Source organism: Mesorhizobium sp. B2-3-13 (assembly GCF_006442195.1).
Classification (GTDB): Bacteria; Pseudomonadota; Alphaproteobacteria; order Rhizobiales; family Rhizobiaceae; genus Mesorhizobium; species Mesorhizobium salmacidum.
Map to the genome: position 1 here is coordinate 1 of NZ_VFVQ01000018.1, position 51980 is coordinate 51980.

Annotated in this window: 66 protein-coding genes and 1 pseudogene (1 of these 67 running past the window's edge); 35 read left to right on the forward strand and 32 right to left on the reverse strand. The window is 63.4% G+C overall.

From position 1 onward, the window contains the following. Positions 1-302 precede the first annotated feature (302 nt). From FJ941_RS20620 to FJ941_RS20645, 6 genes are all read left to right on the forward strand, one after another. Positions 303-626, forward strand: a complete 324-nt coding sequence (locus tag FJ941_RS20620; protein WP_027146469.1) for a metalloregulator ArsR/SmtB family transcription factor — start codon at positions 303-305, stop codon at positions 624-626. Continuing rightward, positions 623-1054: an SRPBCC domain-containing protein gene (locus FJ941_RS20625; RefSeq protein ID WP_140508446.1), complete on the forward strand. Its 432-nt coding sequence runs from the start codon at positions 623-625 to the stop codon at positions 1052-1054. Before FJ941_RS20620 ends, FJ941_RS20625 begins: the two co-directional genes overlap by 4 nt. A 78-nt stretch (positions 1055-1132) precedes the next feature. Further along, positions 1133-1525, forward strand: coding sequence for a VOC family protein (locus FJ941_RS20630; RefSeq protein WP_140508448.1), 393 nt, complete (start codon positions 1133-1135; stop codon positions 1523-1525). 37 nt (positions 1526-1562) lie between these two features. After that, positions 1563-1784 carry a hypothetical protein gene (locus FJ941_RS20635; RefSeq protein WP_181169895.1) on the forward strand — a complete coding sequence of 74 codons (222 nt, stop codon included), beginning with the start codon at positions 1563-1565 and terminating at the stop codon, positions 1782-1784. Between the two features lie 12 nt (positions 1785-1796). Next, on the forward strand, positions 1797-2240 hold the full coding sequence (locus FJ941_RS20640; RefSeq protein WP_140508452.1) for a DUF1801 domain-containing protein: 444 nt from the start codon (positions 1797-1799) through the stop codon (positions 2238-2240). Between the two features lie 34 nt (positions 2241-2274). Further along, entirely contained in the window at positions 2275-2673 is a 399-nt protein-coding gene (locus FJ941_RS20645; protein ID WP_140508454.1) for a DUF1801 domain-containing protein, read from the forward strand. Between the two features lie 176 nt (positions 2674-2849). Here FJ941_RS20645 and FJ941_RS20650 read toward each other — a convergent pair whose 3' ends face one another. From FJ941_RS20650 to FJ941_RS20670, 5 genes are all read right to left on the reverse strand, one after another. Next, positions 2850-4832: a glycoside hydrolase family 127 protein gene (locus FJ941_RS20650; protein ID WP_140508456.1), complete on the reverse strand. Its 1983-nt coding sequence runs from the start codon at positions 4830-4832 to the stop codon at positions 2850-2852. Positions 4833-4853: 21 nt separating this feature from the next. Further along, positions 4854-5711 (reverse strand): carbohydrate ABC transporter permease, encoded by an 858-nt coding sequence (locus FJ941_RS20655; RefSeq protein WP_140508458.1) that lies wholly within the window; start codon positions 5709-5711, stop codon positions 4854-4856. After that, positions 5711-6637 carry a sugar ABC transporter permease gene (locus FJ941_RS20660; RefSeq protein ID WP_140508459.1) on the reverse strand — a complete coding sequence of 309 codons (927 nt, stop codon included), beginning with the start codon at positions 6635-6637 and terminating at the stop codon, positions 5711-5713. The genes FJ941_RS20655 and FJ941_RS20660 overlap by 1 nt, the downstream gene beginning before the upstream one ends. 378 nt (positions 6638-7015) lie before the next feature. Beyond that, positions 7016-8263, reverse strand: a complete 1248-nt coding sequence (locus FJ941_RS20665) for a sugar ABC transporter substrate-binding protein (RefSeq protein WP_140508461.1) — start codon at positions 8261-8263, stop codon at positions 7016-7018. Positions 8264-8325: 62 nt separating this feature from the next. Further along, entirely contained in the window at positions 8326-9381 is a 1056-nt protein-coding gene (locus FJ941_RS20670; RefSeq protein ID WP_140508463.1) for a LacI family DNA-binding transcriptional regulator, read from the reverse strand. Positions 9382-9443: 62 nt separating this feature from the next. On the opposite strand from FJ941_RS20670, the gene FJ941_RS29495 reads away from it, so the two are divergent. The 3 genes from FJ941_RS29495 (at position 9444) to FJ941_RS20685 (ending at position 10441) form a co-directional block, all read left to right on the forward strand. Next, positions 9444-9953, forward strand: a complete 510-nt coding sequence (locus FJ941_RS29495) for a hypothetical protein (protein WP_246673908.1) — start codon at positions 9444-9446, stop codon at positions 9951-9953. Positions 9954-9957: 4 nt separating this feature from the next. Beyond that, positions 9958-10149: a hypothetical protein gene (locus FJ941_RS20680; protein ID WP_140508465.1), complete on the forward strand. Its 192-nt coding sequence runs from the start codon at positions 9958-9960 to the stop codon at positions 10147-10149. Between the two features lie 73 nt (positions 10150-10222). Then, a complete protein-coding gene (locus FJ941_RS20685; RefSeq protein WP_140508467.1) occupies positions 10223-10441 on the forward strand; it encodes a DUF6500 family protein in 219 nt (72 codons plus the stop codon). Here the strand turns inward: FJ941_RS20685 and FJ941_RS20690 are convergent, their stop codons facing one another. Then, positions 10442-10708 (reverse strand): DUF1488 domain-containing protein, encoded by a 267-nt coding sequence (locus tag FJ941_RS20690; RefSeq protein ID WP_140508469.1) that lies wholly within the window; start codon positions 10706-10708, stop codon positions 10442-10444. Then, entirely contained in the window at positions 10705-10959 is a 255-nt protein-coding gene (locus FJ941_RS20695) for a hypothetical protein (protein WP_140508471.1), read from the reverse strand. The genes FJ941_RS20690 and FJ941_RS20695 overlap by 4 nt, the downstream gene beginning before the upstream one ends. Before the next feature lie 246 nt (positions 10960-11205). Here FJ941_RS20695 and FJ941_RS20700 point away from each other — a divergent pair, with 246 nt between their 5' ends. The 3 genes from FJ941_RS20700 to FJ941_RS20710 all read left to right on the forward strand — a co-directional run bounded on the left by FJ941_RS20700 (position 11206) and on the right by FJ941_RS20710 (position 13916). Further along, positions 11206-11520, forward strand: a complete 315-nt coding sequence (locus FJ941_RS20700) for a co-chaperone GroES (RefSeq protein ID WP_140508472.1) — start codon at positions 11206-11208, stop codon at positions 11518-11520. A 58-nt stretch (positions 11521-11578) separates the two neighbouring features. After that, positions 11579-13192 carry a chaperonin GroEL gene (gene groL, locus FJ941_RS20705; RefSeq protein WP_140508474.1) on the forward strand — a complete coding sequence of 538 codons (1614 nt, stop codon included), beginning with the start codon at positions 11579-11581 and terminating at the stop codon, positions 13190-13192. 226 nt (positions 13193-13418) lie between these two features. Further along, positions 13419-13916, forward strand: a complete 498-nt coding sequence (locus FJ941_RS20710; protein ID WP_140508476.1) for a GAF domain-containing protein — start codon at positions 13419-13421, stop codon at positions 13914-13916. Between the two features lie 16 nt (positions 13917-13932). On the opposite strand, the gene FJ941_RS20715 is transcribed toward FJ941_RS20710, so the two are convergent. From FJ941_RS20715 to FJ941_RS20730, 4 genes are all read right to left on the reverse strand, one after another. Beyond that, a complete protein-coding gene (locus FJ941_RS20715) occupies positions 13933-14982 on the reverse strand; it encodes an alpha/beta fold hydrolase (protein ID WP_140508478.1) in 1050 nt (349 codons plus the stop codon). A 175-nt stretch (positions 14983-15157) separates the two neighbouring features. Then, positions 15158-16207: an AraC family transcriptional regulator gene (locus FJ941_RS20720; RefSeq protein WP_140508480.1), complete on the reverse strand. Its 1050-nt coding sequence runs from the start codon at positions 16205-16207 to the stop codon at positions 15158-15160. Positions 16208-16331: 124 nt separating this feature from the next. After that, positions 16332-17393: a YeiH family protein gene (locus FJ941_RS20725; RefSeq protein ID WP_140508483.1), complete on the reverse strand. Its 1062-nt coding sequence runs from the start codon at positions 17391-17393 to the stop codon at positions 16332-16334. 151 nt (positions 17394-17544) lie between these two features. Further along, positions 17545-17922, reverse strand: coding sequence for an ester cyclase (locus FJ941_RS20730; protein WP_181166728.1), 378 nt, complete (start codon positions 17920-17922; stop codon positions 17545-17547). Positions 17923-18267: 345 nt separating this feature from the next. On the opposite strand from FJ941_RS20730, the gene FJ941_RS20735 reads away from it, so the two are divergent. The 3 genes from FJ941_RS20735 to FJ941_RS20745 all read left to right on the forward strand — a co-directional run bounded on the left by FJ941_RS20735 (position 18268) and on the right by FJ941_RS20745 (position 20739). After that, a complete protein-coding gene (locus tag FJ941_RS20735) occupies positions 18268-18753 on the forward strand; it encodes a GNAT family N-acetyltransferase (RefSeq protein WP_140508487.1) in 486 nt (161 codons plus the stop codon). A 2-nt stretch (positions 18754-18755) separates the two neighbouring features. Continuing rightward, positions 18756-19139 carry an ACT domain-containing protein gene (locus FJ941_RS20740; protein WP_140508489.1) on the forward strand — a complete coding sequence of 128 codons (384 nt, stop codon included), beginning with the start codon at positions 18756-18758 and terminating at the stop codon, positions 19137-19139. 166 nt (positions 19140-19305) lie between these two features. Then, entirely contained in the window at positions 19306-20739 is a 1434-nt protein-coding gene (locus tag FJ941_RS20745) for an aldehyde dehydrogenase family protein (RefSeq protein ID WP_140508491.1), read from the forward strand. An 85-nt stretch (positions 20740-20824) separates the two neighbouring features. On the opposite strand, the gene FJ941_RS20750 is transcribed toward FJ941_RS20745, so the two are convergent. After that, entirely contained in the window at positions 20825-22108 is a 1284-nt protein-coding gene (locus tag FJ941_RS20750; RefSeq protein WP_140508493.1) for a hypothetical protein, read from the reverse strand. 216 nt (positions 22109-22324) lie between these two features. Here FJ941_RS20750 and FJ941_RS20755 point away from each other — a divergent pair, with 216 nt between their 5' ends. Together FJ941_RS20755 and FJ941_RS20760 are read left to right on the forward strand one after the other, a co-directional pair. Further along, complete coding sequence (locus tag FJ941_RS20755) at positions 22325-22735, forward strand: MbcA/ParS/Xre antitoxin family protein (RefSeq protein ID WP_140508495.1); 411 nt, start codon at positions 22325-22327, stop codon at positions 22733-22735. Beyond that, positions 22729-23427, forward strand: coding sequence for an RES family NAD+ phosphorylase (locus FJ941_RS20760; protein WP_140508497.1), 699 nt, complete (start codon positions 22729-22731; stop codon positions 23425-23427). The genes FJ941_RS20755 and FJ941_RS20760 overlap by 7 nt, the downstream gene beginning before the upstream one ends. A gap of 33 nt (positions 23428-23460) precedes the next feature. Here the strand turns inward: FJ941_RS20760 and FJ941_RS20765 are convergent, their stop codons facing one another. After that, on the reverse strand, positions 23461-24027 hold the full coding sequence (locus tag FJ941_RS20765; RefSeq protein ID WP_140508499.1) for a DUF308 domain-containing protein: 567 nt from the start codon (positions 24025-24027) through the stop codon (positions 23461-23463). A 215-nt stretch (positions 24028-24242) separates the two neighbouring features. Between FJ941_RS20765 and FJ941_RS20770 the strand changes: the two genes are divergently transcribed. Continuing rightward, positions 24243-25142, forward strand: coding sequence for an AraC family transcriptional regulator (locus tag FJ941_RS20770; protein WP_140508501.1), 900 nt, complete (start codon positions 24243-24245; stop codon positions 25140-25142). Positions 25143-25179: 37 nt separating this feature from the next. Here FJ941_RS20770 and FJ941_RS20775 read toward each other — a convergent pair whose 3' ends face one another. Further along, positions 25180-25629 carry a universal stress protein gene (locus tag FJ941_RS20775; protein WP_027146284.1) on the reverse strand — a complete coding sequence of 150 codons (450 nt, stop codon included), beginning with the start codon at positions 25627-25629 and terminating at the stop codon, positions 25180-25182. Between the two features lie 261 nt (positions 25630-25890). On the opposite strand from FJ941_RS20775, the gene FJ941_RS20780 reads away from it, so the two are divergent. Continuing rightward, entirely contained in the window at positions 25891-26472 is a 582-nt protein-coding gene (locus FJ941_RS20780; RefSeq protein WP_140508503.1) for a histidine phosphatase family protein, read from the forward strand. 285 nt (positions 26473-26757) lie between these two features. Here FJ941_RS20780 and FJ941_RS20785 read toward each other — a convergent pair whose 3' ends face one another. The 5 genes from FJ941_RS20785 to FJ941_RS20805 all read right to left on the reverse strand — a co-directional run bounded on the left by FJ941_RS20785 (position 26758) and on the right by FJ941_RS20805 (position 31125). Further along, the gene (locus tag FJ941_RS20785) at positions 26758-27159 is read right to left on the reverse strand and encodes a VOC family protein (protein ID WP_140508505.1); all 402 of its coding nucleotides are present in this window, start codon (positions 27157-27159) and stop codon (positions 26758-26760) included. A 76-nt stretch (positions 27160-27235) separates the two neighbouring features. Next, on the reverse strand, positions 27236-28294 hold the full coding sequence (locus FJ941_RS20790; protein ID WP_140508507.1) for an RNA polymerase subunit sigma-70: 1059 nt from the start codon (positions 28292-28294) through the stop codon (positions 27236-27238). A gap of 40 nt (positions 28295-28334) precedes the next feature. Then, positions 28335-29081, reverse strand: a complete 747-nt coding sequence (locus tag FJ941_RS20795; protein ID WP_140508508.1) for an SDR family oxidoreductase — start codon at positions 29079-29081, stop codon at positions 28335-28337. Positions 29082-29228: 147 nt separating this feature from the next. Further along, complete coding sequence (locus FJ941_RS20800; protein ID WP_140508673.1) at positions 29229-29981, reverse strand: pseudouridine synthase; 753 nt, start codon at positions 29979-29981, stop codon at positions 29229-29231. A gap of 262 nt (positions 29982-30243) precedes the next feature. Next, positions 30244-31125: an aldo/keto reductase family oxidoreductase gene (locus tag FJ941_RS20805; RefSeq protein ID WP_140508510.1), complete on the reverse strand. Its 882-nt coding sequence runs from the start codon at positions 31123-31125 to the stop codon at positions 30244-30246. A 93-nt stretch (positions 31126-31218) separates the two neighbouring features. Here FJ941_RS20805 and FJ941_RS20810 point away from each other — a divergent pair, with 93 nt between their 5' ends. The 3 genes and pseudogenes from FJ941_RS20810 to FJ941_RS29700 all read left to right on the forward strand — a co-directional run bounded on the left by FJ941_RS20810 (position 31219) and on the right by FJ941_RS29700 (position 32953). Then, positions 31219-32124 carry a LysR family transcriptional regulator gene (locus tag FJ941_RS20810; protein ID WP_140508511.1) on the forward strand — a complete coding sequence of 302 codons (906 nt, stop codon included), beginning with the start codon at positions 31219-31221 and terminating at the stop codon, positions 32122-32124. A 15-nt stretch (positions 32125-32139) separates the two neighbouring features. Continuing rightward, positions 32140-32480: pseudogene (locus FJ941_RS29695) on the forward strand (PAS-domain containing protein); the annotation flags it as partial. Positions 32481-32581: 101 nt separating this feature from the next. Next, a complete protein-coding gene (locus tag FJ941_RS29700; protein WP_281405574.1) occupies positions 32582-32953 on the forward strand; it encodes a diguanylate cyclase in 372 nt (123 codons plus the stop codon). A 91-nt stretch (positions 32954-33044) separates the two neighbouring features. Here the strand turns inward: FJ941_RS29700 and FJ941_RS20820 are convergent, their stop codons facing one another. Together FJ941_RS20820 and FJ941_RS20825 are read right to left on the reverse strand one after the other, a co-directional pair. After that, positions 33045-33266, reverse strand: a complete 222-nt coding sequence (locus FJ941_RS20820; protein ID WP_027146292.1) for a hypothetical protein — start codon at positions 33264-33266, stop codon at positions 33045-33047. Between the two features lie 113 nt (positions 33267-33379). Next, positions 33380-33607, reverse strand: a complete 228-nt coding sequence (locus FJ941_RS20825) for a polymerase (RefSeq protein ID WP_140508513.1) — start codon at positions 33605-33607, stop codon at positions 33380-33382. An 895-nt stretch (positions 33608-34502) separates the two neighbouring features. On the opposite strand from FJ941_RS20825, the gene FJ941_RS20830 reads away from it, so the two are divergent. Further along, positions 34503-34799: a DUF1236 domain-containing protein gene (locus FJ941_RS20830; RefSeq protein WP_140508514.1), complete on the forward strand. Its 297-nt coding sequence runs from the start codon at positions 34503-34505 to the stop codon at positions 34797-34799. A 113-nt stretch (positions 34800-34912) separates the two neighbouring features. Here FJ941_RS20830 and FJ941_RS20835 read toward each other — a convergent pair whose 3' ends face one another. Continuing rightward, a complete protein-coding gene (locus FJ941_RS20835; RefSeq protein ID WP_181169897.1) occupies positions 34913-35758 on the reverse strand; it encodes a helix-turn-helix transcriptional regulator in 846 nt (281 codons plus the stop codon). Positions 35759-35848: 90 nt separating this feature from the next. Here FJ941_RS20835 and FJ941_RS20840 point away from each other — a divergent pair, with 90 nt between their 5' ends. The 4 genes from FJ941_RS20840 to FJ941_RS20855 all read left to right on the forward strand — a co-directional run bounded on the left by FJ941_RS20840 (position 35849) and on the right by FJ941_RS20855 (position 40636). Further along, a complete protein-coding gene (locus FJ941_RS20840; RefSeq protein WP_140508518.1) occupies positions 35849-36730 on the forward strand; it encodes an SDR family oxidoreductase in 882 nt (293 codons plus the stop codon). 215 nt (positions 36731-36945) lie between these two features. Then, on the forward strand, positions 36946-37893 hold the full coding sequence (locus FJ941_RS20845; protein ID WP_140508520.1) for a substrate-binding domain-containing protein: 948 nt from the start codon (positions 36946-36948) through the stop codon (positions 37891-37893). Positions 37894-38021: 128 nt separating this feature from the next. Next, positions 38022-39623, forward strand: a complete 1602-nt coding sequence (locus FJ941_RS20850; protein WP_140508521.1) for a sugar ABC transporter ATP-binding protein — start codon at positions 38022-38024, stop codon at positions 39621-39623. Continuing rightward, the gene (locus tag FJ941_RS20855) at positions 39620-40636 is read left to right on the forward strand and encodes an ABC transporter permease (protein WP_140508523.1); all 1017 of its coding nucleotides are present in this window, start codon (positions 39620-39622) and stop codon (positions 40634-40636) included. The genes FJ941_RS20850 and FJ941_RS20855 overlap by 4 nt, the downstream gene beginning before the upstream one ends. A 105-nt stretch (positions 40637-40741) precedes the next feature. On the opposite strand, the gene FJ941_RS20860 is transcribed toward FJ941_RS20855, so the two are convergent. Continuing rightward, positions 40742-41104, reverse strand: coding sequence for a hypothetical protein (locus FJ941_RS20860; RefSeq protein ID WP_140508525.1), 363 nt, complete (start codon positions 41102-41104; stop codon positions 40742-40744). A gap of 180 nt (positions 41105-41284) precedes the next feature. On the opposite strand from FJ941_RS20860, the gene FJ941_RS20865 reads away from it, so the two are divergent. Then, positions 41285-41587, forward strand: coding sequence for a hypothetical protein (locus tag FJ941_RS20865; protein ID WP_140508526.1), 303 nt, complete (start codon positions 41285-41287; stop codon positions 41585-41587). Positions 41588-41788: 201 nt separating this feature from the next. On the opposite strand, the gene FJ941_RS20870 is transcribed toward FJ941_RS20865, so the two are convergent. Then, on the reverse strand, positions 41789-42484 hold the full coding sequence (locus FJ941_RS20870; protein ID WP_181166727.1) for a helix-turn-helix transcriptional regulator: 696 nt from the start codon (positions 42482-42484) through the stop codon (positions 41789-41791). A gap of 591 nt (positions 42485-43075) precedes the next feature. On the opposite strand from FJ941_RS20870, the gene FJ941_RS20880 reads away from it, so the two are divergent. Beyond that, positions 43076-43699: a GcrA cell cycle regulator gene (locus tag FJ941_RS20880; protein WP_140508529.1), complete on the forward strand. Its 624-nt coding sequence runs from the start codon at positions 43076-43078 to the stop codon at positions 43697-43699. 114 nt (positions 43700-43813) lie between these two features. Here the strand turns inward: FJ941_RS20880 and FJ941_RS20885 are convergent, their stop codons facing one another. Further along, positions 43814-44176: a DUF982 domain-containing protein gene (locus FJ941_RS20885; protein WP_140508530.1), complete on the reverse strand. Its 363-nt coding sequence runs from the start codon at positions 44174-44176 to the stop codon at positions 43814-43816. Positions 44177-44215: 39 nt separating this feature from the next. Further along, positions 44216-44497 (reverse strand): DUF982 domain-containing protein, encoded by a 282-nt coding sequence (locus FJ941_RS20890; RefSeq protein ID WP_140508531.1) that lies wholly within the window; start codon positions 44495-44497, stop codon positions 44216-44218. Between the two features lie 92 nt (positions 44498-44589). Here FJ941_RS20890 and FJ941_RS20895 point away from each other — a divergent pair, with 92 nt between their 5' ends. From FJ941_RS20895 to FJ941_RS20905, 3 genes are all read left to right on the forward strand, one after another. Then, positions 44590-45252 (forward strand): DUF1376 domain-containing protein, encoded by a 663-nt coding sequence (locus tag FJ941_RS20895; protein ID WP_140508532.1) that lies wholly within the window; start codon positions 44590-44592, stop codon positions 45250-45252. After that, the gene (locus FJ941_RS20900) at positions 45173-45478 is read left to right on the forward strand and encodes a hypothetical protein (protein ID WP_140508533.1); all 306 of its coding nucleotides are present in this window, start codon (positions 45173-45175) and stop codon (positions 45476-45478) included. Before FJ941_RS20895 ends, FJ941_RS20900 begins: the two co-directional genes overlap by 80 nt. 79 nt (positions 45479-45557) lie before the next feature. After that, entirely contained in the window at positions 45558-46151 is a 594-nt protein-coding gene (locus FJ941_RS20905; protein ID WP_140508534.1) for a DUF6456 domain-containing protein, read from the forward strand. Between the two features lie 83 nt (positions 46152-46234). Here FJ941_RS20905 and FJ941_RS20910 read toward each other — a convergent pair whose 3' ends face one another. Further along, positions 46235-46591 carry a hypothetical protein gene (locus FJ941_RS20910; protein ID WP_140508535.1) on the reverse strand — a complete coding sequence of 119 codons (357 nt, stop codon included), beginning with the start codon at positions 46589-46591 and terminating at the stop codon, positions 46235-46237. 114 nt (positions 46592-46705) lie between these two features. After that, entirely contained in the window at positions 46706-47308 is a 603-nt protein-coding gene (locus FJ941_RS20915; protein WP_140508536.1) for a TetR/AcrR family transcriptional regulator, read from the reverse strand. A 154-nt stretch (positions 47309-47462) separates the two neighbouring features. On the opposite strand from FJ941_RS20915, the gene FJ941_RS20920 reads away from it, so the two are divergent. Continuing rightward, the gene (locus tag FJ941_RS20920) at positions 47463-48464 is read left to right on the forward strand and encodes an NADP-dependent oxidoreductase (RefSeq protein WP_140508537.1); all 1002 of its coding nucleotides are present in this window, start codon (positions 47463-47465) and stop codon (positions 48462-48464) included. A 55-nt stretch (positions 48465-48519) separates the two neighbouring features. Here FJ941_RS20920 and FJ941_RS20925 read toward each other — a convergent pair whose 3' ends face one another. Further along, positions 48520-49185 (reverse strand): GntR family transcriptional regulator, encoded by a 666-nt coding sequence (locus FJ941_RS20925; RefSeq protein WP_140508538.1) that lies wholly within the window; start codon positions 49183-49185, stop codon positions 48520-48522. A gap of 204 nt (positions 49186-49389) precedes the next feature. On the opposite strand from FJ941_RS20925, the gene FJ941_RS20930 reads away from it, so the two are divergent. Next, positions 49390-49674: a hypothetical protein gene (locus FJ941_RS20930; RefSeq protein ID WP_140508539.1), complete on the forward strand. Its 285-nt coding sequence runs from the start codon at positions 49390-49392 to the stop codon at positions 49672-49674. A 208-nt stretch (positions 49675-49882) separates the two neighbouring features. Here the strand turns inward: FJ941_RS20930 and FJ941_RS20940 are convergent, their stop codons facing one another. Genes FJ941_RS20940 through FJ941_RS20950 form a run of 3 tightly spaced genes read right to left on the reverse strand, consistent with a single transcriptional unit; the run spans position 49883 to position 51833 of the window. Next, positions 49883-50380, reverse strand: a complete 498-nt coding sequence (locus FJ941_RS20940; protein WP_140508540.1) for a hypothetical protein — start codon at positions 50378-50380, stop codon at positions 49883-49885. Between the two features lie 11 nt (positions 50381-50391). Next, a complete protein-coding gene (locus tag FJ941_RS20945; RefSeq protein ID WP_140508541.1) occupies positions 50392-51537 on the reverse strand; it encodes a HigA family addiction module antitoxin in 1146 nt (381 codons plus the stop codon). After that, positions 51534-51833, reverse strand: a complete 300-nt coding sequence (locus tag FJ941_RS20950; protein ID WP_140508543.1) for a type II toxin-antitoxin system RelE/ParE family toxin — start codon at positions 51831-51833, stop codon at positions 51534-51536. Before FJ941_RS20950 ends, FJ941_RS20945 begins: the two co-directional genes overlap by 4 nt. A gap of 107 nt (positions 51834-51940) precedes the next feature. On the opposite strand from FJ941_RS20950, the gene FJ941_RS20955 reads away from it, so the two are divergent. After that, positions 51941-51980, forward strand: the start of a protein-coding gene (locus FJ941_RS20955) for a helix-turn-helix domain-containing protein (RefSeq protein ID WP_210242226.1). Its footprint extends 851 nt past the window's final position; 40 of the gene's 891 nt are visible here — the first part of the coding sequence; it begins with the start codon at positions 51941-51943; its stop codon lies off the right edge, out of view.

Here is a 51980-nt window from a genome sequence, read left to right on the forward strand (position 1 = left end):
GGCGGGGTATCGGCGGTCGCCTGAGCGGAAGGGGCCATGGATTGAGCAAACTACGTTGCGGCAGGCCCTTACCTATAATAGCTGATTCGGCCAAGATGAACAGTCTGTTCGTCCGGTTGGGACGAAGCCGCTGTCAACGGGTGAAGGTGATCGCGTCCAGGGGTGAAGGCGATCGCGTCCAGCGCCGAAGGAACTATGTTGCCGTCCATCTCACCGATATTCCTGTCGCTCCATGTTCCGGCTTGACATATATATCCCGTCGGTTATACGTAAACCAATAGCCAACGGGTTATTGATTGCACATGACCGATGCTCACGATGCGCTGTTCAGGACACTTGCCGACCCGACGCGGCGCGCCATCTTCGAACGATTATGCCGCCAGGGGGAGCAGACCGTGGGCGCTCTGACAATCCAGTCCGGCGTCTCGCAGCCGGCGGTGTCGAAGCATCTCGGCTTGCTGAAGCAGGCCGGGCTGGTGCGCGACCGCCATGAAGGCCGCCAGACGCATTACAGCGCGCAGCTCGCCGCGCTGGCGCCGCTGATGGACTGGACACGCCATATGGCGGGGTTCTGGGAAAGCCGGTTCGACGACCTCGAGGATTTGCTCAAGAGGATGGACCAGTGAACGATAGTGCCCAGGAGACCCGCACTGTCGTCGTCGAGCGGGAAATCTCCCATCCGCCGGAGAAACTCTGGCGCGCGCTGACGCACCCGCATCTGATCGAGGAGTGGCTGATGAAGAACGATTTCAATCCGGTCGTGGGCCATCGCTTCAACATCAGCGCCGACTGGGGCGGCGTGCTGGACTGCGAGGTGCTTGCCGTCGAGCCGCACAAGACGCTGTCCTACACCTGGAACCTGGCGCACCAGGATCCGGCCTTCGATCTCAGGAGCGTGGTGACTTTCACGCTCACCCCGACGTCAACGGGAACCCATCTGCGCATGGAGCAGGCCGGTTTCCGGCCCGACCAGAGACGGGCCTATGGCGGCGCCAAGGTGGGGTGGCCGCAATTCCTGGAGAAGCTGGAAGAGCTTCTGGCGCGGACGGACTGAGGTCTCCGGCCAGGCCGAAAGTCACACAGCACCGTTGAAGGGCGGTTCTCCGCCAGCAAAACCCATGGAGAAAAAGCGATGAAACTCAAACTGACCAGCATCTATGTCGACGATCAGGAAAAGGCGCTTGCCTTCTATACCGATGTGCTGGGCTTCACCAAAAAAGCGGATTTCAGCAACGGGCCGTTCCGCTGGCTGACGGTCGTCTCGGCCGAAGAGCCCGACGGGACCGAATTGCAGCTGGCGCTGAACGACAACCCGGCGGCCAAGACCTACCAGCAGGCGATCTTCAAGCAGGGACAGCCGGCACTGATGCTGTTCACCGACGACATCAAGGGCGATCATGAACGCATCAAGGCGAATGGCGGTGCCTTCGCCATGGCGCCGACCGCGGTGACCGGCTCGACCATCGCCCAGGTGAATGATGGCTGCGGCAATCTCATCCAGATCACGGAGCTGGCGCGCTGGTAAGGGCGCCGGTTTTCAACGCATGCAAGAGGAGGTAGCATTGGACTGGAGCAAATGGATCAGGCAAACGCATCGCTGGCTGTCGATCATCTTTACGGCAACCGTCGCCGCCAACTTTATCACCATGGCGTTCGGGCAGCCGCCCGCCTGGGTGGTCTATGCGCCACTCCTGCCGCTCTTTCTTTTGCTGTTCAGCGGCCTCTATATGTTCATGCTGCCCTATATTTCCAGGGGACGCAGCGTGCAGCGGGCCAACGGATAGGAACAGAGCGGCATGGCCAAGATCGAGCAGAAATCGACCAGGCCCGCCAAGGCTGAGCCGAAGCTGCTTTCCGGCGGCAACCCGCAGATCGCCAAAGGCTACGGCGACGCGCCGGTACAGGCCTATATCGCGGCCATGCCGGGCTGGAAGCGCGAGGTCGGCCAACGCCTCGACGCGCTCATCGAGCGTGCCGTGCCCGGTGTCCACAAGGCGGTCAAATGGAACTCGCCCTTCTACGGCGTCGAAGGCGAGGGCTGGTTCCTCAACATCCATTGTTTCACCAAGTATATCAAGGTGGCTTTCTTTCGCGGCCAGTCGCTGGACCCGGTGCCGCCGGGCGAATCCAAGAGCAGCGATACGCGCTATTTCCACATCCACGAGGACGAGGCCTTCGACGAGGCGCAGTTCAGCGCCTGGGTGAAGCAGGCCAGCCAATTGCCTGGCGAGCGTATGTGAGCGCGCTATTTCCAGCGTTTGAAGGAGAAACGGCATGACGACCACCGGACTGCAGGACAGCAAATCCCCCTCCGAGCTGATCGACGGCAGGATCAGGGAACTCGGCGACTGGCGCGGCGAGATGCTGGGGCGGCTCCGCGCGCTGATCCATCAAGCCGATCCCGACGTGGTCGAGACGTGGAAATGGCGCGGCGTGCCGGTGTGGGAGGATGCCGGCATGATCTGCACGGGCGAGACCTACAAGGCCGTCGTCAAGCTGACCTTCGCCAAAGGGGCTGCGCTGCCCGATCCCGCACGCCTGTTCAACTCCAGCCTCGAAGGCAATACGCGCCGCGCCATCGATTTCCAGAAAGGCGAAGAGGTCGACGAGGAGGCCTTTAAGGCGCTCGTGCACGCCGCCGTGGCGTTGAACAAATCGAAGGCGCGAAGGTAACTGCGTCTGTCGACAAAGGCCGCCGTCGGCGCTGCCCCTCACTGTCCTGCCGGACATCTCTCCCCGTAAACGGGGCGAGATGGGCTGGCCGCAACGCCGGCGCCCGGTCGTTCTCTTTCATCGTCCGGCGCATCGGCTTCGGCATGTTCCTGTTCGAGCGGCCAAGGCGTCTGCGGTCAGCCGTCCCGCAGCCAGACCAGCATCTCGCCGGGCTCGCGGTTGTCCCAGGCGAAATAGGGGATGGCGGTCAGGCGCGTCTCGACCTTAGCCGGCGGTTCGGAGCGATAGAGCCCGTCCCGCCAGCCGTCGCCGGCATCGGCTTGCGCCGTGGCTGAAAGCGTCACCACACCGCCGAGCAGGTCCGGCTCCTCATGCGCCTCTATGCCGGCCGTACGCGGCAGGGTCAGGCGATGCAGGCTGGTGTCATTGTCGGTCGCCTCGACGCAGTAGATCAGCGGCCCGCGCGACAGCGCGACGCGGCCGGCATCCTGCCGGACCTCGGGATTGGCGTAGAGCCGCTCGATCGGCATTTCGAGATCGAGCCGGACACGGTCGCCCTTTGTCCAGTTGCGCCGGATGGCGGCGTAGCCGTCGCTGGTCAGTTCCTCGAGGTCGACCGCTTCACCGTTGATTTCCAGCTTGGCACTGGGACTCCAGCCCGGCACCCGCAAATGCAGCGTGAACGCCACCGGCGCCTGCGGCTCGACCGTGATCTCGACCGCGCCATCCCAGGGATAGCGGCTCGCTTGCGCCAGCGTGACCGGCACGCCCGATATGTCGAAGCGGGCGGTGGAGTCGCCGTAGAGGTGAACCGCAAGGGCGTCGTCGGCCAGGCTGTAGAAATAGCTGCCGATGGAGGCCACCATGCGCCCGACATTGGGTGGGCAGCAGGGGCAGCGGTGCCATTTCCATCTGTTGTGCTTGCCCCGGCTTTCCAGCGGGTTCTCGTAGAAGAACAGCGAGCCGTCGAGCGACAGGCCGGAGATGGAACCATTGTAGAGCGCGCGTTCCATCATGTCGGCGTAGCGGGCGTTCGGCCCCATGCCGAGCATGCGGCTCGCCCAGAACACCAGCCCGACCGAGGCGCAGGTCTCGGCATAAGCGGTTTCGTTGGGCAGGTCGTAGTCGCTGGTGAACCCCTCATTGTGCGCCGACGGACCGAGCCCGCCGGTGATGTAGAGGTTCTTGGTGGTGAGGTCGTCCCACAGGCGGTCGAGCGCCACCCGCAGCGTGTCGTCGCCATATTCGGTGGCGATGTCGGCCATGCCCGAATAGAGATACATGGCCCGCACCGCATGGCCGACGACCTTGTCCTGCTCGCGCACCGGGATGTGCGACTGGCTGTATTCGTAGGTCTTGAAGTGATAGGCCTTCGGGTCGGCGCCTCGGGCGCGCGCCTCCTCGTCGAAATAATGCGGCTGCTGGCCGCGCTGGTCGATGAAGTATTTGGCCAGCTCCATGTACTTTTGTTCGCCCGTCACCCGCGCCAGCTTGACCAGTGCCAGCTCGATCTCTTCATGGCCGCAGTAGCCCTTCTTCTTGCCGGGCTCGGGCCCGAGCACCGAAGCGATGTGGTCGGCGTAGCGGCACATGATGTCGAGCAGCTTGCGCTTGCCCGTCGCCTGGTAGTAGGCGACCGCACCCTCGATCAGGTGGCCGGCACAATAGAGCTCGTGGCAATCGCGCAGATTGGTCCAGCGCTTGCCGGGCTGGATGCGCTGATACCAGCTGGAGAGATAGCCGTCCTCCTGCTGCAGCCTGCCGTACATGTCGATGACGGCGTCGATCTTCCTCTCCAGTTCGGGGTTCTTGCGCCGGTAGAGCGAATAGGCCGCGGTCTCGATCGTCTTGCCGAGATCGGAATCCCAGAACATCTGCGTGGTCACCGTCGAACCGGTGAAGCCGGGGGAGGCGGCCTCGTCGGGAGACGGCGAGTGGAAGGGGATGACAATTCCGGGCGAGGGGCGGTCGGGGTCGATCTGCTCCAGCATGCGCGCCTCCACGCAGCGGTCGTAGAGGATGTCGGCGGTGCGCGTGGCGACCGCCTCGGCGCGGTCGCCCCAGAAGCCGCGCACATCGACCTGCGGCACCGGCAGCGGGCGGAAGGCGAGCTTCGGCTTGCCCGTCTTAGCCATTTTGGCGGTTTGCGATGCGGTCATGAACTCACTCCATTCGATCGATTATTTGACGGCCCCGGCCATCAGGCCGCGGATGTAGAAGCGCTGCAAAGCGAGGAACAGGATCAGGCACGGCACCATCATCACGGTGACGCCCGCCTGCACGGCGCCCCAGTCGATGGCGCCGAAGCGGCCCGATTGAAGCGCGGTCATCATCACGGGCAGCGTGAATTTGGATTGGTCGGTCATCAGCACCAGGGCGGCGAGGAACTCGTTCCAGGCGCCGAGGAAGGCAAACAGCGCGATGGTCACGACCCCCGGCCAGACCAGCGGCAGCATCACCTTTATGAGCATGGTGGCGTTGCCGGCGCCATCCATGCGCGCGGCCTCCTCGATCTCGCGCGGCACCGCGTCGAAGGCGTTGCGCATCATGAAGATCGAGAACGGCAGCTGCAGCGTCACATAGACGCCGACCAGCCCGGTCAGCGTGTTGTGCAGGCCAAGCTTGGTCAGCACCAGGAAGATCGGCGTCAGGATCGACTGGAACGGGATCATGATCGTCGACAGGATGAGGACGAAGAACAGATCCTTCAGGGGAAACCGAAACCGCGAAAAACCGTAGCCGGCGAGCACGCTGACGATGACCGACAATATGACCGTCATCACCGAGACATAGATGCTGTTCTGCGCCGAGGCCCACAGGCCATCGCCGAAACTGTTCAGTGTTTGATAGTTCTCGAGCGAGAAGCCGGACGTCGGCCAGGGCGGCAGCGGCGGCAGGCGGGCCTCCTGCGCCGGCTTGAAGGCCGACAGCACCGTCCACACGATCGGCGCCACGAACAGCACCGAGGCGACGATGCCGGTGGAGTGCCTGGCCAAGCGCGCGGCGAGCTTGCCTCTGCCTGACATCGCCTGCGCCATCAGTCGAGCCCCTCGGGCTTGCGCAGCAACCAGAGCTGGACGAGGCTGAGCGCCACAAGGATGACCAGCAGCACCATGGAAAGTGCGGCGCCATAGCCGAGCTTGAACGAGACGAAGGACTGGTTGAAGATCCAGTACACCGCCGTCAGCGTCTGGTTGCGCGGGCCGCCGCGCAGGATGATGTAGAACTGGTCGAAGGCAAGGATCGAACCGGCCACCGACAGGATCAGAGCTAGCGCCAGCGTGCGGCGCATCAGCGGCAGGGTGATCGCTCGGAACCGTGCGAACGGTCCGGCGCCGTCGATAACGGCTGCCTCCTGCAGGTCCTGCGGGATCGATTGCAGGCCGGTCATCAGGATGATCATGGTGAAGCCGGCGACCTTCCACACCACCATGGCGATGATCGACCAGAAGGCCGGCTGGAAGGTGGCGAGCAGGTTGAATTTTCTGTCGATCAGGCCGAGGTCGTAGGCGGCCGGGCTGAACAGGCCGGAATCGACGTTGAGGAGCCATGACCAGAGCAGGCTCGCCGAGGCAAAGCCGACCACCGCCGGCATGAAGAACATGGTGCGGTAGAGGTTGGTGAACGGGCGCGGCCGCTCGATGAAGATCGCCAGCGGAAAGGCGACGGCGAAGATCGCGATGGTGACGACCAGCGTGTAATAGCCGGTGAATCTCAGCGCGTTCCAGAACCTGGTGTCGCGCAGGATCGCCCAGTAATTGCCGAGGCCGATGAAGGAGTGCTCGCCCATCAGCGGCCAGTTGTGCAGCGACATCCAGGCCGTCATGCCGAGCGGGATGACGAAGAACAGCATGACCAGCGCCACCGCCGGCGCGACATAAAGCAGGCCGATCCATTGCCGGCGCCCGGCACCGACGAGTTTTCGGGCGCGAGGCGGGGCGGTGGTTGTGGTGATGGCGGTCATGGGTTGCCCTTTCCTTCTCCCCTTGTGAGGTGAGCGGCCGGTTCGCCGAAGGCGAATTCATCGTGCCAGTGCCACGATGAAAGGCCAGCGAACGCCGGGACGCTGCGAAGCAGCGGGAACCCGGCAGGGTGGATCGGCCACCCCCCGGCCCTTCGCAGGCTCAAGGCGTTGAAAGCTCGAAAAGCCAAGCAGTTGGCTTTTCGCCCGCTGCGCGGACCGCTTCTCACCCCACAACAAGGGGAGAAGGGGGAGCGAAGCTTGATACGCCCCGAACTCGTGATGGACATGAATTCTTTCAACGCGATAGCCTGCTACTTTAATGGAACAATTTCCGGCCGCCCGCCCAGGGAGACAGGCGGGCGGCCGGCAGGCGTCCGCTTACTTCTGCGGCGCCTGGTCGATGATCGACTGCATGGTCTCCTGGGCGTTGGCGATCGCGCCGTCGACGTCGTCGCCGAAGAAGACCTCGTTGATCATCTGCGTCCACGGGCCGTTGGCGGAGTTGATCAGGTCGTTGAAGACCACCGAATAGGGCGTCTTGCCCTTGGCCATCGCCTCGGCGGCGATCTGGTAGCGCGGATCGAGATCCTTCAGCGCGTCCTCGGCGATGTCGCCGCGCACCGGCAGGCTGCCGTATTTGGCGAGGATCGTCTGGCCTTCGAGCGAATAGGCGAAGTCCAGGAACTCTTTCACCACGGCTAGTTTCTTGGTGCCCTTGGTGACGACGAAATTGTCGCCGCCGGCAAAGGACGACCAGTTGCCATCCTTACCCGGCAGGAAGGTGACGCCGTAGTCGACATTGGGATATTGCGTGTTGAGCGCGCCGATGGCGAAGGCGCCGGACGGCGAGATGCCGATATTGCCGGCGGCGAAGGCGGCAAAGAAATTGGCGCCGGTGTCGGTCTGCGCGCCCGCCGGCACCAGGTCCTTCTTGACCATGGAGCGGTAGAGATCGATGGCGCCGCGCAGCTGCGGGCTGTCCAGCGTCGCCTTCGAGCCGTCCTCCGACAGGATGTCGCCGCCCGAGGCCCAGATCAGCGGCGTGAAGGTGAAGATGTTGCAGCCGCCGCAATTGCCGGAGAAGTAGAAGCCCTTGATGTTGCCGCCAAGCGCATTGACCTTCTCGGCGTCGGCTTCGATCTCGGCCCAGTTGGCGGGACCTTTCTCGGGGTCGAGGCCTGCCTGCTTGAACAGCTTCTTGTTCCAGATCAGCACCGAGGCGTCGGCCGAGAAGGGCAAGCCGTAAATATGGTCCTTGTAAGTGCCGGTCTTCACGTGCGCCGGCGACAGGCTGGAAAAATAGGGCAGGGACTTCGCCCAGTCGGTGATGTCCTCCAGCTGGCCGGCGGCGGCGAAGGAGGGCGTGTAGATCAGGTCGAGCGACAGCGCGTCGGGCGCCGTACCGCCGGCGGCCGCCGCGCCATATTTCGGGATGATCTCGGCATTGGGGATGATGTCGAGCTTGACCTGGTCCTTGTTCGCCTTGTTGAAGGCGTCGACGATCCTTGGCATGAAGTTCGAGCCGTCGGCGCGTACCCAGATGTTGGCGGTATCGGCGGCGGCAAATTGCAGGCCGCAGCCCAGAACGGCGGCCGTAAGGCCCAGTTTGGCAATCAAAGTCCTCATGTTCTCCTCCTCCTCAATTGGCCGCGATGCGCGGCTTGCCGCCGATTGCGGCGCTTCGTTCTTCAGCCGTCTTTCTCACCATCCGGCAGGCGGCCGCAGGACTGCCGCACCACCAGCCGGCACGGCAGTTTTCTGATACCTGGCGTGGCGGGTTTGCCGCCGACCAGGGAAAGCAGGGTCAGCCCGGCCTCGCGGCCGAGTGCTGCCAGGTTCATGTCGACCGAGGTCAGCGGCGGGCGGGTCGCCTCCGCCACGATCTCCCAATTGTCGAAGCCGATGACGCCGACATCATTAGGCACGCCGAGGCCTCGTTCGCGCAACGCATCGATGACGCCGCGCGCGATCTGATCGTTGCCACAGAAGACGGCGTCCGGTTTTTCGCCGTTGCCGTCGAACAGTTTTGCCACCGCCTCATGCCCCCAGGCTTCCGACCAGGAGCCGAGCAGCGGCTCGATCACCGGCAGGCCGTTTTCCGTCAGCACGGCGCGGTAAGCCTGCGCCCGTTCGTGCACCACGGCAAAGCTCGCCGGCCCGCTGACATGGGCGATGCGCTTGCGGCCGAGCCGGCAGAAATGCTCGATCGCCAGCCGCGCGCCGTCGCCGTCGTCGGAGACGAAGGCGACGGCGTCGGGATCGGGCTGGGTGAAGGCGTAGATCACCGGGACGCGCAGATTGGAGAGGTCGACCGGCAAATGGCGGTCGATGCGTTTGCCGGTGGCGATGATGCCGTCGACGCGCTTGTCGAGCATGGCCTCGACATGGAGCTGGCCGAGGCGCGGATCCTCCTCGACATTGCACAGGAACACCGAAACGCCGGCATCGACCAGCGCGTCCGATATGCCCGACATCAGCGGCAGCGAGAAACGGCCATAGGTATCGTTGGTGAGCAGGCCGACGGTGAAGGAGCGGCGTCTGAGCAGGCTCTGCGCCAGGCTGTTGGGCCGGAAGCCCAGGCTGCGCGCCGTCTCACGGATGCGCTCGCGGGTCTCGGCCGTCATGCGCCCCTGGTCGTTGAGCGCTTTCGAGGCGGTGGCGACGCTGACGCCGGCCTGCGCGGCCACGTCACGCAAGGTGACGGGCTTGGGAAAGACTGGAACTGGCGGGTCGTTCGATGCCATCGCGGCAAGAATCCTTAGTTGGGAAAAGGTTTTCCCTTACCGGCCGGAACAAGGCCCGGCCAATGACCGAGCCCGATCGGGGACATCTGGAAAAACCTTTTCTCAACTCAAGGCTAGGCCAGATCGAAGGACTGATCAAGGGGAAAAGTTGCAGTCGCTCGCGAGACCGGATTTCGCGACGGGTGCCGCCAATCGGAGCGGGGGTCACTGTTGGCCGCGTGCGCCAGCTGAAAGGATTCGACATCTCCCGGACCGATCGGCAGGTGGCGCCGATTTGGTATGCAAGGAGTTCGCGAAAAGGGTGCTATGGAGGGCTGGGCATCCCTTTGCCGGGAGCCCATCTCGCGACATTCGAGGTCAGTTTCGTGCGTAAACCGCCGCTCTTGCCCGTCTTTGGAAAACTTGGCGCCAAGGCACCGGTCGCCGTCATTCCTATGCCGGTCCGGCCGGCAGGTCATGCGGCGCGATTGCGGCAGGCCCTGGCCTCGTACGGTGCCACGGCGTTGCAACTGTCGGTCGTCGTCTGGACGGTCGCTATCCTCGGCGCCGCATTTCTCTTCGCGCGAGGCTAGCCGCATGGCCGACCGTTATGCACTGCGCATGGACTTGCCCCAAAGCTGGGCCATCATCGATGTCTTTACCGGCCAGCCCGCGGTGGTCAGGCAAAGGGTGATGGTCGGCATGAGCCCGCAGGATGCCAACGCGCTGGTCGATCAGATGAATATCCGCGACGTCAAGCGGAGGAAGAGAGCCGAACGTAAATCCTGACCTGTCCAACGTTTGCCCAGGGCGGTACTTGGCGCGGGCAAGATCCCGCCGCACCGCAAATCAGAGGATTCTCGTGAGAGCCAGCCTGAAGCAGAAGATACTGGAGGTCTGTGACCGCAGGATTTCCGAAAAAGGGCCCAGCGTCGGCGTGTCGTTCTATGCGTTCTTCGCCAACAGGAACGACGACCCCGAGTTGCTGATGGAAGTCGCCGAATGGTGGATCAGAACCAACCGCCTCGACCATTTTGAAAAGGCTGCGAAGATACGCACGATGGTCGCGGACCTCGGCTGATCAGCTGAAATCGGCGGCCGTCAGCGCATACAGGCTCTTGTGGGTGCGGCCGTAGGCCTTGGCGGCGACGTCGTGGATAGTGGAACTCGACCTGTCGAAGGCGGCAAGATAGCCGGCCTCGTCGGCGGCGGTGTCCGGCTGTATCCTGGTCATGGCGTCGGCGGCCACCGAGAAGGAAATCTGGAGCATGCCGTCATGGCCGACGAAACGAATGCGTTGGCCGGCCACATCATAGCTGCGGCTGCGATTGGGAAAGGTCAGGCTCATGTCTTGACCCCCGTTGCGGCGGCCTTCTTGGCCACCCGTTTCGTCTTAGGCGTCGGATTCAGCGCTTCCGCCACGCGGTCGGCTTCTTCCTTGGCCAGCCGCAACTCCCTCAGCCTTGCCGTCTTGAGCGCCCTGGCTTTCGCCTCGGACATGTATTCGGCGGTTGCCTTGTTGCGCTCCGCGTTCTTCTTCTGCTTGTCGACAAAGCGGGCTTCAGCTTTTTCCATGATCGTCTGATTGCCGTCGGCCATCGAAGAAATCTCCTTTGCGCATGAAATCGTGAAAACGAACTTGTCGGATAAATAGGCGCTCGACCGGCAAAATTCAACTTTTTGAAATATTTGGCTGATTTCGGATATCAGGAAACCGCGTGCGAAAATAATACTTCCAATATCTAATTCCGTCCCACGATAAATTTTGGCACTCCTATCTATCGAGTGCCAAATCGCCTATAGAGAGGGCGCGGCCGCCTATGCCGGCCCCAGAAAGAAGTTCTCATGAAGTTCCGTCCACTCCACGACCGCGTCGTCATCCGGCGCGCCGAAGGCGATATAAAATCCAGGGGCGGCATCATCATTCCCGACAATGCCAAGGAAAAGCCGCAGGAAGGCGAAGTCATTGCCGTCGGTCCGGGGGCGCGCGACGAAAAGGGCGCGCTCGTTCCGCTCGACGTCAAGACCGGCGACTTGATCCTGTTCGGCAAATGGTCGGGGACCGAGGTCAAGATCGACGGCGAAGACCTGCTGATCATGAAGGAAGCCGACATTATGGGCGTCATCGAAAAGGCTGCCGAAGCCAAGAAGGCCGCCTGACTGGAGCGCCGCGCGTTCGGCGCGGCGACTGGCCCCTCAAACTCGAACGGAAAAAATCATGTCCGCCAAGGAAATCAAATTCTCCACCGATGCGCGTGACCGCATGCTGCGCGGCGTCGAAATTCTCACCGATGCGGTGAAGGTGACGCTGGGCCCCAAGGGCCGCAACGTCATCATCGACAAGGCTTACGGCGCCCCGCGCATCACCAAGGACGGCGTCACCGTCGCCAAGGAAATCGAGCTTGCCGACAAGTTCGAGAACATGGGCGCGCAGATGGTGCGCGAAGTGGCCTCGAAGACCAACGACCTCGCCGGTGACGGCACCACGACAGCCACGCTGCTGGCCGCTTCGATCCTGCGCGAAGGCGCCAAGCTGGTCGCCGCCGGCATGAACCCGATGGATTTGAAACGCGGCATCGACCAGGCCGTCGCCGCCGTCGTCGGGGAAATCAAGGCGAAGGCCAAAAAGGTCAAGTCGTCGGCCGAGATCGCGCAGGTCGGCACCATTGCCGCCAATGGCGACGTCAGCGTCGGCGAAATGATCGCCAAGGCGATGAACAAGGTCGGCAATGACGGCGTCATCACCGTCGAGGAAGCCAAGACCGCCGACACCGAACTCGACGTCGTCGAAGGCATGCAGTTCGACCGCGGCCATCTCAGCCCCTACTTCGTCACCAATGCCGACAAGATGCGCGCCGAGCTTGAGGACCCCTACATCCTCATTCACGAGAAAAAACTCGGCAATCTGCAGGCGATGCTGCCCATCCTCGAAGCGGTGGTGCAGGGCGGCAGGCCGCTGCTGATCATTTCCGAGGACGTCGAAGGCGAGGCCCTCGCCACCCTGGTCGTGAACAAGCTGCGCGGCGGCCTCAAGGTCGCGGCCGTCAAGGCGCCGGGCTTCGGCGACCGTCGCAAGGCGATGCTGGAAGACATCGCGGTGCTCACATCGGGCCAGATGATTTCCGAGGATCTCGGCATCAAGCTTGAAAACGTCACCATAGAGATGCTCGGCCGCGCCAAGCGCGTGCTGATCGACAAGGACACCACCACGATCATCGACGGCGCCGGCACCAAGGCGACCATCCAGGCGCGCGTCGCCCAGATCAAGGGCCAGATCGAGGAGACGACCTCGGACTACGACAAGGAAAAGCTGCAGGAGCGGCTGGCAAAGCTGTCAGGGGGCGTTGCCGTCATCCGCGTCGGCGGCGCCACCGAATCGGAAGTGAAGGAAAAGAAAGACCGTATCGACGACGCGCTGAACGCCACGCGCGCGGCCGTGGAAGAAGGCATCGTGCCAGGCGGCGGCGTCGCCCTGCTTCGCGCCCGGTCGGCGCTATCAGGCCTGAATGGCGCCAATGCCGATGTCACCGCCGGCATCTCCATCGTGCTTCGCGCGCTTGAGGCGCCGATCCGCCAGATCGCCGAGAATTCCGGCGTCGAGGGCTCGATCGTTGTCGGCAAGCTCGCCGACAGCAAGGATCACGATCAGGGCTTCGACGCCCAGAACGAGGTTTATGTCGACATGATCAAGGCCGGAATCGTCGACCCGGCGAAGGTGGTGCGCACGGCATTGCAGGACGCCGGCTCGATCGCGGCCTTGCTGATCACCGCCGAAGCGATGATCAGCGACGTCCCGCCGAAGGATGCGGCACCGGCGGGCGGCGGCTACTAAGATCCAGCCCGGACTGCGAAAGGTGGTTCATGGAGGCCACCTTTTCAGGCCCGACCTGTTGAGCTAGGACGGCGGCGGCTATCCTCATCTTGAGGCTTTCGCCGGGGTTGGGATTCACGCTAGACTATTTCCGTGGGCCGTTGGTGCAAAGCTTTGGCCGATTTGGGCTTTGCCCGATTTGGCAACCGATCGAACGGAACCGCGATCCTCAGTTCGGAGACAAGTCATGTTTGCGGCCCAGGCCATCGATACCTCAGACAAGGCCGCGTTCTATCGTGACCTCGCCAAGCAATTGAAGGCCCTGCTCGACGGCGAGGGTGACTCGATCGCCAACGCCGCCAACACCTCGGCGCTGATCTTCCAGATGGTGCCCGACCTCAATTGGGCCGGCTTCTACTTCCTGGCATCGGACGAAGAACTGGTGCTCGGCCCCTTCCAGGGCAAGCCGGCCTGCGTGCGCATCGCGGTGGGCAAGGGCGTATGCGGAACGGCGGTCGAGCTCGGCACCTCGATGCTGATCAAGGACGTGCATGATTTCCCCGGCCACATCGCCTGCGACGCCGCCTCGCGCTCCGAGCTGGTGGTGCTCCTGGAAGACGACGAGGGCGTCTTCGGCGTGCTCGATCTCGACAGCCCGACGCCCGGCCGTTTCGACAGTGCCGACCAGGCCGGCATCGAGGCGCTGGCCGCGATCTATGTCGCGGCGAGCTCGTTCCAGGACTGACCTTCCGGCAGCGCAATCAAGGCGCTGCCTTCAGCTCGCGCCTGAAGGCCGTGGTCGCCATGTCGATCAGTTGCGCGTGGATTTGCGCGCGTGACCGGCCCGCGCCGTCGTCGCATACGGGGTCGCCGATCTCTTGAGATATGATGAGCGCCGACGCGCCGGGTTTGCACTCGCCGAACATGCTGTAGTGGCTGGCATCTCCGATCGTTGCGTAGCTGGCATTGGGAATCGCGTTGGCGATGCCCGACGCATCGGTGGTCGCGGGGATTTTTCCCGGCTGGCCAAGATTGACGATATCGACCGGGATTTTGATGCCGGAAATGCTCCCGGCGTCAAAGACATCCGATGGCGCGGGGTCGACCGCCATGACGAAGCGGACGCGCCGGTCACTGTTGTCGCGGCCGGCGAGCCGCATATCCATGGCGTGGAGGTCGACGCCGCTTTGCCTCACCCAGCCGCAAAGCGATGCGTTGAGCAGGTCGGTGTCGCAATAGGCCGCCAGCAGCTTCGGGTCGACGCGTGCGCCGGCAATGGCGAGCGCCGTGCCTCCGCCCATAGACAGGCCCAGGGCGCCCACTTTGCCTTGCTCGATGTGGTCCCGGAAGGAGGCCTCGTTTTCCATCGCGTCCAGGGTTGCCGTGAGATCGGTGGGTCGCAACCACAGTTTCATCGTCTCGGCGGCGGACCTGTTTTTCCCGCCGTTTCCCGGATGGGTGGGCGCGGCGACGATGAAGCCTTGCCTCGCCAGAGGCGCCGCTATCCAGCTCAGGGCTTGCGGGGTGCCGGCCAGGCCGGCGCCATGCGAGAGCAGGATGAGAGGGAATTTGCCGGGAGAGACCGGCGCATCACGCTCGGCCGACGTTCCGGTGAAGAACTCGCTGTCGCCGAGCATGACAGCCACGCCGCCCGGTTCTGCCGGATACCAGACGGTGACGTCGAGATCGCTGCCGCGCTCCAGCGATCGGGCGGCAACATGGCGAACACCGACGGCATCGCCGGCATTGGCCTGGTGTTGCAGCGCAAGCGTGGAAATGATGATGGCGCAAAGCATGGTTCGAAATCTCATTGAAGTCTCCGTTTTCCGACAGCGCCATCGCCGCAACTCCCGAAGTCTCCGGGCAGCAGCTTCGGTCGCAGTCTCGATGACGCGGTATCGCCGGGTCTGGGGGCGCCCGCGACCTCGATTGCGATCGAGGACGTCCACAATCGCGATCTGGTACGGCCGCCGCGGAACGGTGTGCTCAGCTGCTCACGGGGCTCGCAAAGGATGGCGCCCGCGTGTTCTTCTCGCGCCAGGCGAGCGGGGTCGTGCCGGTCACGCGGCGGAACTCACGGTTGAAGTTCGATTTGGTCTGGAAGCCGGCGGCGAACATGATTTCGGTGACGGACTGCCCGGTTTCGCCGAGCAGCCGACAGGCCTCGGCGACGCGGTGTTCGTTGACATATTGCGAGACGTTCCTGGCCATCGCCCGATTGATGGCCGCCGAGATCTGCCGCGCCGGAATTCCGGCCCGCCTGGCAAGCCGGTTAAGGTTGAGGTTGGCGTCGCGATAGAGCTTCTTCTCCTGCATCAGCTCGTTCACCCTGGCGATCGTGTCGGCGTCTTCGCCGTCATCGGGCGGCGATAATTGGCCTATCGGATCGGCGAGGGTGCCGGGAATATGGCTTTGGCTGGCCGCCGCCGCCGCTACGCCGACAATGACGAGGATAAACAGATTGGCGATGCCGATGATCGTCGCGGCACGGTCGTCATGGCCGGATGCCAGCTCGAAGGATACCAGCATGTCGACCAGGGCCGACAGGCACAGTGCCGATGCCGCCGCGATGATGGCCCTATAGGCAGGCACCGCGCCGTCGAAAGGCGCCAGCCGAAGCCCATCCGCGCCGGACCGCAACAGCCAGAGGATGGCCGCGGCGTAGATGAAGTCGATTGCGACGAGCGCCACGTCAACCGCGTCGCGCCGCACGATGACCAGCAGCATGACGATTGCCGCCGGCGCCGCGTGGAGCATCAGCAAGGCCGGCCACCGGCGGTGTCCGGTGCGGACCAGCCTCGAGACACCGGCGTAGAGCAGCGAGGGCATGATGGCGGCGGAGGCGGGAGCGATGTAGCCGACCGCGCGGAGGTCATAGCCCCAGCGCAGGCCGGTCAATACGGATTGCAACGCGGCAAGCAGGATCAGGCTAAGAAGCGGCAGGTTGGGCGCGGCGTCATCCTCGCGCCTGGCGACGACCCAGAGCAGGATGAACAGCAACAGCGCGACGACAAAGGGCAGGGGGACGAACGGCATGGGTCGGGGGCTCTGTGCTGACAGACGGACCCTAGCCGAAGTGGTCTCGATTCCCAATTAGAGCCGTTCGAAAACCGGTCCGCACTTTTTCTGGAACTACTCCAGCGATAGGGCTGAGCCCGTCTCAGACCAATTTCACCAGCATCAGGCTGAAGCAGCCGATGAACAGGAAGGCGCAGAAGGCGAGCGCCAGCGGGCGCAGGCCGCGCGAGCGCAACTGCGAAATGTCGGCCTGCAGGCCCATGGCGGCCAGCCCCATGGTCAGCATGATGGTGGTGGCGAGCACTATTGCCTGCTTCACTTCGGCTGCTATCGCGACAAGGCTGTTCAGCGCCACGACGGCGACGAAGGCGGCGACGAACCATGGCATGGGCGGTCGCGCCGCCGACTGGTCGCTGCTCCCGCGGCGCGCCATCAGGCCGAGCGCGATGACCATCGGCGCCAGCATGGCGACGCGCGTCAGCTTGGCCACCGTGGCGATCTCGCCGGACTGGGTGCCGTTCTGGAAGCCGGCGCCGATGACCTGCGCCACCTCATGGATCGAGGCGCCCGCCCACAGGCCGAAAGCATGCTGGTCGAGACCGAGCAGCGGCGCCAGCAGGGGAAAGCCGAGCATGGCGACGGTGCCGAACAAGGTGATCGAGGCGACGGCGTAGGTGACGTCCTCGTCGCGCGCGTCGGTGATGATGTTGGTGGCGACGATCGCCGAGGCGCCGCAGATCGAGGTGCCGGCGGCGATCAGCTGCGCCAGCCTGGCGTCGACGCCGATCAGCCGGCCGAGCGTGATGGTGAAGACGAAGGTGGCGCCAAGGGTCAGCGTCACGATGCCGACGCCGCTGGCGCCGATCGAGGCGACCTGGCCGAGCGTCAGCTGGAAGCCGAGCAGCACGATGGCGAAGCGCAAGAGGCGCTTTTGCGAGAAGGCGATGCCGGCCTTGGCATGCGCCGGGGTACCGAGCACGTTGGAATAGACCATGCCGGCGACCACGGCCAGGATCATCGGGCTGAAGAAGGCGAAGCCGGAGACATTGCGGGCCGAGAAGGCGACGGCGGTGATCATTGCCACCAGCACGATGCCGGGGATGATGCCGTTCCAAAGGGAATCGAGGCGCTTGCGGCCCTGCGCCAGATCGACGGAAATCGTGCTTTTCGGAATATCGTTCGCGACGCGGGTCAGGGAAGGCAATGCAATTCTCCAAGCGAGTACAACGGAGAAATGCCATTTCAGGACCAATCATTCCAACGAATTATTTTCGTTAGAATGATCGAGTTTTCCGAACGATTTTGCTTGTGTCGAAAGGCTGCCGCACCCGGATCGAGCAGCGAAGAGGCCAAGACTACAGTTGCGCTTCGATCGCCACCTTGTCGATTACCGACCAGACGTTCCTGATCCTGTCGTTCAGGAATTCATAGAAGACGTTCTCGCTGAAGGAGACTTTCCTGCCGTTGATGGGCAGGCCGAGGAAAGTTCCCTTGGGCGTGCAGTTGAACTGGAGGCGGCTGGCTATGAATGGCGGGTCGGAGATCAACAGCTGGACGTCGAAAAAGAGGTCCGGGATTTCGCGAAAATCCCGCTCCAGCATGTCGCGGTAGCCTGACAGTCCAACCCGGTCGCCATTGTAATGCACCTCGTCATGGACGAAGCGATGCAGCCTTTGCCAATCCTGGTTGTTGAGACAGTCTATATAGCCTCGATAGAGATCGGTTTCGCTCACGGCGATGGCTCCATTGCTAGAACGCCCGATCGGGAAGATAGAACGGCCACGGATACAATCCAGCGCTTTACCCGCGAAGGCATCGACCCGGGAAGGCCGGCGACGCCTGGCGGCGGCTGGCCCAACGACCGGGCCAGACGGTGCCTTGACGCATCACGGTTGCTGCTCCAGCTTGCCGCCATGTTCGTTCTCGCTCCCGCCGACACCAAGCGACGCCGCCCCCGCACCGTGCGGAAGGGCACGCTGATTGCGCGACGAGGAAGACCGGCTTTATAGATCCGCTTCGTTTCCCATAGCCCGCCCGCGAAAAACGCCGGCGGGCTTTTTCATGCCTGGAGCCTTGTGATGATTGCCAATTCTTCCATCCGGTTTCGTCCAGCCGAGCCTGCCGACGCCGCCACGATCCGCGACATCGTGCGCGCCGCCTATGCCAGATGGGTGCCGGTGATCGGCCGCGAGCCGCTGCCGATGCGTGCCGATTACGACAAGGCGATTGCCGAACACCAGTTCGAGCTCGCCGTCGCGGAGGACCGCATTGTCGGCATGGTCGAGACCATGCTGGCCGACGATCACCTGTGGATCGAGAATGTCTGCGTCGCGCCGGAGGCGCAGGGCAGGGGCATCGGCCGGCTGCTGCTGGAGCGTGCGGAAACCAAGGCACGCGAGGCGGGACGCCCGGAGCTCCGCCTGTTGACCAACGGTGCCTTCGAAGCCAATGTGTCGCTCTATCGCAAGCTTGGCTATACGATCGATCGGGAGGAGCCGTTTATGAACGGAACGACGGTCTATATGAGCAAGCGGCCAATTGGATGCCCGCCAATCGGAGCGTGAGGATGACTGCCAGGATCAAGCTTAAGCAACTCACTGGCCTCTATGCGATTTCGCGGCTTCAAGCCGGTGACGGCATTCCCGCCTGGGCGGACGGACCGGGCTTCGTCAGCATCACCAGAACCGATGACGAGCTCTCGATCACCTGCCTCCAGGATCGCGTGCCGGATGCCGTCAAGCATGATCGCGACTGGGTCGCCTTCAAATTGCAGGGCCCCTTTGCGTTCGACGAAACCGGCATTGTGCTGTCGGTCATAAAGCCGCTGTCGGAAAACGGTTTGGGCATATTCCTGGTATCGTCATTCGATGGCGACCACCTGCTGGTGAAAGCGGCGGACGAGCCCGCGGCGAGAGGCTTTCTGCGCGAAGCCGGGCATACGCTGCTATAGTCCGCTCATCGCCGGCCGTTGATCAACGATTGGCGCGCTGGCTCAACCAGTGGCGCGCTGGCTCAACCGCTTCGGGGGTTGCGTTTGACAGCGCCGTTTGCGCATCGTTATTTCGCGCCCGATATGACAGCCCGCCCGGCCATGCGGCACACTCCAGGAGAAACCCATGTCACACAATCTGCAGTTCTATATCGATGGCGCATGGGTCGATCCCGTCGTGCCTAACACGCTCGACGTCGTCGATCCGTCGAATGAGGATGTCTTCGCGCAGATCTCGCTCGGCTCCAAGGCCGATGTCGACAAGGCGGTGGCCGCTGCCAAGCGCGCCTTCGACACTTATGGCTTCACCTCGGTCGAGGAGCGCCTCGACATCCTCAGCCGCGTCATCGAGGTCTACAAGAAGCGCAGCAAGGACCTGGCGCTGGCCGTGTCGCGCGAGATGGGCGCGCCGCGCCAGATGGCGCTCGACAGCCAGGTCGGCATCGGCCTGGCGCATCTGACCAAGATGACCGAGACGCTGAAGAATTTCCAATTCCGCCACGTCAAGGGCAACCACCTCGTGGTCAAGGAGCCGATCGGCGTCGTCGGCCTGATCACGCCGTGGAACTGGCCGCTGAACCAGATCACCTGCAAGGTCGGTCCGGCGCTCGCGGCCGGCTGCACCATGGTGCTGAAGCCGTCTGAAATCGCGCCGCTCAACGCGATCATCTTCGCCGAGATCATCGACGAGGCCGGCGTGCCGAAGGGCGTGTTCAACCTCGTCAATGGCGATGGCCCCGGCGTCGGCCAGGCGCTGTCCAACCACCCCGACATCGACATGATGTCGTTCACCGGTTCGACGCGGGCTGGCATATTGGTGGCCAAGGCCGCGGCCGACACGGTCAAGCGCGTGCATCAGGAGCTTGGCGGCAAGTCGGCCAACATCCTGTTCCCGGATGTCGATCTCGCCACCGCCGTCAGCAAGGGCGTCGCCGGCTGCTTCAGCAACAGCGGCCAGTCCTGCAACGCGCCGACGCGCATGTTCGTGCCGCGCGACCGCCACGACGAGGCCGCCGGATATGCCAGGGTGGCGGCTGAAAAGTTCACCGTCGGCCCGGCCGATGGCGCCAACACCAAGCTCGGCCCTGTCGTCAGCCAGGTCCAGTTCGACAAGATCCAGGACTTGATCCAGAGCGGCATCGACGAGGGTGCGACACTGGTCGCCGGCGGCCCCGGACGCCCTGCCGAACTCAACCGCGGCTACTATGTCAGGCCGACCGTTTTCGCCGACGTCACCCACGACATGCGCATCGCGCGCGAAGAGGTTTTTGGGCCGGTGCTGGCGATCCTGCCCTACGACACGGTCGAACAGGCAGTCGAACAGGCCAACGACACCGTCTATGGCCTTGCCTCCTACATCCAGGCCAAGGACCTGCAGAAGGCCCGTGACGTGGCCGCACGCATGCGCTCGGGCAACGTCTACATCAACTATCCCCAATGGGACGCCGGCCTGCCCTTCGGGGGCTACAAGCAGTCCGGCAACGGCCGCGAATACGCCGAATACGGGCTGGAGGATTTCCTCGAAATCAAGGGCATTGCGGGGTATGAGGCGGCGGAGTAGGTACATTCCGACCAACAGGACACCCCGGCCTCCAGATATCTGGGCCGGGGTAACTGCAATTGACTAAGCATGACTAACCTTGATCTCATGCGTCTGCTTGTAATTTTTTGATATCCTTGCCAGTGAACGACAGTTCCGCTCCGGGGAGCTTCAAATCGACACCTGACGCGCGCCCGAGTAGTGCCGAAGCAAGGTAATCGGCAGGGTGCATGTCCGCAGCTTCGTCCTTCTCTGTTTTTGAGAATAGGTTGCGGGAAATATTCTCCAGCAAGTGATCCGGTATGGCCATGCCCTGAGAGAACTTCCACTCAAGAGCGGTTTCGACGACCCAACTTGCGCGGTCGATGTCCAACTCGAACTGCTTAAGATGGAATTCTGCGTCGGCATATCGTTCGAACCAGCGGTTCATCCATCTCAGATACCATGCCATGAGGCCCAAAAGAGCGACGCTGAAACCTAGCGGCTTTATCGCTGATATTACTAACACGGTCGTATCCGCACCAGTAGGGAGACTGGTGAGATTGCGAGCATAGAGATATAGAAAAGTCGTGAGCACGACAGCCGAACCTGCTACACCAAGGTGTATCGGGACTCGATTCCGTTTCGTCTCAGCGGTAATTTCGAATTTTCCAGCTCTCTCCGCGATGCGGGTCTTTAGCGCTTGGTGTAACTGGCGCCGGGCGTGAGTGTTGTTTCGGTCGTCTAGTTCTTTTCGTCGCGCTTCGAGTTCATCCTCTCTTACCTGGAGAGCGCGTTTCGTCTCTTCGAGCGTTTTTTCGGCCTCGGCTTGACGAGCCAAAAACGCAGCATCGAGCTCCGCTTTCTTCGCAGAATATTCTTGCTCCTGTTTTAGGCGCACATTAGCGGCTTGTTCGCCAACGTTGGCAATAGTCCTCTGCATTTGCTCAATCATCTTCTGGTGAGAGGCAATCAGAGTTGTGAAAGTTTTTGAATTGTTAAAAAGGAGCTTATTTTGATCTGTGTTAAATAAAAATGAACTGTTAATTTTGAGGTTTATTGCGTGAATATCAGATTCACTAAGGTTATTGATTTGATCGTTCTGGTTAAAATTATTAGTTACGTTCAATGCGTCGAAAGCAAAGTTCGCATCAGATGTTGGATTACGAGATAGGGATAGTGAGAAGTTACCACGCCCTATATTGGCGCTGTATATGGTATATAAATCGGATTCAGCCAAAATATCTTCGCTAAGTGCTTGCAAGTTCTTTGCGTCGAATGTTCTACTCTTTCCAGAGTTCGCCTCATTAATGGAAAAGTTATGTGCCTTAGTGATATGTGCTATATCTATAAAAAAACTGAATATATCTCTATCGCGCATCCGCGGAACTTGATATTTGTAATCGGTCATTTTCCCCTCCCAAAAAAACGCAATATAGCCTTACTAAAGGCGTGCGCGCGAGTGAAAGCTTTCGTGCACTTCTCTGAGCCATCTCTCTCCTGCGTTCGTCGGGACGAGGAATTCAATTTCTGTTCGGCCGCGCCACCTTTCAGATAGCCGCTGCCGATCTGTTCCTTGCCAATTGGCAGATACATGCTATATATCTGCCATTAGCGAGGTCTAAACATGCAGCTTCAGTCCATCGTCACCACACCGGCCACGGTTGGCAGCGCAATTTCGGATGAAGAGGCGGGCGCCTTGGCGCGGACCACGATCAATCTGTTCAAGGCCTGGAATCTCACCGATTTCGAGGCCTGCGTCCTGCTTGGCGGCATCTCGGCGCGCACCTGGGCACGGTGGAAGGAAGGCGGCATCGGCCGGATCGACCGCGACCTGCGCACCCGCATGGCCCATCTGATGGGCATCCATAAGGGGCTGCGTTATCTCTTCACCGAGCCGGCACGCGGCTATGCCTGGATTCGCAAGCCCAATGCCGCCTTCGGCGGGCAATCCGCGCTCGACCTGATGATGCGCGGCGACATCGCCGATCTCGCGGCGATGCGCGAATGGCTCGACGCGGAGCGTGGTGCATGGTGAGTGGACTTGCGGTCCGGCGCCGCGTCCACTGGCCCCAGACCTATCGCATCATCCGCTCCATCCATCCGCCGATCGACCTGTTCGAGGACATCGCAGACCCGCGCGACTGGGAGGCGCTGGCCGCCGTCGAGGAGAAGACCAATCCGCGCATCCGGCTCGAGCTCGGCGATCTCGGCAAGGTGCCGGCCGCAAGGCGTGTTTCGGGTCCCGGCGCCAGTTTCGTCATGGCGCCTTTCGTGCATTGCTCGACCTTACGGCCCGGCCGCTTCTCGGACGGCAGCTACGGTATCTATTATGCCGGCGACAGCGAGGACGTGGCGCTGGCCGAAACCATCCACCATCACCAGAAATTCATGCGCGCCACCAATGAGGCGCCCGGCTGGACGGCCGATTTCCGCGTGCTGATCGGCAGCGTCGACCGCGACCTCGACGACGTCAACGCCGTGCCCGGCGTGCTCGACCCGGACGACTACGCCGCGTCGCAGGCGGAAGGGCGGGCGTTGCGGGCCGCCGGCAGCGATGGGCTGGTGTGGAACAGCGTGCGCATGGCGGAAGGAGAGTGCATCGGCATCTTCTGGCCCGACGTCATCGGTGTCCCGGTCCAGGGCCGCCACTACAGTTATCACTGGGACGGCGCCCGCGTCGATTTCGTGCGCCAGCACGACACGGGCAAGGTGCTGGAAGTGGTGTGAGCGAAGGCCGCCGCGGCAACTAGTCCCAGGCCTTTACGCAGGCTTGCGTGCCTGCATGACGCTCAGCCATATCGCCGAGACGAGAAAATAGAAGGCGCCGAACGCGGCATAGGGCGCGATATCGGTGATGCCCGGCGTCGCGGTGCCGATTGCCTGTTTGATGAAGAAGCCGCCGGCAAGCGCCGACTGCGCACCGCTCAGCACCATCGCCCATTGCGCGCCGGCCCGCCAACGGCGCACACCGGTCGCAAGCTGGAACAGGCCGGAGAGAACGGCCCACGCCCCGAACACCGCCAGGACCGCGTGCGGGCCTTGTCCAAGAGCGATGAAGACCGCGATGGCCGTGATCGTGCTGACCGCCGCGTTGAGCGCCTGGCTGGAATTGGCCTTCAGTCCACCGCTGCGCTGCGCATCCAGACTATTGGCGATCGCGTCCCATGCGGGGTAGGCGACCAGCAGTACCGCCGCGACCGGCGGCGCGCTTTTGCCAAGGGTAAAGGCGGCCGCTACCCAGGCCACCGAAAAGCCTGCCCGCAGGAAATAATATGACTTCAGCCATTGCGATGCGGCGTCGGGTGCCTGGAGTGTTTGAGTGCTCATTGGAACGTCCTGTCTTGCTGGTTGGAATGGCCCGAGGGCGGCGAGTTGACCCGCTTGATCGACTGGGATCATGTCCTCAGGTTGGATGATTGGAACAGCTCATGCTCGCGGCTTTGCTTGCGGGAACGGCTTTAATCCAAGGTAAAAACAGCGCATAATCAGCACGAAATGCGCTATCGTCGTTAGGAATGTAGGGGAACCGGCTGACCGCATCCATGACGGAATCGCCTGAAAATTTGTCCATTCTTCCGGATGGAGCATCCCACGTTACCGGCGATCTCCTGTCGCATGTGCTGGCGCAGATCAGGCTTACCGGGGACCAGGTTTTTTCGCGTTCGCTGGCAAAGGCGGAACAACTCGATCTCGACGAAGGGCAAGCCCATATCGTTGTGGTGACAGCCGGCGCGCTGCACATGGAGAGCGAGGATCAGGCCCCTGTCGTCATCGAGGCCGGCGACCTCGTGCTCCTGCCTCGCGGTCCCGGTGGGTCGCAGCTGGTGGCGTCGCGTGCGCAGGTGGCGATCGTCACCTGCCGTTTCTGGTTCGATCCGGATAGTCTTCGGGGGATGATCTTTGCCTTGCCGCAATCCATCCATATCGGACGTGCCCAGGGGGCAGGATGGATAGACGGAATGCTGCCCTTCCTGATGATCGAAACCAGCGACGCCCAGCCCGGCGCGGCCTTGATGATTTCCCGCATCATCGACCTCATGGTCATCCGCACCTTGCGCAGTTGGGTCCATGAAGGACATGCCACGGGCTGGCTCGGCGGGCTTTCGGATGCACGCATCGCCCGATCACTGAAAGCCATCCACGAAAGGCCGCTGCAGCGGTGGAGCATCAATGAACTGGCCGACAAGGCGGGCATGTCGCGTTCGAGCTTCTGCGAGCGCTTCGCCGCGCTCGTCGGGCGCTCGCCGCTGCGCTATCAGAATGAATGGCGCCTAGGCCTGGCCCGGGACCTGCTGGCCAGGCGAGACGCGCGCGTGGGCGAGATCGGCTTGCGCATCGGCTACGAGTCCGAGGCCGCCTTCAGTCGCGCCTACAAACAGCTTTTCGGGCATCCGCCACGGGTTGAATATGCCCTGGCGAATGAACCCGCCAAGCAGCGCTGACCGACGGCGCCATTTTGAAGATATCGAGTTGCGGCCGCTACCGCACCACGAGCACCGGGATCTCGGTGTAGGACAGCACTTCCGCCGTCTGGCTGCCCAGAAGCAGCCTGCCCAGCCCGCGGCGGCCATGCGAGGCCATGACGATCAGGTCGCAACCTTGCGCCTTGGACAGGTCCAGGATCGCTTCGGCGGGTCGGTTGTCCTCGACATGGACCAGCTTGGCGGACACGCCGGCGGCGTCGGCCGATGCCTTGCACTTGTCGAGCACTTCCTTGCCGTAGCGGCGCGCTTCTTCCTGGTAGACGGCCAGCTCATCGCCGGCGACGTAGCCGGCCATGGCGCCGCCCCAGGCGAAGATCGGGAATTGTTCCGAAACGGTGATGAAGGTGACGGCGGCGCCGATGCCCTTGGCCAGCGTGAGGCCATGGGCAACGCCCTTGTCGGCCAGTTCCGAGCCGTCGGTGGCGATGAGCAGATGTTTGTACATGACGATCCGACCTGTGATGCCTGATGACTATCCAACAGAGATAGTTATGCCCCCGCGCTCATTCATTGAGCCAATGCGGCGGGGATCCGGGCCAGGGATGTGGCCCAATATCGGTGCTTGTCGTCGGGAGCGGCCGACCGTCGGCCTCGGCGCGGCCCCTCAGCGCCAGTCTATCGAGAAGAGGCATGGCACAATTTCGCCGGCCGGATTCCCCTTTGCGAAACCGTCCTCTAAGGTGCCGCCGACATCGAAGGGCATCCCATGAGCAACGCGTTTCCGCAGATCCATCTGGTCCGGCATGGCGAGACGGCATGGAGCCTTTCGGGGCAGCATACCGGGCGCACCGACATGCCGCTGACGCCGGCCGGCGAGGCGGCCGCGCGCGGCGTCGCGGAGCGGCTCAAAGGCCTGTCGTTTTCCGCGGTTTGGTCAAGCCCTTCGCAACGCGCCTACAACACCAGCGCGCTTGCCGGCTTTGGCGCGACAAGCGTCAAGGTGGACGACCTGCAGGAGTGGGATTACGGCGCCTATGAAGGGCGCACGACGAAAGAAATCCTGGCCGAGCGGCCGGGCTGGAACGTGTTTCGCGATGGCTGCCCGCAAGGCGAGATGGCGGCCGATGTCGGCGCCCGTGCCGACAGGATCATCGAGCGCCTGCGCAGGGCCAACGCCGACATACTGATCTTTTCCAGCGCGCATTTCCTGCGCGTGCTCGCCGCCCGCTGGCTCGGCCTGCCGCCGGAAGGCGGCGCGCTGTTCGTGCTCGACACGGCCAGCATCAGCGTGCTCGGCTACGAGCATGACCTCGGCGAGCCGGTCGTGCGCAAGTGGAACCTGAAATAGGGGTGCAGCGGTGCCTGCTCAGCGCGGAAGCGCCCGTCACTTCGTCATCCAGGGCGGAGCAAGGAGCGTAGCGACGCGGCGCAGACCCGAGGAGCTGCTCCGCAGCCCAAGGGATCCATGCCGCGAACTCAAGGCGTCTCCACGGTGCCGATCCTGTTCCGCTGCATCCCCCGATTGCTGTCACGGCATGGATACCAGGGTCTCCGCGACGCCGCTTCGCGGCTGCTTGGCACTGGTATGACGAACGCGGAGAGCCTCGGCTAATTCCGGATGCTGGGCTGCTCTCTACCTCTCGAACTTCCTGATCGCCTCGGCGGTGACGGGCTGGAAGAAATTCACCAGATTGCCGTCGGGGTCGCGGAACAGCAGCGAGCGGTTGCCCCAGGGCATGGTGGTGGGCTGCTGCACGATCGTGTTCTTGATAAGGTCCGACAGCCGGGCGAATTCGGCATCGACGTCGCCGACGCGGAATTCGAGGATGGCCGTGTGGTTGTCGGCGGGACGGGCGATGTCGCCGCCGAACAGCATCAAAGTGCGCGTGCTGCCGATCGCCAGCGTGCAGGCCGGTGTCGCCAGTTCGGCGAAGTCTTCCGTGTATACCGTCACCGGCATGCCGGTGATCTCGCCGTAGAAGCGCACGAGGCGCTGGACATCTGATGTGATGATGCGGACAGAGACGAAATTCATCGCATTGGCTCCTTGATCTCGAAGCCGCGACCGGCTCCCGACCGATCCATAGACCAAGTCTCCTGCCAGCTTTCTGTCAGGAGATGGGTTGCGATGGCCGCGCTTGCGGCTCGGACCAGACCGGCGGCAGGCCGAAGGCTGCGAACAAATCGGGCCCGAGCGGGCGGACATAGACCGTCAGCGTGGCGATCTGGCCGTCGGCCGGCTCGATGACGTGCAGCGATTGCGCGCGCCACGCGGCATCCTGATGGCGCCGCGCATAGATCGCCACGGCGGGCTGGCCATTGGCCCTTGTCGCCACCGCGCGGTAGCCGGCGAAATTGTTCCACACGGTATCGAAGAAACCGTGGATCGCCTGGCGGCCCTGGTACCAGTCGTGCCAGGGCGGCATGTGGTAGGTGGCATCCTCGCGCAGGAGTTCGATGAAGCCGTCGAGATTGGCGGCATCCCAGGTCCTGATATAGCGTTCGAGCAGCAGGTCCTCGTCGGCGCTCGGTCGTGCGCGCTGCAGTGGCCGCCCCTTGGGAAAGCGTTCGCCGAGTGTGGCGCGCGCCCGCTGCAGGGCGCTGTTGATCGACGCCGTAGAGCCGCCCAGCAATTGCGCCGTTTCCAGCGCCGACCAGCCGAGCACGTCGCAAAGCAGGAGCGCGGCGCGCTGCCTGGGCGGCAGAAGCTGGATCGCCGCGACGAAGGCAAGCCGGACGGCCTCGCGGGTTTCGTAACGCGCTTCGGGGCCCGGTTCGCCGTCGGCGAGATCCGGCAGCTCGGCGTCGGGATAGGGCTCCAGCCAGATCAGTTCGGCGGCTGGGCCGGCAGCGGCGCGGCCTTCGGTCGGCGGCCGTGCCGGCTCTTCGAGAATGCGGCGCGTCGACGACCTTGCCTTGATCGCGTTGAGGCAGCTGTTGGTGGCAATGGCGTAGAGCCAGCCACGCGGCGAGCCGTGGCCGCCGAATTGCGAGCGGCCGCGCCATGCTTTCAGGAAAGTGTCCTGGACGAGGTCGTCGGCCTCGTGGAGCGAGCCCATCATGCGGTAGCAGTGCAGCTTGAGTTCGCGGCGGTGGGCGATGGTCAGGCGCTCGAAGGCGGGCCGGTCGAGGACCGGCAGGCCCGATGGCCCGGCAGGAGCGTCTGTCATTTCGAGCTCGCCATGATGATTTCGGGCCATCCTGCGCGCCTCACGCCGCAGCCGCAAGGCCGCTGCCGCTCACCGTGAAGGCGGTGCCCTGCATCTTGCCGGCAGCGAGCGCGACCACGGCACTGGCGACATCGGCGGGCGTCTGCATGTCGGTCATGCTGGCCAGGAAATCCGCCGGGCTGATGCCGAGATAGGCCGAAACGCTCGATATGCCGCGCTGGCCGACGCCGGTGCCGGCCATGATGCGCATCGGCGCCAGCGCCATGAAGCGCAGGCCAAGGCCAAGCCGGTCGGCTTCCTTCTGGCTATGGGCGGCGAGGAACAACTGCATGCGCTTGGCGCCGGAGTAGCCACCGGAATTCGGCGGGCCGCCGCTGAATGCAGCGCCGCTGGAGATCAGCACCACGCGGCTGCCGGGCTTCAGCCCGCCGCGCAGCGCCGCTCGGCAGAACAGGAAGGACGCCTTGACGTCCATTTCCCAATTGGCCGAGAACTCGTCCCAGCTCTGGTCCTGAATCGGTGCCGACGGGGCGAAGGCACCGGCGCAGATCACCAGCACGTCCGGTTCGAGCGCCGCGAACACTGCCTCTGGCGCGGCCTCCCGCGTGGCGTCCGCCGCCAGCGTCCTTACGCCCGACGCCTCCCAGGAAAGTTCCTTCAAAGCGTCCGCGCCCCGGGCGACGGCGAGCACGGTTGCTCCCTCGCTCAGCGCGGCTTCCACGATGGAGCGGCCGACGCCCCGGCTGCCTCCGACCACGACGACATTTTGACCTTTCAACGATCCCATGGATCACCTCGCTTTCCGGCCCGGAGGATTCCGGCGCCTAATGATCAGGACAGCGGAGGCGGGTGGAAATCATCGGTGGTGACGAGAATTTTTTGAGGCATTGTCCGGCCGCCACCCGCCGAAAAGGCCAGCAACGCAACGGAACGCTCACGCCGCCAGCAACGCCAGTTCCTCCGCCGTCAAATGCCGCGCCGTGCCCTTGGCGAGGTTGCCGAGCGGCAGGCTGCCGATGGCGATACGGATGAGGCGCTTGACCTCGATGCCGTGGGCGGCAAGCAGACGGCGGATGTGACGGTTCTTGCCTTCGTCGAGCACGATTTCCAGCCAGGCGGTTCGGCCGCCGCTGCGCAAAAGCTTGATCGCGTTGGCGGTCAGGGTCTCGCCGTCGACGGTGACGCCAGTGCGCAGCTCGTCCAGCGTCGTTTCATCCGGCACCGTGGCGACCTGCACGTGATAGGTCTTGGGCAGATGCGAGGCCGGATCCATCAGCCGGTTGGCGAAGCGTGTGTCGTTGGTCATCAACAGCAGGCCTTCGCTCGCCTTGTCGAGGCGGCCGACCGGCGAGACATAAGGCAAATCGAGCCCTTCGAGACAGGCATAGACGGTGTCGCGCTGTTGTGGATCGTCACGGGTGGTGACCACTCCGCGCGGCTTGTTCAGCATCAGATAGACCTTGCGCTCGGCAACGACAGCATCGCCATCGACGACGATGCGGTCGCGGCTCATGTCGACGCGCAGCGAGGCATCGCGCACCACCTTGCCGCCGACGCGCACGCGGCCGGCCGCGATCAGCACCTGCGCCTGCGTGCGCGAACACAGGCCGAGTTTTGACAGTGCGCGGTTCAGGCTGACGCCAGCGCTCGCCGGCCTGCCGGTGTGGTGTGTGTGCCTTGGTGTCATGGCCGTAATGCCGGTGTCGCTCAGGCCGACTGATGGCACGGGCGGCGCCGGCTTCGCAAGCCGGGCGAGGTGGGTTTCGGCACCGCCGCGCTCCACGGCGCCCCCCTCTGTCCTGCCGGACCCGACCCTACGCTATCGCTCCGGGCATTCGTCGTTCGGAAAGCCAAGCAATTGGCTTCCCGTCCGCTTCGCGGACCACTCCTCACCCCCACGAGGGGGTAGATCGGAAGCTCGAATGTCGGCTCTCTCTGCCGCGACCGCCTCAGGCGGCTGCCTTCTCGGCCGCGATGCCGTTCAAGACCTGGATCACATCGACCGGCAGCTTCAGCTCGGCCGCCGCCAGATTCTCCCTGAGATGCCCGACCGACGAGGTGCCCGGGATGAGCAGGATGTTGGGGGAGCGCTGCAACAGCCAGGCGAGCGCCACCTGCATGGGTGTCGCGCCAAGTTTTTGCGCGACGTTGGCAAGCGTGCTCGACTGCAGCGGCGTGAAACCGCCGAGCGGGAAGAACGGCACATAGGCGATGCCGTCGGCGGCAAGCTCGTCGATCAGCGCGTCATCCTGGCGATGCGCGATGTTGTATTGGTTCTGCACGCAGACGATGTCGACCATGCCGCGCCCCTGCGCGATCTGTTTGCGCGTGACATTGCTCAGGCCGATATGGCGCACAAGGCCCTGGCGCTGCAGTTCCGCGAGCGTGTCGAGCTGCGGCTCGAGCGATCCTTCGGCGGGTCCGTGTATCCCATGCATGGAGCGCAGGTTGACGACCTCGAGCACATCCAGCCCGAGATTGCGCAGATTGTCGTGTACGGCCTGCGTCAGCTCCTGCGGTGACATTGCGGGGATCCACGATGCATCCGCCCCGCGCTTGGCACTGATCTTGGTCACGATGGTGAGGTTGGCGGGGTAGGGGTGCAGCGCCTCGCGGATGATCTGGTTGGTGACGTGCGGGCCGTAGAAATCGCTGGTGTCGATGTGGTCGACGCCGCTGGCAATGGCCTCGCGCAGCACGGCGAGTGCGGCGTCGCGGTCCTTTGGCGGGCCGAAGACGCCCGGTCCGGCCAGTTGCATGGCGCCGTAGCCGAGGCGCTTCACGGTGCGGTCGCCGAGTTTGAAAGTTCCGGCCTTGCTGATGTCGGTCATGGTGTCATCTCCTTTGGGTCAGCCAGATATAGACAACGCGCACCTGAACGATAATATGGTGCAATCAGCACGGCCTGTGCGGAAAGGCGAACAATGGCGGCGGATCTGGGCGACCTCCAGGCGTTCATGGCGGTGGCGCGCGCCGGCGGCTTCCGCGAGGCAGCCCGGGTTGGCAGCGTCAGTGCCTCCAGCCTCAGCGAGACGGTGCGGCGGCTGGAGAGCGCGCTCGGCGTGCGGCTCCTCAACCGCACCACGCGCAGCGTGGCGCCGACCGAAGCCGGCGCGCGCCTGCTCGAGCGGCTCGGTCCCGCGCTCGGCGAAGTCGATGCGGCGCTCGACGTGGTCAACGGTTTTCGCGGCCGCCCGACCGGCACGCTGCGGCTCAACGTGCCGGTCGTCGCGGCGAAACTGGTGCTGCCGCGCCTTTTGCCGCCTTTCCTCGCCGCCTATCCCGACATCCGGCTGGAAGTGACCGCCGAGGACAGTTTCGTCGACATACTGGCGAGCGGTTGCGACGCCGGCATCCGCTATGGCGAGCGGCTGGAGCAGGACATGATCGCCGTGCCGATCGGCCCGCGCCGGCAGCGCTTCGCCACCGCCGCCGCTACGGCCTATCTCGACCGGCACGGCCGGCCCGGCCATCCACGCGACCTGCTCGATCATGCCTGCCTGCGCGGTCGCTTCGCCAGCGGCTTCACGCCGCCCTGGGAGTTCGAACGCGACGGTGAGGTGGTGAGCGTCGACCCAACCGGCCCGCTGCTGGTCAGCACCGGTACGGCAATGGCGCTTGCGCTCGAGGTGGCGGTCGCCGGCGGCGGCATCGTCTCGCTGTTCGAGGACTGGCTGCGCCCTTATTTCGACGACGGCCGGCTGGAGCCGGTGCTGGAGCCCTGGTGGCAGGAATTTTCAGGCCCGTTCCTCTACTATCCCGGCCGCCGCCTGACGCCAGCGCCGCTGCGGGCTTTCATCGATTTTGTCGGTGGGATGCGGTGGGGGTGATCCCGGACCGATATCGTGCCGGGTGCCGACTACCGCGACATCTTGCGCGCTTCGGCGGCGCGCGGCGAAGGCGTCACGCCGCCGGACGCTCTCGAGGAGTGGATCGCCGGCATCATGGCCTCGCAGAAACTTGTCAGTCACCGTCAGGTCCGGCTTGCCGACGGGCGCTGGCTCGATGTGCGCACCCGGCCGACCGGCGATGGCGGAAGCCTCAGCATGTTTTCCGACATCACCGAGGCCAAGCAGGTCGAGGCCGAACTGATGGCCGCCAATGAGAAGCTGAACCTCCTGGCGCACCGCGACGGCCTGACCGAACTGTTGACGCGGCGCGCCTTCGACGAAGCGCTGGCGCGCGAATTCGCCCGCGCCAGCCGCAACGCAATGCCGCTCAGCCTGCTCATCATCGACGTCGACTGTTCAAGCGGTTCAACGACCATTACGGCCATCCGGCAGGCGAGTGCCTGCGCGTCGTCAGCCGGTGCATCGAGGCGGCAGCCCGCCGGCGGACGCCGCCGCCCGCTATGGCGGCGAGGAGTTCGGGCTCATCCTGCCCGAGACCGACGCGCATGGGGCCTTCGTCATCGCCGAAAACCTCAGGAGCAAGGTGCGCGATCTCGCTATCGGGCATGCCGGCAGCGAAAAAGGCATCGTCACCGTCAGCATCGGTGTCAGCACCTTCGAGGCCGCCGCCGCCATCGAGATCGCCGATCTTCTGAGCCGCGCCGACGAGGCGCTCTACGGCGCCAAGGCCGCGGGGCGGGACCGGGTGCATGGCTGGCGTCCGCACCTCAGCGGCCAACGCTCGACCGGTTCGCGGCGCAAGACTTGAGCCTTCCCAAATCCTGGGGGCCGGGCTGCCGGTAGAGTTTGGATCGAGGCTGAGCTGGCGATTGCCTGAACGAGGATCAGGCCAGGCACCTTCAACCGCTGTGAACTGAATCCGCGCTGGCGGGATCGAGCTTCACAAGACGAGCCTTCGCCTCGCCGACGCGTTGTTGCGCCGATCGTATCCTGTCACAAAGCCTCAGATTGATACCAACGCCACAGTCCTCGTCCAGCATCGCGTTTGCACGTTCGAGGGCGAGTTCCGCTCGGTTAAGTCGCTGCCTAGCCCTGGCCAGTTCCAAGGTCAGAAGTTCCATTACTGCTGTTTCCGTGGTTACGGTCCCTTCAGGTGGGAAACCGTTGCCGGTTGTTTTGGTTCCGGCTGTTCGCGCGCAGCTGCATTCGCTGCCACGCGCGCCCCTGACGGCCTTCAGGACGGCCTTGGATGGGCAAGGCTGGTGTCGAAAGTGTCCGGCAGGACAGGTGTGCCATTGGGCGCAGTCGAGGCTGTCGTCATCCTGTCGACCGCCGGGATGATGACCATGCGGGCATGCTGCTCCGGCCACAATGGCTTTCCGAAAAGGAAGAACGTGCTGGCGAGAAAACAGACCAGCAAGAGGATGGCCAAGGTATTGGCGATGATCTCACCAAGCTGCATTATCTCTCCTCCAAATCACGCACCTGCAATGGGCAACGAGCACCAGCGGACTAGGTTCAACGTGTGGGACCAATGCGCCTGATACTTCGGACTTCAGTCCGAGTTGCGGGTCGAACGATAAAGGCACAACCTGCCTGCGCACCGGCCGAGCCTCCACCAATGGTGGCAGCCGGAGCACGGCCCGGCCTGCTCGCAACGTACCGAGCCCTCCGCCAAGGCAGGCCGGGCTGCCTCTCCTGAAGCATCATGAACGAACCGCGATTTCCGCGGGCAGCGGCGAGCGTTGATTCCTCGGCAACGGTTAACCCGATCCGCGGGGTGACGGAAAGCACGCCGAGATCCGTTAGACAGGGATTGTATGGACGCATCCGCTGTCCCATCGCCTCAACTCGGCGCCACGATTGCCAATGAAAAACGACGAGGGCCGCTACCAGCTCACGGTAAAGCTGACGAGCAGGACGGCGATCAGGGCCGATAACGGGACCGCCATCAACAGCGCCGCCTCCATAAGTCGGGCTTCCTTGTCGCTGAACATCAGGATCTCCTCACATCTCGGCCCGAAACCGGGGAATTCAGGGTTCGCCCACCGCATGGAAGCAGCGGGCGAACCCTATTGGCGCAGGAAGGGACGTTAGCTGCGCCAATTCGAAAATACACGCGCGGTCGCAGTCCGACTTTCGCCGGCTACCTGCCGGTGACCTTGCAGCGAACAACGAGCGCGAAAGATGGTCGTTCCCGGCGGCGGCTCCGGCAGGACCATTGCGTTTTGAGATGGGACCTAAGTCTGGGGCAGGCCGGACCGAAGCCCAATCCTGGAACATTCAATCCCGCCTGAAGTTCGATCGGCAGCGCGGTGACAATGTTGTAGCTGCGTGGATTTCATATGGAGGAACTGATGAAAAAGAATCTTGCCGCCGTAGCCGCGGTTCTGTTGCTCGCAGGTGTCGGCGCGGCCGCCGCCGAGGACGTCGTCATCCAGCCCGAGCAGGAAACTGTGATCAAGGAATATGTGAAGAAGCAGCCGCTGGCTTCGGTCAAGGTTCCCGGCGTGGAACTCAATGTCGGCACGGCCTTGCCAGATACCGTTGAACTCCACGAAGTTCCCAACGTTAAATATCGCTACACCGTGATTGACAACCGGACGGTGGTCGTGGATCCGGGCACCCGCAAGATCGTCAAGATCATCGAGTAGCCCGCGCCGGCCCGCCGCCCGGCTGGTGGCGGGCCTATTGCGCAAAATGCGTTGCCGAGCAATCAGAATTCGCGCGGGTCGTTGCCGATCTCGCGCCTGCTAATCCTGCATCATTACGATGGGTCCGCCTCCTGCAGTTCGCGGCGCCGGGCCAGCGCGCGAATTCGGTCGGCGACCTTGCCGTCCACCGGGTTATAGACGGTCAGGCTCAGATCCGGCCGGCCGTCGACCGCGAAGGCCGAATATTCGAGCTCGATGTCGCCGAGTTCGGGATGCTTCAGGCGCTTTGTCCCGTCGCCATGGCTGAGCACGTCGTTTTCCCGCCACAGGGCGGCAAACTCGGGACTGGCGCTGCAAAGCTCGTCCACGAGCTGGGCGACCTCGGACACCGCGCCGGCGCGTGCCGCGTCGGCCCGGAACGCGCCGACCACGAAGCGGGCGAGGTTCTCCCAATCGTGCTGCTTGGCGCGGATAATGGGGCTCAGGAACATGAAACGCAGGATGTTGCGCTGACCCGGGGGCAGGGTGCTGTAGTCGGTCATCACGATTTGCGCGGCGCGGTTCCAGGCGACGACATCCCAGGTCGCCGTCTTGATCAAGGCCGGGCTTGCCTCGAGCGTATCGATAAGGCGCTGCAGCCTGGGGCTGACGCCGTCGGCGCCGATGTAGCGGACCTCGGGCGGACGCCCCAGCCCCAGCATGAAAAGATGTTCGCGCTCGGCCTCGGTCAGCAGCAGTCCCTTGGCGATCCGGTTCAGCACGTCGGCCGAAGGCGCGCCGCCGCGGCCCTGTTCAAGCCATGTGTACCAGGTCGGGCTGATGTTGGCGCGCTGGGCGACTTCTTCCCGGCGCAGTCCCGGCGTGCGCCTGCGCCCCGAGAAGCCGAACGACGAGGGGTCCAGCCGGGTGCGCCGGTCCTTCAGAAAGGCTGCGAGCGAACCGGCGGAATTGTTGGGCATCCTGTTAGTCATTATACCATGATAAGGTCACTACTTTAATGGAATAATAGACCAGCGATACTGCGCGGGCAACTGTGCGGGAGATTTTGCATGCGTATCTTTCTTACCGGCGCCACCGGCTTCATCGGTTCGGCGATTGTCCCCGAACTTCTTCAGGCCGGCCATCAGGTAATCGGCGTCACTCGTTCGGATGCCGGCGCCGAGGCGTTGGCCGCCGCGGGCGTGGAGGTGTATCGCGGAACCCTCGAGGATCCCGAGGGCCTGCGCGACGGCGCGGCGAAGGCGGAAGCGGTGATCCACACGGCCTTCGACCATGATTTTTCGAGGTTCGCCGAGAATTGCGAAAAGGACAGGCGCGTCATCGCGGCACTCGGCCAGGCACTCGCCGGCTCCGACCGGCCGCTGGTGATCACGTCGGGCACCGGAATGGGCGCCCCCGGCCATGGCCAGTTGGCGGTCGAGGACGTCTTCAACCCCAGCCATCCCAATCCGCGCGTCGCCTCCGAACTCGCCGGGAATGCCCTGCTGGAGGCGGGCATCAACGTGTCGGTGATACGGCTGCCGCAGGTCCATAACACGGTCAAGCAGGGGCTGATCTCGCCGCTCATCGAAATCGCGCGCCAGAAAGGCGTCTCGGCCTATGTCGGTGAAGGCTGCAATCGCTTTGCGGCGGGCCATCTCGTCGACGCGGCGCGCCTCTACCGTCTTGCAGTGGAAAAGCGGCAGCCGGGCGCGCGTTATCACGCGGTCGGCGAGGAAGGCGTCGAGGTCCGCGCGATCGCCGAAGCGCTTGGCCGGGGGCTGAACCTGCCGGCCGTTTCGATCGCGCCTGAAAAGGCGGCGGAGCATTTCGGCTGGATGGCGATGTTCGCCCCCATGGACCTGCCGGCCTCCAGCGCGCTGACCCAGGCGCGGCTCGGCTGGCATCCGACCGGGCCGACGCTGATCGCCGATCTCGACGCCATGCGATAAGTTGCTGTCCGGCTCTGTTATATCGATGTTGCACAAACGGTTGACCCTGGGTTAGCATTCTCTTGTTGACGCCGATCGGAGGAATTTAGGCGGTCAGCTGGAGCGGCATGCGTTCTTGGCGCAAGGAGGATGCTCCAACACTTTAACCGGCGCGTGATCCTTCCTGAAACCGGTCCCGGTTTTTAGGGACGTGCGCTTCTGTGGAGGAGGAACCCATGAACAGACGCGAATTCCTGATGACGTCCGTGGCCGCGGGCGCCATGATGCTGGCCGCACGCTCGGCTTTCGCCGCGGACAAACTGACCATTCTCGGCTCGGTGCCCAGTCTTGGCTTTCCGTTCTTCGTGCACATGCTGAACGAGATCAAGGCCGAAGCGCAGGCGCAAGGCGTCAACCTGACCGAGAGCGACGGCCAGAACTCGGCCACCAAGCAGACCGCCGACATCGAGGCGGCCCTGGTGCAGAAGGTCAACGCGATCGTCATCTCGCCGCTCGACGTCAACGCGCTGGCGCCAGCCATCGAGGAAGCGGTCAAGGCCGGGGTTCCCGTGGTGACGATCGACCGCCGCGTCGACGGTGTCCAGGGCATCCTTGCCCATGTCGGCGCCGACAACGTCAAGGGCGGCGAGGCGGAAGCCCAGGCCGTGGTTGCGGCATTCCCCAATGGCGCCAAGCTGTTCCACCTGCAGGGCCAGCCGGGCGCGGGTCCTGCGATCGACCGCAACAAGGGCGTGCACAATGTGCTCGATCCGCTGAAGGACAAGTACCAGATCATCTATGAGCAAACCGCCAACTTCGCCCGCGCCGAGGCGCTGACGGTGACGGAAGCCGGCCTTGCCGCCAACGGCAAGCCGGACGCCATCATCTGCGCCAATGACGATATGGCGCTGGGCGCGCTCGAAGCGTGTGCCGCGCGCAACTTCAGCGACGTCAAGATCTACGGCTTCGATGCGCTGCCGGAAGCGCTGGTCGCCGTGCGCGACGGCAAGCTCGCCGGCACGGTCGAACAGTTCCCCGGCAAGCAGTCGCGCACCGCCGTGCAGATCGCGGTCGCCTACGCCAAGGACAAGACCGAGCCGAAGGAGAAGCTGGTGCTGCTGACGCCCATCGTCATCGGCAAGGACAATCTCGACAAGGCGGAGAGGCTGAACGAGACGAAGTAGGGCAGTCAGCTTCGATTGATAAGCCGGCGGGACAGCGCCCCCCTCTGTCCTGCCGGACTGTCCGGCAGGACAGAGGGGGGGTTCAAGCGCAACCTGGCTAATCTAGGGGTGGCAACAAGGAGAAGTCTTTGCCTTTAGTTGAGGCCGCATCCCCGGTCCTGCTTGCCGTCGAGGGCGTCACCAAGCATTTCGCCGGCGTCACCGCGCTGAGCGATGTCTCGCTCGATGTCCGCCGTGGCGAAATCCTCGGCCTGCTTGGGGAGAACGGCGCGGGAAAATCGACGCTCTTGAAAATCCTGTCCGGTGTCATGCCGCCTTCCGGCGGCCGCATCACCTTCGACGGCGCCGACTACCAGCCGGCGAGCCCGCAGGATGCCAAGCGGCACGGCATCGTCACCATCTACCAGGAGCTCAGCCTGATCCCGACGCTGACGGTGGCGGAGAACATTTTCATTGGCCGCGCGCCGACCGGCCCGCTCGGACTGGTGAGCTGGCGCAAGATGGAGCAGGATTCCCGCGCCATCATTGCCCGCGTCGGTCTCTCCATCGACTCGATGACGCCGGTGTCGGCGCTGTCGGTGGCCGAACAGCAGCTGGTCGAGATCGCCCGTGCATTGTCTTTGAAAAGCCGCCTGATCATCATGGACGAGCCGACTTCGGCGCTGACCGAGACAGAGGTGCAGCGCCTGCTGTCGATCATGGACCGGCTGCGCAAGGACCGTGTCGCGATCATGTTCGTCACCCACCGGCTGGAAGAGGCATCCGCCATCTGCGATCGCATGACCGTGCTGCGCGACGGCAGGCTGGCGGGGCATCTCGACCGTCAGGGCGGGCCGATCAAGCTGCCCGCCATCATCGAGAAGATGGTCGGGCGCGCCGCCTCCGAGCTTTACGCGCGGCCGGCGCAACGCGCGGTGGCCGGCGATGTCGTGCTTTCCGTGCGCGGCTTGCGCACCGTGCGCGACCCCGAGGCGCCGCATGCCATCGTGCTCGACGGCGTCGACATAGACCTCAAGGCCGGCGAGATCCTCGGCGTCGCCGGCCTCGTCGGCTCAGGCCGCACCGAGCTGGCACGCGCCATTTTCGGCGCCGACCGGATCGCTGCGGGAACGATCACGCTCGACGGCAGGGAAATCGCGCCTGCTTCGCCGGCCGACGCCATCGCGCTCGGCATCGGCCTGGTGCCGGAGGACCGCAAGCACCAGGCGATCTTTGCCGCGCTTGGTATCCTGCCGAACTTCTCGGTCGCCTCGCTTGGGCGTTTCAGCAACGGCTTCGGCTTCATGGCCGAGCGGCGCGAGCGCGACGCGCTGTCGGGGTTCAGGAAGATGCTGTCGATTCGCATGGCGTCGGCCGAACAAGCGATCGAAGGCCTGTCGGGCGGCAACCAGCAGAAGGTGATCCTGGCGCGCTGGCTGGCGCGCGACCCGAAAGTGCTGATCGTCGACGAGCCGACGCGCGGCGTCGATGTCGGCGCCAAGGCGGAAGTGCACCAGATCCTGGTGCAACTGGCGGCGCGCGGCATCGCGGTGATGATGATCTCGTCCGAACTGCCCGAAGTGCTGGCGGTGTCGGACCGCATCGTCACCATGCGCAAGGGGCGCATCACCGGGCAGATGCCGGGCGTCGAGGCAAACGAGGAAAAGCTGATGGAATTGATGGCGCTCGACAGGCAGGATACGCCGCGACAGGACGCGCCGGCACAGGATGCGGAAGGGCAGGCACGATGAGCATCGCCGAGGAACAGAACCAGCGTGGCGGCGTGACGATCGCCCGGCTTTTGATGAGCTTCGGGCCGCTGCTGTTCCTGGCGGCGCTGGTCGTCGTCTTCACCGTGCTGAAGCCGAGCTTCATGGACCCGATCAACCTGTTTAACATTACCAGGCAGATATCGATCACCGGGTTGATCGCGCTCGGCATGACCTTCGTCATCCTCACCGCCGGCATCGATCTGTCGGTCGGCTCGCTGCTCGCCTTCTGCGGCATGGTGGCGGCCGTGGTGGCCAAGGGCGGCACCGCCAACACGCTGTCGCTGTCGACGTCAGGCACGCAGGGCTATGGCTGGTTCGCGGCGCTGCTGGCCGCCGTCGTGGTCGGTGCGCTCGCTGGCGGCGTGCAGGGGGTCGCCATCACAAGGCTGAAAGTGCCGCCCTTCGTCGTCACGCTGGGCGGGCTGACGGTGTTCCGCGGGCTGACGCTGACCATTTCCAATGGCGGTCCGATCTCCGGCTTCGACGCCTCGATGCGCTGGTTCGGCACCGGCCTGATCGGCCCGGTGCCGGTGCCGGCGCTGATCTTCGCCGTCGCCGCCATCCTGTGCCACATCGTGCTGCGCTACACCCGCTATGGCCGTGCCGTCTATGCCGTCGGCGGCAATGCCGAAGCGGCACGACTGTCGGGCCTGCGCGTCGACCGCATCCTGGTCTCTGTCTATATCATCGTCGGCTTCTTCGCCGGGCTCGCCGCCTTCGTGCTGTCGGCGAGGCTGAATTCTTCCGAAGCGGTCGCCGGCATCGGCTACGAGCTGACGGTGATCTCCGCCGTCGTCATCGGCGGCACCTCGCTGTTCGGCGGTATCGGCTCGGTCGGTGGCACGGTGGTGGGCGCGGCGCTGATCGGCGTGCTGCAGAACGGGCTGCAGTTCAACAACGTCTCTTCCTACACGCAAAGCATCGTCATCGGGCTCATCCTGATCCTGGCGGTGGCGTTCGACCGGTGGCTGAAATCACGGGTGAGGCGGTGAGTGGAGTTTTTTCCTTCTCCCCTTGTTGTGGGAGAAGGGATCACCGTCTGCCGCGTTGCTTGCAAAACGTCCTCGCCTGAAACCCGCAAACGGCGCTGTCGAGCCTCACGCCGCCTGCCTTGCCCACAAACCATGGCCGTAGCGGCGGAAGAAACGGGCTATGAGAAGCTGCTGCCTTGCCCTGGCGAGATCGGGCAGGCGCCGTTCCTGGCGCCAGCGCGGCATGTTTCGCCAGCCAGCGATGAACCGGATCGCATCCTCGACGGCTTCGTGCGCCGATAGCGCCGGGCCGATCGCGGCCAGGAACAGAAGCTCCGTTTGTTTCAATTCCTCGATGACGGCCTTGCGCCTGAAATGATCCAGGCGGGCCTGCACGATGCCGTTGCGGCGGATCGCCTCGAAGGCTTCGAGCAAAGCGGGACTGTCGCCGGTGTAACCGCAGGCGCGGGCGAAATCGGCGGCATCCATTCTTGCTCCCGGATCTGGCGCGTGCAATCCGCGCCGACTCATATTTGCAAGTTATATATAAGCATAACTCAAATAGACATAGAAGAGAGACTTTTGGAGGAGTTTGGAAACTGCGACTCGACTCCTGCTTCAAAACACGGGAAGATGCGAACAAATCACGAACAAAAGGACGGAGGAACGATGGCGTTGCCGGGCAGGGAAGCAGTGATCGCGCAGGTCGCCTCGCTGTCGGTCGAATGCGCCGATTGCGGCCGCAACAGGTGGTGGCGACCCGATCAGTTGAAGCGCTTCGGGGTGAACGGGAACACGCCGCTGGCCGCGCTGTCGGGTCGCATCGTCTGCTCGGCCTGCCGCGCCGACGGGCTGCCGGGCGCCGCGGTCTCGATCCAGGCCGCGTTCATCGACGAGCGCCAGCGCGTGCGCTCGGAAGCGCGGATGCTGAGTGATCGCGAAGCGCCGCTGGCAGGCTCGAGGCGGGCTTGAGAGGCGCTGATTCTTCCTTCTCCCCCTGTGGGAGAAGGTGGATCGGCGCGTAGCGCCGAGACGGTTGAGGGGTGTTCCAGCGGAGCGAGACGTCGGCTTTCCTGGGAAAAACCCTCATGCGACCTAGCTTCGCGAGGCCGCCCCCCCCTGGGCGAGTCACGAGCCTCGCCCGCCGCACAGGGGGGGCAAAGGAAGTGAGTCTCAATATCCCAGCAGTTCCTTCAGCGGGATGACGCGCCAGACTTGCTTGATGGCGTAGCGGTTGAAGGTCAGCGTCTTGGGCGGATTGTATTGTTCGACCACCAGCTCGCCCGCCGTGCGCCGGACCAGTTTCTTGATGAAGGCCTTGCCGTTCTTCTCGTTCTCTTCCGGAAAGGTCTCGATCACCACATGGTCGCCCGGCACCGCGTCGCGGCCGCCGCAATAGATCATGTCGCCGGGCTCGTAGCGCGGCACCATGGAATCCGAGAGCACATGCAGCGCGAACACTTTCGGCAGGTTGCGGACCCCTGGCGGACGCTGGACGTATCCCGCAGGCTCGCCGTTGAAGGTGAAATCGCCATCATCGCCGCCGACGGCGGCGCCGAGCACCGGAATATCCATGGCTCCGGCCGGCAGGGGGGCGGCATCGGTGACGATCTCGGCGTCCGCCACCGGGCCGGCATCGTCGAGGAAGACGACCTCGCCCTTGCCGAGCGCCACGGGGTCGACACGCAGGAAGGCGGCGGTCTTCAACAGGTTCTCGGTCTTGGGCAGGTTGCGCCCGGTTTCCCAGTTGCCGACGGCGGCGACATCGGTGTCGTTGTGCTCGGCGATGTGGCGCATGACCAGGCCGCGCTGCTTGCGTGCCTGGCGGATCGCGGCCCCGACCCTGATCGACAGTTGCGTTTTCACCATGGCCTCATGTGACCAACAAGTCCTGCTTTCGTCCATGAAAGAATGGCTTGCATCAATTTTTGAGTTATGCTTATATCATCTCATGCAAAAGCTCAATCCCCTTAGAGTCGACAGCGCCTCCAGCCCGGCCTTGCCGGGCTGCCCTTTCTCTTCCGCCCCGGCCGCCTCCTCCCCGGCCGGGGCGAAGCGCGAAGCCGATTGCCTTGGTGCATCGGCCTCGCGTCCGGTCCGCCCGTCACTGGCGGCCGGAACGGCCGGAGCCGCCGCTCCCCGCGGCTCCGGCCCGCCATTCGACCCATTCGACCCGGCCGCGGGTTGTTCCCTAATCCGCACCCAGGACGGCACCGTCATCCCTGACGAGCCGACGACGGGCAGGGCGGTTTCAGCCCCTGACGGGGACATGGCGCGGGCGCGGTTTGCGCACCTCGCCGCGCCGGCCGACCGGCGGGGCTGACGCAGCCCTTCCACGGCAATCCCAGCGGCCGACAGGCCAGACCAAGCCCGGCAGCGCCCATCGCGTCTGCGGGCGAACCCGACGCTTGCCTGACGGTGCCGTGCGCGGCGGCCGCTGGCCGCGCAATGGAGACGGACATGGCAGGCTACAGCGACAGCGAATTGCAGGCGATTGCCGCCTGGCTGAAGGACGGGCTTTCGGCATCGAGGATCGCGGCCGCGTTCAGCGCACAGCGTGGCGCGCGCGTATCGCGCAACGCGATTATCGGCATCGTCCACCGCAACGTCATGCTGGGCGCGATCGGCTTTGCCAATGGCAAGGGGCTGCCGGCGCCCCGTATGGCGACGGCCAAGACAGCGCGCCGCGCCGCCAAGGCGGAAACCACAATCGAACGTGCCGGCGCCGCGCTGCAGCCGCCCAAACCCGCCATGCGGCCGAAGCGGGCTCGGCCACGGCTTTTCCAACGCGAGGCGGGCGTGCTGATCGCCGATGGGGAAACCTACCGTTTCAAGGTACCCGCACCGCCACGTGGTCCCATCGGCCGACAGCCGCATGGCGTGGCCATGCGCTTCATCGACTGCCTGTTCAGCCGCTGCCGAGCGCCGCTCGACCTGTCGCTGGAGGAAGACCCTCAAAATGGTGCGCCCGGCGGGCGGCCGGGCCAGGACATGCTGTGCTGCGGCATGCGCACCAGGGCGATGAAAAGCTACTGCATCTATCATCAGGCGCGCTTCCAGCGCCGTGTTTGCGAAGCCGGTTGAAGCTTGGTCCCTACTCCAGTTTACGGGGAGAAAGTCGCTCCTGCGTGCCGTCGCCAGTCCCGATCGCCGCGAAATATTGGGAGAATTGCTTTGAACAGCTATCGCGCCGCACCGCTATTTCGGTATCTGGCGGCCCTGTTTGGGCAGGCGGCTCTGCACCGTTCGTTGCTCCAGCACCGTCGCCGGGCCGCCGCCGGCAACCAGGATGCCGGCAACGCGAGCAAAGCCGGTGAACACTTTTATCGCATCGGACTGCGAGATCTGCGCCGCGATGGCCGCGCTGCATGCGTTGAGCGCGCTGCGATAGACGTGGCCCCGCCGCTCGATCGGCCAACGCTGCAGGAAATCGGCGGCATCGCTGACGTTTTCGATCTCCTCGACATGTCCGTCCAGGGACACTTTGAGCGGTACTCCGGTTTTCATTGTACCCACGGCGTTCACCTCCGGTCCAGGCGAGGCATTCAAGCCGACGCTCATAAACGCACAAGGCCGGCAAGCGGTTGCATCGCCGCCCTCTCAGGGGCTCGCCGCGGCGTCGAGCCACTCATGCGCGCGGCTTCTTGGCTTGGCTACCAATATGCCTTGTTGCCTTGCCGCCTCTCGAAAGGCCTCGAAGGCGGGGCGCGGGCAGCAAGTACCCTCGACCGCGAGCCGGATGAGCCGAGCTGCCTCGAGATAGGCCGGCGCGGTCTTGTCGGGCCATTGGTGACGAAGCGCCGTTGCCGCATCGGCCACCGAGCCGACCAGCATGGTCTTGTTGTCGCAAAAACGCAGGGTCACCGGCATGAAAGCCGTCATGGGCGGTCCTCCCGTTCGCAGGAACGCGTCATAACGTGCGGACCGGCGGCTGGTTCCATCAGCGCGGCTGGAAGCACGGCGTGGAGCGCGGCATGAGCGAACGGCCGTTCATGCAGCTCTACGTCTCTGATTTCGTCGGCGACACGCTGCAGCTCTCCACCGAGCAGATCGGCGCCTACATGCTGCTGCTGATGGCAATGTGGAATGCCGGCGGCGGCTTGCCCGACGATGACGCCAGGCTGGCGCGCGTGGCGCGGCTGCCGTTGAAACGATGGCGGGCGATCAGCGCCGAGCTGCTGGCCTTCTTCGAGCGCGAGAGCGGCGAGATCGGCCACAAAAGGCTGACGAAGGAGCTGAGCAAGGCGCGGCTCAAGAGCGAGGCGAGGGCGGCCGCCGGCGCGCGCGGCGGAGCCGCCACCGCCTTGAAAACAAAGGCGCATGCCGGGGCAAATGCCGATGTTTTGATGCGGCATTCTCCAGAATCCAGAAACCAGATGGAAAAAGCTCCCGCTTTTTCAGCGCGCGAGGCGCGCGAAAGACCGGGGATTTCGATCGGGGACCGTGAGACGGCTTCGGGATCGCGCGGCCCGGGCCGGCCCAAGAAACCGCCGGGCTGGATCAGGCCGAAAACCCACAGCGACGCCGCCAACGCCATCATCGAGGAGATCCGCGGATATGACCACGGCCGAACTGCAGCAGGCGACGAAGGCGCTGGCGGCAATGTTCTCCTGCTTCCCGCAATCCACCCTGACTGATGTCGAGATGCAGCTGCGCGGCTATCTCGCGGCCGTCAGCGATGCCGAGCTGGGCGACCTCAAGGCCGCCATCCAGCGCTTCGTGCGCGGCGAGGTGAAGAGCGGCAACGCGCAGTTCTGCCCTTCGAGCGCGCAGCTCTGCATCGAAGTGCGCGAGCGGCGCTTGATGCGGGAGCTGCTGGCGCGGCGCGGCGTGGAGGCGGCTGCAAAGCTGGCGAAGCGATGAGGAGTTTCGATCGACAGGTCGGCGCGAAGGATCGCGACCTTCCAAGGAAACACACCCGACCCCAACAGGAGCCACATCCATGCCCAAGAAAACCAAAGCCGCCAGGCCGCAGGCGCCGAAACTGCCGAAGGGCGAGGCCGAGCAGGTGCGTATCCGCCGCGAGGTCGGCCATGATTTCGCGCTGAAGGACGATGCCTTCGGCCGCAAGCGGCTGACATCAGGCACGGCCGAGGCGCGGCGCGTCTACGAGGTGTCGAATGACGGCCACACTTCCACCGGCGGCATCATACGGGTGCGCAATGTCGACCCGCTCCTGGGCATCACCTCGCTGTCGCGCCAGCAGCGCGAGGCCGGCCTGCGCTACCGCGAGCATTTCCAGTCCAGCCAGCGGGCTGATATCAAGCCGATGCGCTGGACGGAGCGCGTCGACGGCGGTCGCATCGGCGGCGGCATCGCCGACAACGTGCTCAACGCCGGCCGCGCGCATGCCGCCGCGACACGGGCGCTCGGGCATTGGGACGTGGCGGCGATCGTGCAGAAAGTCGTGTGCCTGGAACAGCCGGTGAAGACCGTGGCCGAGCAGAATGGCGAAGGACGCGACGTGGTGGCGAAGCTGCTGAAGGTAGGGCTCGACCTGCTGGCCGTGCATTATGGGATGATAATGGGGCGGTAGCGTGGTCCAACACCGCCGAATGCTTCTGCGACGACTATGATTGATCCGGCCGACGGCATGCCGGCCAGATCAATTTTGAGCGGTCAATAGCGGCAGACACGCACCCTTTCGATGATCCGGTGGTGATGACGCCAGTGCTTCACCACCTCGGTGTGGCAGCGACGACTGTGCATGCCGAAATACCGCGTGTGCATGCCGTAATAGCGCGGCCGATAGCCGTCATCGTATATGTTGTAACGGTAGTGGGGACGGCCGTAATAGGGGCCATAGTCGGAGTAGTCGCGGTAATAGTCCCCATAATAGTCGCGATGTCTGGGAACGTAATAATCGTCATCATAGCCGTTCCCGATGCCGAGCGTGATGCTAGCGGCATTTGCCGGGGCCATCACCGCCACCGCCGAAGCAACCGCGATCACGGAAGCGAGCAAGAGTTTCTTCATGACAACCTCCTCTTTCAAGGTGTGTCTAATAAACGCTGAGGTCGCAGCCCTGTTCCCATAAATCGCTGAATCGATGGTTCGAGCAGCGCTCCCTCTCTGTTTTCGCGGCGATGGTTACGCGGTCTCTGCCGGCTCCTGCCCGGCGTCCCCGCGCGGCTGCGCCATCGACCGTGCCGCACCCGCTCCGGCCGCCAGGATGCGATCCGACAGGTCCCCACCCTCCACCGCGCGGGCCAGTTGAAGCGCGCCGATGAGCGTCGCGAAGATACCGAATGCCACCGCTTCCGGATCGTTTGTATGCGGCGGGAGAGCGGCCGACACCTGGCGCACCAAAGTCATCAAGCGTTCGGTGTAGCGTTGTCGCGTTTCCTGCTGCTCCCGCGCGATTTCCGGCAACAGGGCGGCGGAAGCGCAGCCCGTGCCCGGATTGTCGCGGTGTTGCGCCGACAGATAGGCGTCTATGGCCGTTGCCAGGCCGCCGGAGGCCAGCGCCTGCGCGATCTGACCCGACTGACCCTCCAGCGCCGCCGCCACGCATTCCCGGACCAGTGCCGCCTTGGAGGGAAAGTGCGGATAGAAGGCGCCGTTGGTCAGCCCGGCGTCGCTCATGATGCTTGCCAGTCCCGAGGCGGCGATGCCGTCGTCCCGGAACCGCTGTGTGGCGACCTCCATGATCCGGCTGCGCGATGCGTCCTTCCGGCCCTTTTCGTAGCGCATGTCCTGTCCTTCCCAAGCCTCTATTGCATTATGATCGTAATCTGATATTACGAACATAATTCAACGCATGGAAGAAGGCTAGCCCTGACGGGCTCTGGAGCATCAAAATGAAAGCGCATTCCGGAAAGACCGCGATCGTGAAAGAGCGAATATGATGAAAGCCTTTGTCGCCGACAAATATGCGAAGAAGAGCGCCTTGCGGCTCGCAGAGATGCCGATGCCCGAAATTAAGGACAATGATGTCCTGGTCGAGGTCCACGCCGCCGGCGTGAACCTTCTGGATTCCAAACTCCGGGACGGGGAGTTCAAACTCATTGTGCCTTATCGGCCGCCCTTCGTCCTTGGCCACGACGTGGCCGGCATTGTCGTGCGGGCCGGATCGAAGGTCCGCAAGTTCAAAGCCGGCGACGAAATCTGTGCACGGCCGCGCGACGGCCGGATCGGGACATTCGCCGAATTCATCGCCATGGATGAGGCCGACGTTGCCCTGAAGCCGAAAAACCTCAGCATGGAGGAGGCCGCTTCCATTCCCCTGGTTGGTCTGACCGCCTGGCAGGTGCTGGTCGAAAGGGCAGGGCTGAGGAAAGGCCAGAAGGTCTTTATCCAGGCCGGCTCCGGCGGGGTGGGCACGTTTGCCATCCAACTGGCGAAGCATCTCGGCGCGACGGTTGCGACAACGGCGAGCGCGGCGAACATGGGCCTGGTGAAAAGTCTCGGCGCCGATGTCGTCGTCGACTATCGGAAGGACGATTTCGAGAAGGTCCTGCAGGGCTACGACGTCGTCGTGAACAGCCAGGATGCCAAGACGCTCGAAAAATCGCTGCGCGTGCTGAAGCCGGGCGGCAAGCTGATATCAATTTCAGGTCCGCCGGATCCCGGGTTCGCCAGGAAGCAAGGCCTCAACGTCGTGCTGAAGCTGGTGGTGCGGCTGCTTAGTCTCGGCATACGCCGCAGGGCCAAACGCGCCGGTGTGAACTATTCCTTCCTGTTCATGTGGGCGCAGGGCGACCAGCTGAGCCGGATCACGTCGCTCATCGAAACCGGCGTCATACGTCCCGTCATGGACCGGACTTTTCCGTTCGAACAGACCAACGAGGCCTTGGCCTATGTCGAAACGGGGCGTGCCAAGGGCAAGGTGGTCGTGAAGGTCAGATAGGGAGGGCCGGCAGGATCCAGTCTTGCGATGACGCCCGGTTCGCCAGCCGGCGTCGCTAGCTCGCAGGCGCCGCTTCGACCTCCTGGAGATAAAAAACCTTGCTCGGCTGCAGATGGTCGACGCAGAGCTGCGCCAGCACCCAATTGTCGCTGCGTTTCAGCGCCTCGATCATCATCAGGTGGTGCTGGCGCGAGATGTCGAGCTTGTCCCGGTCGGCCAGCGAATTGGCCCGCACCGGCAGGCTGAGGCGCATATAGTGCTCGATCGAGGACACCAGATAGGCATTGCCGCAGGCCGAGAACATGGTGAGGTGGAAACGGTCATTGGCCTCGTGAATGCCTCTGAGATAGCCGGCGTCGACATGGGCGCTGTAGACGTGGTGGATCTCAGTCAATTCCGCGATCAGCGCGTCGCTCGCCGGCAGGCGGATCATCAGCGCGGCCTGGCGCTGCAGCATCTCGCGCACCTCGTAGATCTGGCGGACCTCCTCGGGCGCGAGCCGGCGCACCATGGCGCCCTTGTTGCGCTCGCGCGTGGCGACGCCGAGCCTTTCCAACTGGTAGAGGGCCTGGCGGATGGTGTGGCGCGAGACCGGGAAACGGGCCAGAAGCACGTCCTCGACCAGGCGCGTGCCGGGCGCCAGCCGGCCGAAGATGATGTCTTCCTCCAGCGCGTGGACGATATCGGCTTCCTTGCCGCCATAGTCGACCGTGTTGAGCATCGCGACCCTCTTGTTGGTCCGGCCAATGAGGATTGACCCCGGCCAATTTCTCATTGGCCGCAAGCCACTCTAGAGCATTTCCGGCGAAAACAGGATGCTCCATCCGTTTGTGGTAGTGGGTCAGTTTGAAATTAACGAATCCCATTGGCGCACATTCCGCAGATTCCCTATATGATCAGGGTGCGAACAATGGGAGGTGCCCAAATGGGCCAGGCTAAAAAGGAAATGATGCGTCTCCAGGACTTGGAGTCACAGGCGATGGGGCCGCTGTTGAAAGCCGGCGCCGTCGAGGAGTGCCCGGTGCACGATGGCATTTACATCGACCAGTTTGATGACGACGCCATGAAGAAAGCGTACGCCATCGGCACTAACATGGTTAAAAACGGCGAGGTCGATGGTACCCGTGAAGAGTTCATGAAGGCAATTCAGAGCGCAATGGGCAACGCCGGAGATGAGTGCGGCATCTGCGCGAAGAATGCGGAGGATTGATGCCGTCCCTTAAGCGCCCGCGCGATCCCAACCAACTGGCGAAGTCGATTGTCGATCTCGCGACTGGACAGGCCGAAGATAAGAAGCCGCTTGCCAGCGCCCGTAAGGGCGGCCTCAAAGGCTCTAAGGCAAGGATGAAGGCGCTATCACCGGAACAGCGATCCGAAATCGCGCGGGCTGCTGCGTCCGCGCGATGGAAGAAATCCGACTAGGCCACGTCTTCATCTTCATTGTCGCTGCTGAGCGCATCGATTGCTCGCAATTCCGCAACGTCTTCGGTGAAGTCTGCGAAGAACGATAGCTGTTCCTCTGGGTAGAGCTTGCTCATGCGCTCGGCATCGCAAACCGCCCTGTAAACATCATGCGCGACGGCTTCACGCCTCTGCTTGACTGATTTCTGTCGTAGGCCGGGCGTTCCGCCAGTGTCGGTATCGAAGTAATGCCGGATCGGCGTGTCGCCTTCGAAGGTGAGAACACTTTGCTTGGCGCGGTAATAAAACCCGCCATCATCATCAAATCGCCGTGCCTGGCGTAGCGCCTGGGTGATCTGCTTTCGGAGGACTTGCCGAAGATCCTGTGGCCGAGGCACCAAGCGCCTCTCTGACAGAGCCCATTCAACAAAATCGCTAGGGTCGCCGGACTCCTTGCCGAACTCGGCAATCCATTCGTCCCAAAGGTCTTCTACCTGTTCGTTCCAATTCGCCATTACCTTAGCTCCTACAGTCCTGTCGGGGCTTGGTGTCCCCATCCGTCTATGCACTGCCAGTCCATTAGGTAGTCGCGTATGCTTTTCTGATATTTCCGAAGCCAAGCGTAATTTTTGGTCCGATGCTGGATTTGCCCAACAACCACGGCCGGATTGATCTCGATCCGCGCCGCGAATGCCAAAACATCTCTTTCGGAAATAAACGGGCTCTTTCTGAGTATGAACGACTCTAGTTGTTTTCTAGGCACCAGAAATTCTGAGGCTGCGTTGTTCGCTTGTATTTCCTCGTCGGGGTGACCTGTTTGTTCGTTGGTGTCATAGTCAAATTCATCGACAGGCATGAAAGTCGCCTCCTTGCCGTGTCCAAGCAGCACGTGCTCGCATTCATGACGTAGGACAAAACAGAAATTATCCAAGCGGTCCCATCGCGTCGTCATGCCGATAACGGGCTGATCTTCGTTCCAAACGCAGACGCCATCGATCTTTGATCCCGGCAATGCTTCAACCATTGCAAACCTCACTCCGCTTTCACGAAGGATTTCGGGAATTCGGATCAAGTCATCCTTGTCCTGCATATGGGCGCGAATTCTTGGGAGGTTTTGTCGAAGAGCGTCCTCCGAGTAGGGCGGGCAATCCAAGCTTTCTGCGACCTTCTTAACCCGATGAAGCCACGCATATTGGACGGCCGTCACCGAGCTGTAGTCAGCCTTTCGCGCAGCGTGGGGAAACACCTCACCACTGCCAATAAAGGGTATGTCCTCCACCCTGTTCTTGTTGAAGAAACGGGTCATCTGCAAATCGAGCAACGACGGATCGTCGCTGTCATTGATCCAGCCTCGCTTGATCATCTCCCGAACAGGGAAGACGCTTAGCCAGTTTGCCCTAGCCCGCACGGCTGCGTTAGGGCGCTTAGCTTTGAATAGGTCGTATTGCTTTTGAAGGTTGGCGAAAAAATCAGCCGGTACATCGAAAGCATCGCCCAAGGCCACTGCCATGTCCGGAGAAATTCCCAGCTTCCCGGTCAATATCGGGCTAAGCTGCTGAGGGGTCATTCCCAAAATGTAGGCCAGGTCGACCTGAGTCCAGCCGCGCGCCTCCAATTCCTCCACAATGAAGGTTCCGGGATGGTCGACAGGGATGATCGTTCGGTCGTTCATTTGTGATAATCCTCTATGGAGAGAATCGTGGCTTTCTGGGGAGCCGTCTCGCTGTCGAGAGTGAAAACTATCCGGTACTTTTCGTTGACCCGGATAGACCTCTGACCCGCGCGATCGCCTTTAAGCTTCTCGTAGTGCAGGCTTTTCCAATTCCGCAGCACACGGTCGTCGGTGGCGGCGCGCAGGGCGACAAACTTTCTGCGCGCCGCCTGAATGACCACAACCGGCAAGCCGGTCTTGCCGGGGTCTGCCGTCTCGATAGCTGCGAGTTTGGAATCAGCGAACACGATCTCCATGCACCCTTGGTAGCTTCACTCTAGATAGCATTCAAGCAGAATTATGACGATGTCTTAAACTGACCCTTATGCTTGACTGCGACCGGATGACTCGCTATATTCGTCGCATGAACAAGCTCGACACCAAGACCCGTTCGCAAATCCTGC

Excerpts from the sequence above, each read along its gene's own strand:
- FJ941_RS20620 (WP_027146469.1), top strand. The coding sequence starts at position 303 with ATGACCGATGCTCACGATGCGCTGTTCAGGACACTTGCCGACCCGACG.
- FJ941_RS20630 (WP_140508448.1), top strand. The coding sequence starts at position 1,133 with ATGAAACTCAAACTGACCAGCATCTATGTCGACGATCAGGAAAAGGCG.
- FJ941_RS20640 (WP_140508452.1), top strand. The coding sequence starts at position 1,797 with ATGGCCAAGATCGAGCAGAAATCGACCAGGCCCGCCAAGGCTGAGCCG.
- FJ941_RS20645 (WP_140508454.1), top strand. The coding sequence starts at position 2,275 with ATGACGACCACCGGACTGCAGGACAGCAAATCCCCCTCCGAGCTGATC.
- FJ941_RS20650 (WP_140508456.1), bottom strand. The coding sequence starts at position 4,832 with ATGACCGCATCGCAAACCGCCAAAATGGCTAAGACGGGCAAGCCGAAG.
- FJ941_RS20655 (WP_140508458.1), bottom strand. The coding sequence starts at position 5,711 with ATGGCGCAGGCGATGTCAGGCAGAGGCAAGCTCGCCGCGCGCTTGGCC.
- FJ941_RS20660 (WP_140508459.1), bottom strand. The coding sequence starts at position 6,637 with ATGACCGCCATCACCACAACCACCGCCCCGCCTCGCGCCCGAAAACTC.
- FJ941_RS20665 (WP_140508461.1), bottom strand. The coding sequence starts at position 8,263 with ATGAGGACTTTGATTGCCAAACTGGGCCTTACGGCCGCCGTTCTGGGC.
- FJ941_RS20670 (WP_140508463.1), bottom strand. The coding sequence starts at position 9,381 with ATGGCATCGAACGACCCGCCAGTTCCAGTCTTTCCCAAGCCCGTCACC.
- FJ941_RS29495 (WP_246673908.1), top strand. The coding sequence starts at position 9,444 with ATGACCGAGCCCGATCGGGGACATCTGGAAAAACCTTTTCTCAACTCA.
- FJ941_RS20680 (WP_140508465.1), top strand. The coding sequence starts at position 9,958 with ATGGCCGACCGTTATGCACTGCGCATGGACTTGCCCCAAAGCTGGGCC.
- FJ941_RS20690 (WP_140508469.1), bottom strand. The coding sequence starts at position 10,708 with ATGAGCCTGACCTTTCCCAATCGCAGCCGCAGCTATGATGTGGCCGGC.
- FJ941_RS20695 (WP_140508471.1), bottom strand. The coding sequence starts at position 10,959 with ATGGCCGACGGCAATCAGACGATCATGGAAAAAGCTGAAGCCCGCTTT.
- FJ941_RS20700 (WP_140508472.1), top strand. The coding sequence starts at position 11,206 with ATGAAGTTCCGTCCACTCCACGACCGCGTCGTCATCCGGCGCGCCGAA.
- groL (WP_140508474.1), top strand. The coding sequence starts at position 11,579 with ATGTCCGCCAAGGAAATCAAATTCTCCACCGATGCGCGTGACCGCATG.
- FJ941_RS20710 (WP_140508476.1), top strand. The coding sequence starts at position 13,419 with ATGTTTGCGGCCCAGGCCATCGATACCTCAGACAAGGCCGCGTTCTAT.
- FJ941_RS20715 (WP_140508478.1), bottom strand. The coding sequence starts at position 14,982 with ATGAGATTTCGAACCATGCTTTGCGCCATCATCATTTCCACGCTTGCG.
- FJ941_RS20720 (WP_140508480.1), bottom strand. The coding sequence starts at position 16,207 with ATGCCGTTCGTCCCCCTGCCCTTTGTCGTCGCGCTGTTGCTGTTCATC.
- FJ941_RS20735 (WP_140508487.1), top strand. The coding sequence starts at position 18,268 with ATGATTGCCAATTCTTCCATCCGGTTTCGTCCAGCCGAGCCTGCCGAC.
- FJ941_RS20740 (WP_140508489.1), top strand. The coding sequence starts at position 18,756 with ATGACTGCCAGGATCAAGCTTAAGCAACTCACTGGCCTCTATGCGATT.
- FJ941_RS20745 (WP_140508491.1), top strand. The coding sequence starts at position 19,306 with ATGTCACACAATCTGCAGTTCTATATCGATGGCGCATGGGTCGATCCC.
- FJ941_RS20750 (WP_140508493.1), bottom strand. The coding sequence starts at position 22,108 with ATGACCGATTACAAATATCAAGTTCCGCGGATGCGCGATAGAGATATA.
- FJ941_RS20755 (WP_140508495.1), top strand. The coding sequence starts at position 22,325 with ATGCAGCTTCAGTCCATCGTCACCACACCGGCCACGGTTGGCAGCGCA.
- FJ941_RS20760 (WP_140508497.1), top strand. The coding sequence starts at position 22,729 with ATGGTGAGTGGACTTGCGGTCCGGCGCCGCGTCCACTGGCCCCAGACC.
- FJ941_RS20765 (WP_140508499.1), bottom strand. The coding sequence starts at position 24,027 with ATGAGCACTCAAACACTCCAGGCACCCGACGCCGCATCGCAATGGCTG.
- FJ941_RS20770 (WP_140508501.1), top strand. The coding sequence starts at position 24,243 with ATGACGGAATCGCCTGAAAATTTGTCCATTCTTCCGGATGGAGCATCC.
- FJ941_RS20775 (WP_027146284.1), bottom strand. The coding sequence starts at position 25,629 with ATGTACAAACATCTGCTCATCGCCACCGACGGCTCGGAACTGGCCGAC.
- FJ941_RS20780 (WP_140508503.1), top strand. The coding sequence starts at position 25,891 with ATGAGCAACGCGTTTCCGCAGATCCATCTGGTCCGGCATGGCGAGACG.
- FJ941_RS20785 (WP_140508505.1), bottom strand. The coding sequence starts at position 27,159 with ATGAATTTCGTCTCTGTCCGCATCATCACATCAGATGTCCAGCGCCTC.
- FJ941_RS20790 (WP_140508507.1), bottom strand. The coding sequence starts at position 28,294 with ATGACAGACGCTCCTGCCGGGCCATCGGGCCTGCCGGTCCTCGACCGG.
- FJ941_RS20795 (WP_140508508.1), bottom strand. The coding sequence starts at position 29,081 with ATGGGATCGTTGAAAGGTCAAAATGTCGTCGTGGTCGGAGGCAGCCGG.
- FJ941_RS20800 (WP_140508673.1), bottom strand. The coding sequence starts at position 29,981 with ATGACACCAAGGCACACACACCACACCGGCAGGCCGGCGAGCGCTGGC.
- FJ941_RS20805 (WP_140508510.1), bottom strand. The coding sequence starts at position 31,125 with ATGACCGACATCAGCAAGGCCGGAACTTTCAAACTCGGCGACCGCACC.
- FJ941_RS20810 (WP_140508511.1), top strand. The coding sequence starts at position 31,219 with ATGGCGGCGGATCTGGGCGACCTCCAGGCGTTCATGGCGGTGGCGCGC.
- FJ941_RS20820 (WP_027146292.1), bottom strand. The coding sequence starts at position 33,266 with ATGGAACTTCTGACCTTGGAACTGGCCAGGGCTAGGCAGCGACTTAAC.
- FJ941_RS20825 (WP_140508513.1), bottom strand. The coding sequence starts at position 33,607 with ATGCAGCTTGGTGAGATCATCGCCAATACCTTGGCCATCCTCTTGCTG.
- FJ941_RS20830 (WP_140508514.1), top strand. The coding sequence starts at position 34,503 with ATGAAAAAGAATCTTGCCGCCGTAGCCGCGGTTCTGTTGCTCGCAGGT.
- FJ941_RS20835 (WP_181169897.1), bottom strand. The coding sequence starts at position 35,758 with ATGCCCAACAATTCCGCCGGTTCGCTCGCAGCCTTTCTGAAGGACCGG.
- FJ941_RS20840 (WP_140508518.1), top strand. The coding sequence starts at position 35,849 with ATGCGTATCTTTCTTACCGGCGCCACCGGCTTCATCGGTTCGGCGATT.
- FJ941_RS20845 (WP_140508520.1), top strand. The coding sequence starts at position 36,946 with ATGAACAGACGCGAATTCCTGATGACGTCCGTGGCCGCGGGCGCCATG.
- FJ941_RS20855 (WP_140508523.1), top strand. The coding sequence starts at position 39,620 with ATGAGCATCGCCGAGGAACAGAACCAGCGTGGCGGCGTGACGATCGCC.
- FJ941_RS20860 (WP_140508525.1), bottom strand. The coding sequence starts at position 41,104 with ATGGATGCCGCCGATTTCGCCCGCGCCTGCGGTTACACCGGCGACAGT.
- FJ941_RS20865 (WP_140508526.1), top strand. The coding sequence starts at position 41,285 with ATGGCGTTGCCGGGCAGGGAAGCAGTGATCGCGCAGGTCGCCTCGCTG.
- FJ941_RS20870 (WP_181166727.1), bottom strand. The coding sequence starts at position 42,484 with ATGGTGAAAACGCAACTGTCGATCAGGGTCGGGGCCGCGATCCGCCAG.
- FJ941_RS20880 (WP_140508529.1), top strand. The coding sequence starts at position 43,076 with ATGGCAGGCTACAGCGACAGCGAATTGCAGGCGATTGCCGCCTGGCTG.
- FJ941_RS20885 (WP_140508530.1), bottom strand. The coding sequence starts at position 44,176 with ATGAGCGTCGGCTTGAATGCCTCGCCTGGACCGGAGGTGAACGCCGTG.
- FJ941_RS20890 (WP_140508531.1), bottom strand. The coding sequence starts at position 44,497 with ATGACGGCTTTCATGCCGGTGACCCTGCGTTTTTGCGACAACAAGACC.
- FJ941_RS20895 (WP_140508532.1), top strand. The coding sequence starts at position 44,590 with ATGAGCGAACGGCCGTTCATGCAGCTCTACGTCTCTGATTTCGTCGGC.
- FJ941_RS20900 (WP_140508533.1), top strand. The coding sequence starts at position 45,173 with ATGACCACGGCCGAACTGCAGCAGGCGACGAAGGCGCTGGCGGCAATG.
- FJ941_RS20905 (WP_140508534.1), top strand. The coding sequence starts at position 45,558 with ATGCCCAAGAAAACCAAAGCCGCCAGGCCGCAGGCGCCGAAACTGCCG.
- FJ941_RS20910 (WP_140508535.1), bottom strand. The coding sequence starts at position 46,591 with ATGAAGAAACTCTTGCTCGCTTCCGTGATCGCGGTTGCTTCGGCGGTG.
- FJ941_RS20915 (WP_140508536.1), bottom strand. The coding sequence starts at position 47,308 with ATGCGCTACGAAAAGGGCCGGAAGGACGCATCGCGCAGCCGGATCATG.
- FJ941_RS20920 (WP_140508537.1), top strand. The coding sequence starts at position 47,463 with ATGAAAGCCTTTGTCGCCGACAAATATGCGAAGAAGAGCGCCTTGCGG.
- FJ941_RS20925 (WP_140508538.1), bottom strand. The coding sequence starts at position 49,185 with ATGCTCAACACGGTCGACTATGGCGGCAAGGAAGCCGATATCGTCCAC.
- FJ941_RS20930 (WP_140508539.1), top strand. The coding sequence starts at position 49,390 with ATGGGCCAGGCTAAAAAGGAAATGATGCGTCTCCAGGACTTGGAGTCA.
- FJ941_RS20940 (WP_140508540.1), bottom strand. The coding sequence starts at position 50,380 with ATGGCGAATTGGAACGAACAGGTAGAAGACCTTTGGGACGAATGGATT.
- FJ941_RS20945 (WP_140508541.1), bottom strand. The coding sequence starts at position 51,537 with ATGAACGACCGAACGATCATCCCTGTCGACCATCCCGGAACCTTCATT.
- FJ941_RS20950 (WP_140508543.1), bottom strand. The coding sequence starts at position 51,833 with ATGGAGATCGTGTTCGCTGATTCCAAACTCGCAGCTATCGAGACGGCA.